Below are 55,824 nucleotides of genomic sequence, written 5' to 3' on the forward strand. Positions count from 1 at the left end.
TCCGGTTGCCATTGCAGCTCGCGCAGCAACTCCAGCGCCAGCGCGCTGCCGGCCCAGGTGCGATAGTCCTTGGCGGTGAAGTCGGCACCGGTCAATTGCTGCAGGTAGGCGTTCACGTCCGCCGAACCGACGGTGTGACATTGCCCCAGCGCGTCCTGCCACTGGAACAGGTCCTGGCCCGGCAGTTCCAGGCAGCGCTTGACGATGCGTGCCAGGCGCCGGTCCTTGAGGGTCACCTGGTGCTCGATGCCGCTCTTGCCGCGAAAGCGAAACCGTATTGCGCTGCCTTCGACCTGCACATGGCGAGTGCGCAGCGTGGTCAGCCCGTAGGAGCGGTTGTCGCGGGCATACTGACGGTTGCCCACGCGGATCAGCGTGTTGTCGAGCAGGCTGACCACCAGTGCCATGACCTTTTCGCGGTCCAGGCCGGGCCGCGCCAGGTGCTCGTCGAGTTGCTTGCGCAGCCTCGGCAGGCGTTTGGCGAAGGCCAGCATGCGGTCGTACTTGTGGCTGTCGCGCAGTTCGCGCCAGTCGGGGTGATAGCGGTACTGCTTGCGACCACGTGCGTCGCGTCCGGTGGCTTGCAGGTGGCCGCGCGGGTCGGCGCAGATCCATACATCGGTATAGGCCGGCGGTATGGCCAGCGCCTTGATGCGGGCCAGGGTATCCGGTGCGGTGATGCGCTGGCCGTGGGCGTCGAAATAGGCGAAGTGCTTGCGCAGCAGGCGCCGATGGAAACCGGGGCGGCTGTCATCCACGTAATGCAGGCCACTGGGCAAAGGGGGCAGGTCGACATTCATGCTGGGCGCTCGCGTAGGGGCTCTGACGATGGACAGCAGCCGTTCGCGCAAGTTAGCCCAGCAATGCCACCGATTTTATCTGCGCCCACAACTGCTGGCCTTCGTGCAGCCCCAACTGGTCGCTCGAGTAGCGCGTCACCCGCGCCAGCAGGGCTGTGCCATCGGCGTCCAGGCTCACCAGCATCTGCGCCGGGTTGTCACCGGCGCGCAGCGCGCACACGCGCACTGGCAGGCGGTTGAGAATGCTCGAACGGCTGTCGTCGGCCAGGCTCAGGCTCACGTCGCGTGCTTGGACCTTGACCCGCAGGCGCGCCCCCGGGGCCAGCGCCTCGTGGGTGAGGCGCAACCTGAGGTCGCTGCCCGGCAGTTTCAGGTCCAGCAACTGGTAGGCCGCGTCGTGGGCGTCCACCTCGCCCTCGATGACCACCCCGGCGTCCTCCTGCAGGGCCAGCGGCAGGTCCAGGCGGGCCAGGGTCTGGCTGATCGGCCCGCTGGCCTGCACCTTGCCCTGTTCGAGCAGCACCAGGTGATCGGCCAGGCGCGCCACTTCGTCCTGCGCATGGCTGACGTAGATCAGCGGGATCTGCAACTGGTCGTGCAGGCGCTCCAGGTACGGCAGGATTTCGCGTTTGCGCGGGCCGTCCAGGGCTGCCAGGGGTTCGTCCATCAGCAGCACCTTGGGGCTGGTGAGCAGCGCACGGGCGATCCCCACGCGCTGTCGTTCACCGCCCGACAGGGTGTCCGGCTTGCGCGCGAGCAGGTGGCTGATGCCCAGCAGCTCGCAGGCGTGCTCCAGGCCGACCTGGCGCTGGTGCTGGGCGATGCGTCGCCAGCCGAAGATCAGGTTGTTCTTCACGCTCAGGTGGGGGAACAGGCTGGCTTCCTGGAACACATAGCCGATGGGGCGCTGGTGGGGCGGCATGAAGTACTGGCGTGCGGAATCCTGCCAGACTTCGCCATTGACCTCGATGTAGGCCTGGTCGGCCCGCTCCAGGCCTGCCAGGCAGCGCAGGCAGGTGGTCTTGCCCGAGCCCGAATGGCCGAACAGGGCGCTGACACCGCGCCCGGGCAGTTGCAGGTCAACATCCAGCCGGAAATCGTCGAAGGCCACCTGCAACCGGGCCTGGATCAATGAACTCATCGGTCAGCTCCAGGCCGGCTTGCCGCGGCGGCTGGCGTACAGCGCCAGCAGCACCAGGAACGAGAACACCAGCATGGCGCCGGCCAGCCAGTGGGCCTGCATGTACTCCATGGCCTCGACATGGTCGAAGATCTGCACGGAAACCACGCGGGTCTTGTCGGGAATATTGCCGCCGATCATCAGCACCACGCCGAACTCGCCGACGGTGTGGGCAAAGCCCAGGATGCTCGCGGTAATGAAGCCAGGGCGGGCCAGGGGCAGCACCACGCTGAAAAAGCAGTCCCACGGGCTGGCGCGCAAGGTGGCAGCCACCTCCAGCGGGCGCTCGCCAATGGCGCTGAACGCGTTTTGCAGCGGTTGCACCACGAACGGCATCGAGTACACCACCGACCCGATCACCAGGCCTGTGAAACTGAACACCACGGTGCCCAGGCCCAGCGCCTGGGTGGCCTGGCCAAGCCAGCCGTGGGGGCCCAGGGCGATCAGCAGATAGAAGCCGATCACCGTGGGCGGCAACACCAGGGGCAGGGCCACGATCGCCCCGATCGGCCCGCGCAGCCAGGAGCGCGTGCGCGCCAGCCACCAGGCGATCGGGGTGCCGATCAGCAGCAGGATCAGGGTAGTCAGCGACGCCAGCTTGAACGTCAGCCAGATGGCGCCCAGGTCGCTGGCGTCCAGTGGCATCAGAGTTCGTAGCCGTACGACTTGATCACTTCAGCGGCCTTGGGGCCCTTGAGGTAATCGACCAGCGCCTTGGCGGCGGCGTTGTCCTTGCCCTTGTTGAGAATCACAGCGTCCTGTTTGATCGGGTCGTGCAGGTCGGCTGGCACGATCCAGGCCGAGCCGTTGCTGACCTTGCCGTCCTTGTAGATCTGCGACAGGGCCACGAAGCCCAGCTCGGCGTTGCCGGTGGAAACGAACTGGAACGCCTGGGTGATGTTCTGGCCTTCGACCAACTTGCCCTTGGTGGCCTCGGTCAGGTTCAGCTTGGCCAGTACCTGCGTGGCGGCCAGGCCGTAGGGCGCGGCCTTGGGGTTGGCGATGGACAGGTGCTTGTAGTCGTTTTTCTTCAGGACTTCGCCCTTGTCATCCACATAGCCCGCTTTGGGCGACCACAGCGCGAGGGTGCCGATGGCGTAGGTAAAGCGCGAGCCCTTGACGGTTTCGCCTTCGTTCTCGAGTTTTTCGGGGGTGGTGTCGTCGGCCGACAGGAACACCTCGAAGGGCGCGCCATTCTTGATCTGCGCGTAGAACTGCCCGGTAGCGCCGAAGGAGGCGACCAGCTTGTGGCCGGTGTCCTTTTCGAAATCCTTGGCAATAGCCTGGATGGGCGCGGTGAAGTTGGCCGCGACGGCCACCTGGACTTCATCGGCCCAGGCGCTGTTGAGGGTCAGCATGCCGAATACGGCGGTCAGGGCAAAACGAGGGGCGCGCATTCTCATCAAACAGCTCCATGTGCATGAGGTAATCGTTATGCATTGGAATATATAGCGATTGCCCGACAAACGGAAAGATCTGTTTTACCGTGACATCAATGCCAGCGCCTTTTCTGCCAGTTGGCGCGTCAGTTCGGCTGCCGGCAGGGCTTGGCCAAGGCGCAGCGCCTGGCCGGCCCACAGGTTGCTGAAATCGCTGTTGCCCTGCGGCTCGCTGATGGCGCGAAGGGGCATCAAGGCGCCGCCGGCCAGGGGGAAGGCAGGGGCCAGGGGGCTCATCGGGCCCAACTCACGCATGATGCGGGTATTGATGCCGCGTGCCGGGCGCCCGGTAAACAGGTTGGTGAGCGCGGTATCGCTGGCCTGTGCGCTGTGCAGTGCCTGGCGATGCGCGGCCGACACCTTGGCCTCGGGGCAGAACAGGTAGGCGGTGCCCACCTGAACGGCCGAGGCGCCCAGTGCGAAGGCCGCCACAACACCGCGGGCATCGCCGATGCCGCCAGCCGCGATCACCGGCACCTTGACCGCATCGGCCACCTGGGGCACCAGCGCCAGGGTGCCGATCTGGGTGGTGAGGTCATCGCTCAGGAACATGCCGCGGTGCCCACCTGCTTCATAGCCCATGGCGATGATCGCGTCGCAGCCATGGGCTTCGAGCCAGCGTGCTTCCTCGACCGTGGTGGCACTGGACAGTACCTTGGCCCCGCTGGCCTTGACCCGCGCCAGCAGCTCGGGCGCAGGCAGGCCGAAGTGAAAGCTCACCACTGCAGGCTTGCAGTCTTCCACCAAGACACAGCCCGCCTCGTCGAAGGGCGCGCGATTGGAGACCGGGGTAGTGGCGCCGAAGTCGGCACCCACTTCTTCGTAGTACGGCTTGAGTGCCTGCTTCCAGCGGATTGCACGTTCGCCATCGGTGGCGGGTGGCCGATGGCAGAAGAAATTGAGGTTGAGCGGGCCGCGACTGGCCTGGCTGAAGGTCGCGATCTCCTGGCGTATCTGCTCGGGAGTGAGCATCGCGCATGGCAGCGAGCCCAGCCCCCCGGCGTTACTGACCGCGATGGCCATGGCCGACCCCGTGGCGCCCGCCATCGGTGCCTGGATGATGGGCAACTCGATACCGAGCAGGTCGAGGATACGTGGGTCCGGCCATTGGCTCATCGCGGGGCTCCTTGTGTGGGCGTGGGTTACAGCGCCTTGCTTACCTTGATGTCGGTGATCTTGCTGAAGTCTTCGCCGTGCAGTTTGCGCAAGGCTTCCTCGACCTGCTGTGGCGCCGTGCTGCTGAGCACGGCGAAGTCGAAACGACGCTCGCCGTCGAGGTTGTACTTGATGACGTACTTGATGTTTTCGCTCATGGGGTTATCTCAGCTTCGACGACGAACGGCGGATGATCTTGATCGTGTGGGTGAAGGTCGGCTTGCTTACCGCCGACAGGGCACGCGGGCCGACGGTGTCGATGGTGATGTTCCAGAAGCCGTCGCTGGGCACGGTGATCTTCGCCGGGAAGTCGACGAAGGCGCCGCCGTGATAGGTATGCCGGCCGCCATTCTTGAAGCTGCGGAAGTTGGCATCGTTCATCAGGCGGATATTGCAGCGCTGGGAGCAGTGGATGACGACGATGTCGTCTTCATTGAGGTGCTCGCGCTGGTGTACGAATTTCATGTCGCTCTCCGCAAGGGATCTTTTGGCAAATCAAAACGATAGCACGATGTCGGGTTACACTGTGGGGCTGAGTGCCAAGGCCAGAGATAAAACTGCCAATCCAGGGAGCAAATCGGCCTGGCCATGGTCCAACGGTTTTTTATGGAGGGGTACCGATGAAATGGGTTGTACCAGCGCTGGCAGTTGCGCTGACCGGTTGTGCCAATGTAGCCGAAATCGAACAGAGCCCCGAGACCATGAGCGTGATCTCGGGCAAGTCGCCACGCGAGTTTGCCACCTGCGTTCAGCAAAAACTGGCTGATAGCCGTGGCCCGCTGACCATCGAGGAGCGGGGTAGCGGCCTGCGCGTGGTGGTTCCGCAGAAGCTCTCGGACAAGTCCCCGGCTGCAGTGCTGGAGATCAGCGAGCGCTCGAGTGGCAGCGCGGTCAAGTTGCATGAGCGGTTGAGCAATTTTCCCCTGCGCCCGGGGGATGTCAAAGCGGCTGTGAGCGTGTGCATCTCCAAGTGATTGCGTGAGCCGCGTTTAAACGATTCAGTGGTTGTCCCTGCATTTTTCTGTGCCTGCCCGCGTTGTAGCGCTGGCCGGATAGGCCTAGTATCGGTAGGCTTATATTTTATAAGTCTAAGCTTATAACAAGAAAAATGGAGTCCGTGATGATCCCACTGGATCGAATCCTGATAGGCAGCCTGCTGTTGCTTTCAATGCAAGCCGCCACTGCCGCCGATGGCCAGAAAATATTCACCCAGGGAGGGGAGAACCCCTCTGCCATGGCCTGCATGAGCTGCCATGGCCCCGATGGCCTGGGCATGGCCGCCGCCGGCTTCCCACGCCTGGCTGGCCTGCCGGCCGCCTATGTGAGCAAACAGCTCAAGGACTTTCGTGACGGCAGCCGCAAGCAGCCGATCATGGAGCCGCTGGCCAAGGCCCTGAGCGACGCCGAGATCAGCGCCATCAGCGCCACGCTGGCGGCAATGCCGGTACCGCCCACCCCTGATACCCGTCGCCAGCAGATGGCAACCGACCCGGTCGAGTCGCTGGCGCTTTACGGCGACTGGAGCCGAGGCATCCCCGGGTGCGTGCAATGTCACGGGCCGGGTGGTGTGGGGGTAGGCGAGCACTTTCCGCCATTGGCCCACCAGCCGGCCAGCTACCTGGCCGGGCAACTTGACGCATGGCGCGACGGCCGGCGCAGCAACGACCCTAACCAGTTGATGGTCGGTGTCGCCAAGGCCCTGACCGATACCGAGGTCAAGGCGCTGGCTGAATACTTTGCCACCCGCGCCAGCCAGGAGGCCGCCAAATGAATCGCTTGCTACTCACTACCCTGACCCTGTTCATGGGCGGCGTTCAGGCGGCCCCGATCGCCATGGAAGACCAGTCGCAACTGAAAGTGGCGCCGGCCAGCACGCCGGCCAGCTTCAAGCCCCCCGCCGAAAGCGAGTTGCCCGACAACGCCTTCGGCAAGATGGTGCGCGACGGCTATGCGCTGTTCGTCGACACCAAGCGCCTGGCCCCCGAGTATGTGGGCAACGGCCTGAACTGCAGCAACTGCCACCTGGATCAGGGACGGCTGGCGCATTCGGCGCCGCTGTGGGGGGCTTACCCGATGTACCCTGCCTATCGCAAGAAAAACGACAAGGTCAACACCTTTGCCGAGCGTATCCAGGGCTGCTTCCAGTTCAGCATGAACGGCAAGCCGCCGGAGGCCGACAGCCCCGAGATGACGGCGTTGTCGGTGTATGCCTACTGGCTGGCGAGCAAGGCACCGATCGGCGTCGAGACACCGGGGCGTGGCTACCCGGAGGTCGACAAGCCTGCGCAGGGCTATGACATCAAGCGCGGTGCCCAGGTGTATCAGCAGCAGTGCGCCATCTGCCACGGCGACAGCGGCCAGGGCCAGAAGGTGGCCAAGGACTATGTGATGCCACCGCTGTGGGGCAAGGACTCCTACAACTGGGGTGCCGGCATGCACCGCATCAACACGGCGGCCTCGTTCATCAAGCACAACATGCCGCTGGGCAAGCCAGGCACGCTGACCGACCAGCAGGCCTGGGACGTGGCGGCCTTCATCAACGCGCATGAGCGCCCTCAGGACCCGCGCCTGGTCGAAGGCTCGGTGGAAAAAACCCGGCTCAAGTTCCACGCCAATGACGGCGTCAACCTCTATGGCCAGAAGGTCGACGGGGTGCTGATCGGGCAGGGCACAGGCGGCTAGAACGCTCGCCCATCCGCGTATCCAGGCCTGCCTGCGGGCCTGGATACGCGGATTATTTGCAACCTGCGGGAACTATCTACACTGAGTTTTTCTCTATCATTCATTCGGCCGGGCCACGGGGGCATTGTAAGCGCATCGCCGCCTGATTAGACTGCGCCGAATTTCGTACTGCACAGCCCCTTGTTAAGGACGTTTATGATCAAGAAATGCTTGTTCCCGGCAGCCGGTTACGGCACCCGCTTCCTGCCAGCAACCAAAGCCATGCCAAAGGAAATGCTGCCAGTGGTGAACAAGCCACTGATCCAGTACGGCGTTGAAGAAGCGCTGGACGCTGGGTTGAACGAAATCTCCATTGTCACCGGCCGCGGCAAGCGCGCTCTGGAAGACCATTTCGACATCAGCTACGAGCTGGAAAACCAGATCAAGGGCACCGACAAGGAAAAGTACCTGGTCGGTATTCGTCGCCTGCTCGACGAGTGCTCGTTCTCCTACACCCGCCAGACCGAAATGAAAGGCCTGGGCCACGCGATCCTGACCGGTCGCCCGCTGATCGGTGACGAGCCGTTTGCCGTGGTGCTGGCCGACGACCTGTGCGTCAACCTCGACGGTGACGGCGTGCTCAAGCAGATGGTCAAGCTGTACAAGCAGTACCGCTGCACCATCGTTGCGATCATGGAAGTCGACCCGCAGGAAACCAGCAAGTACGGCGTGATCGCCGGCGACCTGATCGGCGACGACCTGTACCGTGTACGCAACATGGTCGAGAAGCCAAAGCCGGAAGACGCCCCGTCGAACCTGGCGATCATCGGCCGCTACATCATGACCCCGGACATCTTCAAGCTGATCGAAGAGACCGAGCCGGGCAAGGGCGGTGAAATCCAGATCACCGACGCCCTGATGAAGCAGGCCCAGGACGGCTGCGTGATTGCCTACAAGTTCAAGGGCAAGCGTTTCGACTGCGGTGGCGCCGAGGGTTACATCGACGCGACCAACTTCTGCTTCGAAAACTTCTACAAGACCGGCAAGGCCTACTGAGTTCACTCGGTCGGTTGCGTCACAAAGCCACCTTCGGGTGGCTTTTTTGTTTATGGGCCTGGCTGGCGGTATGCTGGCGGCCTGCCAAGGAGACTGATATGGCCTACGATTTTGATCTGTTCGTGATTGGCGCCGGTTCCGGCGGTGTGCGTGCAGCACGTTTTGCTGCCGGTTTCGGCGCAAAGGTGGCGGTGGTCGAAAGCCGCTACCTGGGCGGCACGTGTGTCAACGTCGGCTGCGTGCCGAAAAAACTGCTGGTGTACGGCGCGCACTTTGCCGATGACTTCGAGCAGGCGGCAGGCTACGGCTGGTCGCTGGAAGATGCACAGTTCGACTGGGCACAGCTGATCGCCAACAAGAACCGTGAAATCGAGCGGCTCAACGGCATCTACCGCAACCTGCTGGTCAACAGTGGCGTGACCCTGCTCGAAGGCCACGGCCGCCTCACCGGGCCCCATGAGGTCGAGGTGGACGGCACGCGCTACAGCGCGAAGAACATCCTGATCGCCACCGGCGGCTGGCCACAGATTCCGGACATCCCCGGGCGCGAGCTGGCCATCAGTTCCAACGAGGCGTTCTACCTCAAGACCCTGCCCAAGCGTGTGCTGGTGGTGGGGGGTGGTTACATCGCGGTGGAGTTCGCCGGAATCTTCCAGGGGCTGGGCGCCAAGACCAGCTTGCTCTACCGGGGCGACCTGTTCCTGCGCGGCTTCGATGGCGCAGTGCGCACGCACCTGAAGGAAGAGCTGGAAAAACGCGGTCTCGACCTGCAGTTCAACAGCGACATCCAGCGTATCGACCAGCAGCCCGATGGCAGCCTCAAGGCGACCCTCAAGGATGGTCGCGAGCTGATTGCCGACTGCGTGTTCTACGCCACCGGCCGGCGCCCCATGCTCGACAACCTGGGGCTTGAGAACACCGAAGTGCAACTGGACAAGCGCGGCTACGTGCAGGTCGATGACCAGTACCAGACCGACGAGCCGTCGATTCTGGCCATTGGCGATGTGATCGGCCGCGTGCAGCTCACTCCGGTGGCCCTGGCCGAAGGCATGGCCGTGGCGCGGCGCCTGTTCAAGCCGGAGCAGTATCGCCCGGTGGATTACCGGAACATCCCGACGGCAGTGTTCAGTCAGCCGCCGATCGGCACCGTGGGCCTGACCGAGGAGCAGGCGCTGGAGGCGGGGCACAAGGTGCAGATCTTCGAAAGCCGCTTCCGGCCAATGAAGCTGACCCTCACCGACGTGCAGGAGAAGACCCTGATGAAACTGGTGGTCGATGCCGACACCGACCGCGTGCTGGGCTGTCACATGGTCGGGCCGGATGCCGGCGAGATCATCCAGGGCCTGGGCATCGCGCTCAAGGCCGGGGCGACCAAGCAGCAGTTCGACGAAACCATCGGTGTGCACCCGACAGCCGCGGAGGAGTTCGTGACCCTGCGTACGCCTACGCGCTAAGCGGTGCTTCCAGCGCGGGTCCAGCCCCCTCCCACAGCGATTGCAACGGTCTTTGTGGGAGCGGGCTTGGCCCGCGATCGCATCAACATAAATCGTCTATCTGTACTGAGCTTTATAGCCAAAACCAATCACCAGCATCAGCTTTGCCAATGAGCGCTATTGGCGATGAATGGTTAGGATTCTCCCATCAAGTTTTTCAACCCTGAGGAGAGTCACCGATGCCTATCATCAACAGCCAGGTCAAACCGTTCAACGCTACTGCCTACCACAACGGCGAATTCGTCCCTGTTTCCGAAGCCGACCTGAAGGGCAAGTGGTCCGTGGTGTTCTTCTACCCGGCCGACTTCACCTTCGTCTGCCCGACCGAACTGGGCGACCTGGCCGACAACTACGCTGAATTCAAGAAGCTGGGCGTGGAAATCTACGGTGTGTCGACCGACACCCACTTCACCCACAAAGCCTGGCACGACACCTCGGAAACCATCGGCAAGATCCAGTATCCGCTGATCGGTGACCCGACCCACGTCATCTCGCGCAACTTCGACGTGCTGATCGAAGAAGCCGGCCTGGCCGACCGCGGTACCTTCGTGATCAACCCTGAAGGCCAGATCAAGATCGTCGAACTCAACGACGGCGGTGTAGGCCGTGATGCCAGCGAGCTGCTGCGCAAGGTCAAGGCTGCCCAGTACGTCGCTGCCCACCCAGGCGAAGTCTGCCCGGCCAAGTGGAAAGAAGGCGAAGCTACCCTGGCGCCATCGCTGGACCTGGTCGGCAAGATCTAAGACCGTGAACCAGCCGAGGGCGGGCCACCGCACCTGAAGTCTGTCCCGCCCCGCAAAACGCCCGGGCGACTCTGCCCGGGCGTTGTTTTTTTCTACCGTTTGAAAAGGAATCGCCCGTATGTTGGACGCCACGCTTAAAACTCAGTTGAAAGCCTACCTGGAGCGGGTCACCCAGCCGATCGAGATCGTTGCCTCCCTCGACGACGGCGCGAAGTCCCGTGAAATGCACGACCTGCTGCGGGAAATCGCCAGCCTGTCGGATCTGATTACCTTGCGCGAGGACGGTGCCGACGCCCGTCGCCCGTCGTTCTCGCTCAATCGCCCGGGGGGCGATATCAGCCTGCGCTTTGCCGGCATCCCCATGGGCCACGAATTCACCTCGCTGGTGCTGGCGCTGCTGCAAGTCGGTGGCCACCCCTCCAAGGCGAGCGCCGAGCTGATCGAACTGGTCGCCGGGCTCAAGGGTGAGTTCAACTTCGAAACCTACTTCTCGCTGTCGTGCCAGAACTGCCCGGACGTGGTGCAGGCGCTGAACCTGATGGCGGTACTCAACCCCAACGTGCGCCATGTGGCCATCGACGGCGCGCTGTTCCAGGCCGAAGTCGAGGCACGCCAGGTGATGGCAGTGCCCAGCGTCTACCTCAATGGCGAAGTGTTCGGCCAGGGCCGCATGGGCCTGGAGGAGATCGTCGCCAAGCTCGACACCGGCACCAGCGAGCGCCAGGCCGAGAAACTCAACGCCAAGGACGCCTTCGACGTGCTGGTGGTCGGTGGTGGGCCGGCAGGCGCGGCAGCAGCGATCTACGCGGCCCGCAAAGGCATTCGCACCGGCGTGGCTGCCGAGCGCTTCGGCGGGCAGGTGCTGGACACCATGGCCATCGAGAACTTCATCTCCGTGCAGGAGACCGAAGGGCCGAAGCTGGCCATGGCGCTGGAAGAGCACGTCAAGCAGTACGACGTCGACATCATGAACCTGCAGCGCGCCGATGCGCTGGTGCCGGGCCAGGACGGCGCGCTGCACCAGGTGCGCATGGCCAACGGTGCCACGCTCAAGGCCAAGACCGTGATCCTGGCCACCGGCGCACGCTGGCGCGAGATGAATGTGCCGGGCGAAAAGGAGTACCGCAGCCGTGGCGTGGCCTACTGCCCGCACTGCGACGGCCCGCTGTTCAAGGGCAAGCGTGTGGCGGTGATCGGTGGTGGCAACTCCGGCGTGGAGGCGGCCATCGACCTGGCCGGCATCGTCGCCCATGTCACGCTGATCGAGTTCGACAGCCAGTTGCGTGCCGACGCGGTGCTGCAGCGCAAGCTGCACAGCCTGGCCAACGTGACCGTGATCACCAGCGCCTTGACCACCGAAGTGCTGGGCGACGGCCAGAAGGTCAACGGGTTGCGCTACAAGGACCGCAACAGCGACGTGCAGCATGACATCGCGCTGGAAGGGATCTTCGTCCAGATCGGCCTGCTGCCCAACACCGATTGGCTCAAGGGCACCCTCGAGCTGTCGCCCCGTGGCGAGATCATTGTCGATGCGCGGGGCCAGACCAGCGTGCCGGGCGTGTTTGCCGCCGGTGACGTGACCACGGTGCCCTACAAACAGATCGTGATCGCGGTGGGTGAGGGGGCCAAGGCGTCGCTGGCAGCGTTCGACCACCTGATCCGTACCAGCGCTCCGGCCTGAGGCGCATCGCCGGCCTTGCCGGCCGTGACGGTGAACAACGCAAAAGCCCTGACAGGTCAGCCTGTCAGGGCTTTTGCGTGGCCTATTCGAACAGCGACCGGCCCTTGTCCAGTTGCTGGTCGACCAGCGACTTGCCCAGTGCAATCGACGCGCGCTGGGCGTTTTCCAGGTCGGCCAGAAACAGCGGCGCGTGGGCACACAATCGCCGGGTGCTGTGCTTGTCTGGGGAGGTGATGCGGCATCCGACTTCGAACGGCAGGGGAATGCCGGCATGCGGGACCACGTTTGCCGTGACCGTGTAGTTGCGGTGGACACATTCAAGGGTGTGCATGAGCGCTACCTCGCTGTGGTGGCTTCAACCGGTATCAGCTCCGGTATACCACAGCCAGGTGCGCCGGGGCGGCGCGCCGACGAGCGCGCCCCCGGGGCCGCTGTCAGAACTCGGTCGGCTGGATGATCTCTACCCAGTAATCGTCCGGGTCCTTGATGAAGGCCAGGTGCTTCATGCGCCCGTCGCTCAGGCGCTTCTGGAAGTTCACGCCCAGTTGCTCGAAACGCTCGCAGGCCGCACGGATGTCCGGTACGGCAATGCAGATATGGCCGAAACCGCGCGGGTCGGTGTTGCCGTTGTGGTAGGCGAACGCGGGATCGTTTTCGGTGCCGTGGTTGTGGGTCAGTTCGAGGATGCCCGGGATCGACTTCATCCACTCGGTACGCTTGGCCGGGTCGGCCGGAATCTGCGCCTTGTCCACCAGCGCCAGGAAGTACAGGCTGAATTCGGCTTCCGGGAAGTCGCGTTTTTCCACGAGGCTGAAGCCCAGAACGCGGGTGTAGAAGTCCAGGGACTTGGCGACGTCCTTGACCCGCAGCATGGTGTGGTTGAACACGAAGTTGTGGGTCGCGGCATCCGGTTGCGCGGTGACGCCGGGGAGGGTGTCGAGGTTTTGCAGGCTCATGGGCACTCCGCAGATAGGGCCGGCGCTTGGCGCGCCAGCAAAACAGTCAGGGAGCAATGATACGGAACTGAAGCGATTGCGCAAACGGTTTGCGCCCCGTCGGCAAGGCCTGACGGGGCGCAAGAATTAGAAGCCCGCCGAAGCGGGCGTATGGGGCGCTAATCCTTTAGCAGTCTTCATCCTGAGCCAGTACATGTGAAAAAAGTGTGAAGTACTGTTTCACTTGCGCAACCAGCTGTCGACTGTCTGTGCGCCGTACTCCTGCTTCCATGCCTTGAGGCCGTGATGATTGCCGCCCTTGGTTTCGATCAGCTCGCCGGTATGCGGGTTTTCATAGACTTTCACCACGCGCGCACGGCGTTGTTTGGGCGCGCTGGCAGTCCGGCGCGTAGTGGCCGCCGGGTCGAGAATATTGATGATGTCGCGCAAGCCCTTGTCATAGGTTTTCATCAGGCTGACAAGTTTCTGCTCGAATTCGATTTCCCGTTTGAGGCCGGCGTCTTTTTTCAGTGCCTCCAGTTGAGCAAGCTGTTCCTGAAGGGCTTTTTCGGCAGCACGAAACTCTGCAAGTCTGGACACTGTCATCTCTCCTGTTGGTCGGTAAGGGCCGTGCGCGGCGCAACCGCTTGAGGCCGCTATTGATGCCGCGTCACCGGGTAGAAAACAAACAACACAGTAAAAAGAGTGTAGTCAATCGCCCTGCGATAAACATCAAACTTTTACGACAACACACTACGGAACTTTCTTATTGCACAGTGCTCGCCACACTAAAGAATTAATTACCGCATCGGCATCTGTTCTAGACCATGGTCCAATGGCCCGTGCCAGAGCGCTTTGGAGATAATAAGCGGTCGCTGCCTAGTTGTGTGCAGCGGCCCTTGCCCAGCCCCGTCGGGGCTGATGGATACCTTGCCCTTCGTTCTGGATACTGCTTTTCATGCGTGCCCCAACTCCCTTCATTGCCCAACGCCCGGTGGTCGGCGCGTTGTTGTCCTTCGTTACTGTTTCGGCCCAGGCCAGTGGTTTCCTGCAAGACAGCAGTGTCAACATCGAGGCGCGCAATGTGTATTTCAATCGTGACTTTCGTGACGGTCACACCGCCTCCTCCCAGGGCGCGTCGAAACGTGAAGAGTGGGCGCAGGGTTTCATACTCAACGCGCAGTCCGGGTATACCCAGGGCACCGTGGGCTTTGGTATCGATGCGCTGGGCATGCTGGGTTTCAAACTCGATTCCAGCCCGGCCGACAGCAACAGCGGGCTGCTCCCGTCCAGCGGCCACAACCCGCGCCATTCGGCCGATCAGTACGCAAAACTGGGTGTGGCCGGCAAGGTGCGTTACTCGCAGACCGTATTGAAATACGGTGCCATGCTGCCGGACATGCCGCTGCTCAAGTACAACGACGGGCGCCTGTTGCCCACCATGTTCCATGGCGCGATGCTGACGTCCAGAGAGGTCGACAACCTCACCTTCAGCGCCGCGCGGCTCGACAAGTACACCGCCCGCGATTCGACCGACCAGCAAGACATCCGCGTGCACTGCAAGAACAAGCGCTATGCCTGCGACACCCGCGCCGACCACTTCGACACGGCCGGGCTGGAGTACCGCTTCAACGAGCGCCTGAGCGCGCAGTACCAGGTGGCCAAGCTCGAAAACATCTATCGCCAGCATTTCCTCGGGCTGGTGGCCAGCCAGCCCTTGAGCGTGGGCCGCCTCTCGGCCGACCTGCGCCTGATCAAGAGCGACGACATCGGTCGTGCCCGTGCCGGCGACATCGACCACCGTGCCTTCAGCGCCATGCTTGGCTACAGCCTGGGCGGGCACAAGCTCAGCGCCGGCTGGCAGCGCATGTACGGCGAGAACGCCATGCCGTACCTCGATGGCAGCAACCCCTACCTGGTCAACTACGCCCAGGTCAACGACTTCGCTGCGGCCCAGGAGCGGTCCTGGCAGGTGCGCTACGACTACGACTTCAAGGCAGTAGGGCTCGAAGGCCTGAGCTTCCTGACCCGCTACATCAGCGGCGATCACGTCAAGGTGCCGGGCAGCCCGGCACAGGGCAAGGAATGGGAGCGCGACAGCGAACTCAAGTACCAGGTGCAGAGCGGCACCTTCAAGGACGTCAGCGTGCGCCTGCGCAACTCCACCTACCGCAGCAACTACGAAAAATTCGCCCGCGACATGGATGAGACCCGGGTGATCGTCAGCTACAACTTCTCCGTACTGTAGGCGCAGGCTTTGCCAAGTGGCGCGGGCCGGCCGACAATGGCCGCGCGCCCCTGGGAGAGCTTGCGATGAAACACCTGCTGCTGATTGGAATAGGCCCGGGCAACCCCCGGCAGATCACCCTCGAAGCCATCGACAGCCTGAACCGCGCCGACGTGTTCTTCGTGCTGGACAAGGGCGCCGCCAAGGACGACCTGCTGCGCCTGCGCAAGGAGCTGCTGGAGCGCCACGTCACCCGGCCCTATCGCCTGGTGCAGGTCGAAGACCCGCAACGCGACGCGGCGGCTGTAGACTACGTCGGTGCCGTGGAGGACTGGCACCGCCAGCGCGCTGCGCTGTATGGGCGCCTGCTGCACGACGAGCTTGCCGAGGGGCAATGCGGCGCGTTCCTGCTGTGGGGCGAGCCGACGCTTTACGACAGCACCCTGCGCATTCTGGAGCGGGTGGCGCAGCCGGCGTTCAGCCTTGAAGTCATCCCCGGCATCAGCAGCGTCCAGGCCCTGGCGGCCGCTCACCGCATTGCACTGAACCGTATCGGCGAGCCGCTGCATATCCTGCCGGGCCGACGCCTGGCTGATGAGTCAGGCATCGACAACGTGGTGGTGATGCTGGACGGGCAATGCGCCTTTGCCGAACTGGACGATCCGCACCTGCACATCTATTGGGGCGCCTATCTGGGCACTGCCGACGAGCTGCTGATCGAGGGGCCGCTGATGCAGGTCAAGGCGCAGATCCTGGCTCAGCGCGAGCAGGCCCGCGCGCGCAAGGGCTGGATCATGGACACGTATCTGCTGCGCCGCCGCTAGGCCGGTTCTTGGCCTCGATCCACTGGGCCATGTACTGGGTGCTCTTGTGGTGATGGTGGCGCAGCATGGCCCCGGTGAAGTTGTACAGGCGCTGTTCATCCAGGTGCGCCAGCGTGTGTTCGATGCGCTGCACCAGGGCCTGGCCGTGCCAGCGCCTGTCGTAGCGGGCGCTCAGCAGCTGGCGCCCGTCGCGCTGGGCCTGCTCCCAGCGCGGTTGCTCGCTGTAGAGCCGCGCCGCGGCATCGGCCAACCCTTCGGCGGTGTCGGCCACCAGGCCTGGCCAGGGCAGGTCGCCGTGCATGGCCTCGGCGCCAATCGGGGTGGTCACGCTGGGCGTGCCGCACAGCATCGCATCGGTCAGCTTGCCCTTGATGCCGGCGCCAAAGCGCAGCGGAGCCAGGCACACCCGTGCGCCGCTCATCACCTGCAGGGCGTCCTCAGCCCAGTTCATCACGTGAAACCCTTCGGCAGCATTGTGCAGCGCGGTGGCCTTGGGCGGCGTGTAGGCACCATAGATGTGCAACTGAGCCTTGGGCAGGCGACGGCGGATCATCGGCCACAGGCTGTGCTTCATCCACAGCACCGCATCCCAGTTCGGCGCGTGGCGGAAGTTGCCGATGCTGAGAAAGTGCTCGCGTTCCGCGAACGGCCTGAAGGCTTCGGTGGGCGGCGCCAGCATCAGCGGGCACCAGTGCAGCAACGCCTCGGGCACGCCGAAGCCATTGACCAGCAGGTCTATCTCGACATCCGAGATCATCAGGCTCAGGTCGCTGCGGTAGATCGCCGCCAGTTCACGCTGGGCCAGGTCGGCACCGGCCATCTGGCGATACAGGTCGGGGCCCGAGGTGTTGAACAGCGCGCGAAAGTCGTTGCTGTCCAGGCCCTCGGCCAGGCGCCGGCGCAGCAACTGATGACGGGCATCGCGCAGGCTCTGCAGGTCGGAGGTCTCGAGCACGCGCAGGGCCGCCGGGCAATGCTTCTCGACGCGCCAGCCGAACTGCTCCTCCATCATGAAGCGATCGAACAGCACCACGTCGGGGGCAAGGTCGGCGATGAAACGGTCGAAACTGGCGTTGTTCAGCTCGATGGCCTGCTCGGCGATGCCCAGGCTCGCGAGGTCGGCCTTGTGTTCGCCGATGGCTGCGGGGCTGCTGAAGGTGATGCGCCAGCCGCGCTCCAGAAAACACTCCAGCAGCTGCATCATGTGCCCGCCGGCGGCCGAAGAGCGGGGTTCGGGCCAGACATAGCCGATGACCAGGACGTGGAGGGCGGTTGGGTGCATGGGGAGGGCGGGCCTTTGGGCAAAAAAGGCGTATTAAACCAGAATCCAGGCCACCCGTTTCGGCCTCTTCGGCGGCAGGCCGGCTCCCGCAGGTACAGCGGTGCGGGAGCTGGCGCGCCTAGAGGGCCAGAATCGAGGTCACCTTGTCGCGCAGCTGGTCGATGCTGAACGGCTTGCCGATCATGTGCATGCCCTCGGGCACATCGAAGCTGTCGGCATAGCCACTGGCGAACAGGATGGGCAACAGCGGCCGCAGTTCGCGGGCCTTGCCCGCCAGTTGCTTGCCGTCCATGTCGGGCAAGCCGACATCGGTCATCATCAGGGCAAGGGGTTTGTCCGGGTTGCCCAGCACTTGCAGCGCTTCTTCGGCATCTTTGGCCTCCACCACCTGGTAACCCAGTTCATCGAGCACATCCACCATCAGCATGCGCACGATGGTGTCGTCTTCGACGACCAGAAGAGGGTGATTATCGGGCATGGCAGGATCCTGTGAAAATGGGTGACACACTATCTGTAAACAGCACGCGGTGCTTAGTTCCCTGGATCGTCAAACGTACCAGCCAGTGAGCATAGCGGGCTCTGGCCAAACAGGGAACGTTTGGCGCAGCACTGGCTCAAATACGGGCTCGATGCCCGGCCAACACGGGCACGGCGCCACGCTGCGGGCATTGAACTGGCGGAAAACTGGAACAATTGCTCGAAAATCCGTCACACTCTTTCGTTCGTCTACTTGCTCGGGCCTTTCCAATGAGTCAACCAGCCTCGACCGATCAGCAGAGCTTTCGCAAGCTGCTGAGCCGCAACATCGGCCTGCCCCTGGGGGTCGGTCTGATCAGTGCGGTGGTTTTCGTCGCCGTGATTGCCTACCTGCTGTCGGTCATCCAGTGGGTCGCCCACACCGACCGGGTGATCAACAACGCCAACGAGGCGGTCAAGCTGTCCATCGACATGGAAACCGGCATGCGCGGGTTCCTGCTCACCGGCGACGAGCAGTTCCTCGACCCCTATGAAGTGGCCAAGCCACGCATACAGGCCGAACTCGAGACGCTCAAGGAACTGGTGGCCGACAACCCGCAGCAGGTCGACCGCCTGAGCCGCCTGCAAGCCCTGCAGGCCGCCTGGAACAACTTCGGCAAGGACATGATCGCCCTGCGCCGCGCCAATGACGACTACCGCACGCCCATCAAGCTCGGTCAGGGCAAGCGCCTGACCGACGAGATCCGCAAGGAGTTCGACGATTTCGTCGCGATGGAGCAACAGTTGCGTCTTGCCCGCAACGATCAGGTCAGCAACACCACGCAGTGGTCCATTTCCCTTTATCTGGCCTTCGTGGTGCTGCTCAGCGCATTGCTGGCCTATATCGGCCGCCGCGACCTGCTCAACCTGTCCAGCAACTACGCGGCCAACCTGGAGGCCCAGCAGCGCGCTGCCGAGCGCCTCGAACAGCAGGCCTGGCAGCGCGCCGGGCAATCGCGTCTGGCCGAGCAGGTGCTGGGGCAACTGACCCTGCCGATGCTGGGCAACAACATCCTGCAGTTCTTCGCCCATTACCTGGGCAGCGTGGTGGCGGCCGTGTACGTGCGCGACGAGCATGGCAGCCTGCGCCGCGTGGCCAGCTACGGCTTCTCCCGCGAGCAGCAGGGGCAGGAGCAGGTTGTCGGCGCCCAGGAGGGCATCCTTGCCCAGGCCGTGGCGCAGCGTCGCCTGATGCGCCTGGACGAGGTGCCGCAGGACTACTTCAAGGTCAGCTCCGGGCTGGGCGAGGGGTGCCCGCGCAACGTGCTGGTGATTCCGGCGATCAACGACGGCCAGGTCAATGGCGTGGTCGAGCTGGGCTTTCTGCGCGCAGTGGAGGACCGCGACATCGAGTTCCTCGAGCGGTTGGCCGACAACCTGGGCACGTCCATCGAGAGTGCGCGCTATCGCCAGCGCCTGCAGGAAGTGCTGGCCGAAACCCAGCAGCTCAACGAAGAGCTGCAGGTGCAGCAGGAAGAGCTCAAGACCGCCAACGAAGAGCTCGAGGAACAGTCCCGGGTGCTCAAGGAGTCCCAGGCCCATCTGGAGACGCAGCAGGCCGAGCTGGAGCAGACCAACGAGCAACTGGCCGAGCGTACCGACGCGCTGGCCGAACAGCGCGATGCGCTGGACCGCAAGAACGGCGAGCTGAACCGGGTGCAGGTCGAGTTGCAGGAGCGTGCAGAGGAACTGCAGCGTTCGAGCAAGTACAAGTCCGAATTCCTCGCCAACATGTCCCACGAGCTGCGCACCCCGCTCAACAGCTCGCTGATCCTGGCCAAGCTGCTGGCCGAGAACCCGCAGGACAACCTCAGCGCCGAGCAGGTCAAGTTCGCCGAGTCGATCTATTCGGCCGGCAACGACCTGCTCAACCTGATCAACGACATTCTCGACATCGCCAAGGTCGAGGCCGGCAAGCTCGATGTACGCGCCGAAACCACCCACATCAGCCGCATGGCCGAAGGCCTGCGCAGCCTGTTCGAGCCGCTGGCGCAGCAGAAGCAGCTGGCCTTCAGCGTCACCGTAGAGCCGCAGGTACCGGCCACCCTGTTCACCGATCGCCAGCGCCTGGAGCAGATCCTCAAGAACCTGCTGTCCAACGCACTGAAGTTCACCGAGCGCGGCCAGGTGGCGCTGACCATCGGCTACCAGGCCGGCACCGGCATCGTGTTCTCGGTGCGCGACAGTGGCATCGGCATTGCCGACGACCAGCAGCAGAGCATCTTCGAAGCCTTCCACCAGGCCGACGGCACCACCAACCGGCGCTACGGCGGCACGGGCCTGGGGCTGTCGATTTCCCGTGACCTGGCGCAGTTGCTGGGCGGCCAGATCCGTGTCGAAAGCCAACTGGGCCAGGGCAGCGTGTTCAGCCTGATACTGCCCGAGTCGTACGAGCCGAGCGTCGAGGCGCAGCCGCTGGCACTGGTGGCCCGCGCCGCCGCGCCGTTGCCCGTGGCGGCCCCCGTCGTGCTGCCGGCCGCCGAAGCCCCGCGGCCGGCGGCCAGCTTCGCCGACGACCGTCACCTGGCACCGTTCAGCAACCGCTGCATCCTGGTGATCGAGGACGAGCCCAACTTTGCCCGCATCCTCTTCGACCTGGCCCACGAACTGGGCTACAGCTGCCTGGTGGCCCAGGCCGCCGACGAAGGCTTCGAACTGGCGGCCAGCTACATTCCCGACGCCATCCTGCTGGACATGCGCCTGCCCGACCATTCCGGCCTAACCGTGCTGCAGCGGCTCAAGGAGCAGGCGTCCACCCGGCACATACCGGTGCACATCATCTCGGTCGAGGACCGTGTCGAGGCGGCCATGCACATGGGCGCGATCGGCTATGCGGTCAAGCCCACCAGCCGCGAGGAGCTCAAGGCCGTGTTCGGCCGCCTGGAAGCCAAGCTGACCCAGAAGCTCAAGCACATCCTGCTGGTGGAAGACGATGACCTGCAGCGCGAAAGCATCGCCCGCCTGATCGGCGACGAAGACATCAAGATCACCGCGGTGGGCATGGCTCAGGAAGCCCTGGAGCTGCTGCGCGAGAACATCTACGACTGCATGATCATCGACCTCAAGCTGCCCGACATGCTCGGCAACGAGCTGCTCAAGCGCATGACCGCCGACGATATCCGCTCGTTCCCGCCGGTGATCGTCTACACCGGGCGCAACCTGACCCGCGACGAAGAGGCCGACCTGCTCAAGTACTCGCGCTCGATCATCATCAAGGGCGCGCGTTCACCCGAGCGGTTGCTGGATGAAGTCACGCTGTTTCTGCACAAAGTCGAGTCGACGCTGTCCCATGAACGTCAGCGCATGCTCAAGACTGCGCGCAGCCGCGACAAGGTGTTCGAGGGGCGCAAGATCCTGCTGGTGGACGACGACGTGCGCAACATCTTCGCCCTCACCAGTGCGCTGGAGCACAAGGGCGCGATCGTGGAGATCGGTCGCAATGGCCGCGAGGCCATCGAAAAACTCGAGCAGGTCAGCGATATCGACCTGGTGCTGATGGACGTGATGATGCCGGAGATGGACGGCTATGAAGCCACCCGGCGCATTCGCAAGGACCCGCGCTGGCGCAAGCTGCCGATCATCGCCGTCACCGCCAAGGCCATGAAGGATGACCAGGAGCGCTGCCTGCAGGCCGGCGCCAACGACTACCTGGCCAAGCCGATAGAGCTGGACCGGCTGTTCTCCCTGATTCGGGTATGGCTGCCGCAACTGGAGCGAATTTGAGTATCGAACGTAACACCGACATTGAAATCCGGCTGCTGATCGAGGCGATCTACCTCAAGTACAGCTACGACTTTCGCGACTATTCCGGCGCTTCGATCAAGCGCCGGGTGCTGCATGCCGTGCGCCAGTTCGAATGCGCCACGGTGTCGGCCCTGCAGGAACGGGTGCTGCACGACCCGAGCGTGTTCATGCAGTTGCTGCAGTACCTCACCATCCCGGTGAGCGAAATGTTTCGCGACCCCGGTCACTTCCTCGCGCTGCGCGAGGAGGTGGTTCCGCACCTCAAGACCTGGCCCTCGATCAAGATCTGGATTGCCGGCTGCAGCACGGGCGAGGAGGTCTACTCCATGGCCATCCTGCTGCGCGAAGAAGGGTTGCTCGAACGCACCATCATCTACGCCACCGACATCAACCCCAGCTCGCTGGAAAAGGCCAAGCAGGGCATCTACTCGATGCAGAACATGCGCGAGTACACCGAGAACTACCAGAAGGCCGGCGGGCGCCGGGCCTTCAGCGACTACTACACTGCCGCCTATGGCAACGCGATCATCGACAGCAGCCTGCGCGAAAACGTGACCTTCGCCGACCACAGCCTGGCCACCGACAGCGTGTTCTCCGAAACCCAGCTGATCTCGTGCCGCAACGTGCTCATCTACTTCAACAAGACCCTGCAGGACCGGGCCTTCGGCCTGTTTCACGACTCGCTGTGCCACCGTGGCTTTCTGGTGCTGGGCAGCAAGGAAACCCTGGATTTTTCCGCTTACGCCAACCGCTTCGACGCGCTGGTCAAGCCAGAACGGATCTACCGAAAGTCATGAAAGGCACCGATGCGATCGTGGTGGGGGCTTCAGCCGGGGGCGTGTCGGCGCTGCTCACGGTGTTTGCCGCCTTGCCCGCCGACTACGCCATTGCGCTGCTGTGCGTGCTGCACCTGCCCGACGACCGCCACAGCCAGCTGGCCGAAGTCTTCAGCCGCCGCTTGCAGCGCCCCGTGCAGGAGGCCCGCGACAAGGAAAGCGTGGTGCCGGGCATGATCTACGTGGCCGGCCCCGGCTATCACCTGTCGGTGGAGCGTGACCGCAGCCTGTCCCTGAGCCAGGAGGACCGCGTGCACTTTTCCCGGCCCTCGATCGACATCCTCTTCGAGTCGGCCGCCGATGCCTATGGCGACGGCCTGGTCGGCGTGTTGCTGACCGGCGCCAACGAAGACGGTGCGCGCGGGCTGGCGCGCATCAAGGAGCACGGCGGTACTACCCTGATTCAAGACCCGCATGAGGCGCAAGTCGCGGTCATGCCCGAGGCGGCGCTGGCGCTGCACCGGCCCGACCACATACTCCCATTGAATGGCATCGGGCAATTGCTCGCCAAGCTGGAACCACGTGCATGCTAAGCCATATCCAAGCAAACCTGCTGATCGTCGACGACCTGCCGGAAAACCTGCTGGCGCTCGAGGCGCTGATCAAGGGGCCGGACCGCAACGTGTACCAGGCGCAATCGGCCGACCATGCGTTGTCGCTGTTGCTCGAGCACGAGTTCGCGCTGGCCATCCTCGACGTCCAGATGCCCGGAATGAACGGTTTCGAACTGGCCGAGATGATGCGCGGTACGGAAAAGACCAAGAACATTCCCATCGTGTTCGTGAGCGCTGCGGCGCGCGAGATGAACTACGCCTTCAAGGGCTACGAGAGCGGCGCGGTGGACTTCCTGCACAAGCCGCTGGACACCCAGGCGGTGAAGAGCAAGGTGGCGGTGTTCATCGACCTGTACCGCCAGCGCAAGGCCCTCGGCCAGCAGCTGGAGGCCCTGGAGCGCAGCCGCCAGGAGCAGGAGCTGCTGCTGGCGCAGCTGCAGGTCACGCGCAGCGAGCTGGAGCACGCGGTACGCATGCGCGACGACTTCATGTCGATCGTCTCCCACGAGGTGCGCACACCGCTCAACGGTCTGATACTGGAGACCCAGCTGCGCAAGCTGCACCTGGCGCGCAACAACGCCGATGCCTTCACCCTGGACAAGATGCACGCCATGGTCGAGCGTGACGAGCGCCAGATCAACAGCCTGATCCGGCTGATCGAAGACATGCTCGACGTGTCGCGCATCCGTACCGGCAAGCTGTCGATCCGGCCCGCATCGTTCGACCTGTGCCAGCTGGTCAGCGGCCTGGTCGAGAACTTCGCCGCCCAGGCGGCTGCGGTCGACTCGAGCATCAGCCTGCAGGCCGGCGCCGAACTGGTCGGCTACTGGGACGAGTTTCGTATCGAGCAGGTGATCGCCAACCTGCTCACCAACGCCCTGCGCTATGGCGCCAAGTCGCCGGTGCAGGTGCGCGTGTTCGAGGAACAGGGCATGGCCTGCGTGCAGGTGCGCGACCATGGCATCGGCATCAGTGCCGAGAACCAGCAGCGCATCTTCCAGCAGTTCGAGCGGGTATGCTCCAACCAGAGCAGTGCCGGCCTGGGGCTGGGCCTGTATATTTCCGAACAGATCGTGCTGGCCCATGGCGGCAGCATCACGGTCAGCAGTACCGAGGGCCAGGGCGCGACATTCAGCGTGCGCCTGCCACTGGTACGCAGCCCGCAAGAAAGTGGCGCGCAGCAGGCAACCTCTGCGTGAGGCCGGGGTCGTATAGCGATCCCCCATGAATCAAATACGAGTTGAAGGCATTGGCATGAGTGAAGATGCGCAAGATGTAGTACTGGTCGTCGAAGACGAACCGGTCATTCGCATGATCCTGAAGGACTATCTTCAAGGCGAGGGCTATCACGTGCTGGTGGCCGAAGATGGCGAGCAGGCATTCAAGATCCTGGCCAGCAAGCCGCACCTGGACCTTATCGTGACCGACTTCCGCCTGCCGGGCGGCATTTCAGGGGTACAGATCGCCGAACCTGCGGTCAAGCTGCGCCCGGACCTGAAGGTGATCTTCATCAGTGGCTACCCGGCGGAGATCCGCGAGTCGGGCAGCCCGATCGCGTTCAAGGCACCGATCCTGGCCAAGCCGTTCGACCTGGACAGCCTGCGCGACCAGATTCAGGAACTCCTGAAATAGGCCTGACGTTGGCGTGAGTTCAAGCGGCAGCGTCCAGCGCACCGGTCTGCAGGGTGCGCTCTATCGCCCCCAGCAGCATGTTTTCCATCAGCGCCAGGCGTTGTGGCTGCCCCAGCGGTGAGGCCTGCAACCAGCCGGGCAGGCTGTTGAGCAGCGTGGCGATGACATGGCCGGTCGCCTCCCGGGCCGGCGGCGGCAGGGCCGCGTGAGGGGCGATCAGCTGCAACAGGTGGGTTTCGTATTCACGGCGCAGCTGGGCGATACGTGCCTGTTGTTCCTCGCTCAGGCAGCACAGGTCACGTTCGGCCAGGCGAAACTGCAACGGGCGTTCGGCATGCAGCGCCCAGTGTGCCTTTATCACCCGGCTCAACGCCGTGGCCTCGGGCTTGCCGCGCCCACGGGGCTGCAGGGTGGCCAGCAACTCCTCGAACAGCTCTTCGATCAGGTCGAACAGCAGGTGCTGCTTGCTCGGGAAGTGGTGATACAGCGAGCCCGCCGTCAGCCCCAGGTGGCTGGCCAGTTCACGCATGCTGACCTGGCCGAACCCCTTGACCGCAAAGAGTTCGAGTGCCTTGTCCCGACGTTCTTCAAAGTTGGCGCAACGTTCGGCGCAGGTCTGCGGCATGCCCGTACCTCAGTAGGTGAAGAAGCCGCGGCCGCTCTTGCGCCCCAGGTAGCCGGCGGCGACCATTTCCTTGAGCAGGGCAGCGGGGCGGTACTTGCTGTCGTTGAAGCCGTCGTGGAACGACTCGATGATCGCCAGCAGCGTGTCCAGGCCGATCAGGTCGGCCAGGGCCAGCGGGCCGATGGGCTGGTTGCAGCCCAGGCGCATGCCGGTGTCGATGTCCTCGGCGCTGGCCAGGCCTTCCTGCAGCACCATGATCGCCTCGTTGATCATCGGCACCAGGATGCGGTTGACCACGAAGCCCGGGCGGTTGCCGGCACTGATGGCGGTCTTGCCCACGCGCTCGGTCAGGGCCATGGCGCTGGCGTAGGTGGCATCGCTGGTCTGCAGGCCGCGAATGATCTCGACCAGCGCCATCATCGGCACCGGGTTGAAGAAGTGCACGCCGATGAAACGTTCGGGCTGGCTCACCGATGCGCCCAGCTGGGTGATCGACAGCGACGAGGTGTTGGTGGCGATGACGCAGTCGTCGGCCACGCTGGCGGCCACCTGCTGCAGAATCTTCACCTTCAGGGCGAGGTTCTCGGTGGCTGCCTCGATCACCAGCTGCGCGCCCTTGAGCTGCGCGTAATCGGTGCTGGTGGCGATGCGCGTCAGGGCTGCCTCGGCCTGTTCGGCCTGCAGGGTCTGCTTGCTGACCTGGCGCTCCAGGTTCTTGCGCAGGGTGGCCAGGCCACGCTCCAGCGCGGCCTCGGACACGTCGATCAGGGTGACCTGGTAGCCGGCCACTGCACACACCTGGGCAATCCCGTTGCCCATGGTGCCGGCGCCGATCACGGCGATGTTTTCAATACTCACGGTTAACTCCGACTCAAACACGTTCGAACACGACGGCGATACCCTGACCGCCGCCGATGCACATGGTGGCCAGCGCGTAGCGGCCCTGGATACGTTGCAGCTCATGGATCGCCTTGGTGGCGATGATGGCCCCTGTGGCCCCCACCGGGTGGCCCAGGGAAATGCCCGAGCCGTTGGGGTTGACCTTTTCGGGGTCCAGGCCCAGTTCCCGCGACACGGCGCAGGCCTGGGCAGCGAAGGCTTCGTTGGACTCGATCACGTCCAGGTCGGCGACGCTCAGGCCGGCCTTTTCCAGCACCTTGCGCGTGGCCGGCACCGGGCCCAGGCCCATCAGCTCGGGCTCGACGCCTGCATGTGCATAGGCCACCAGGCGCGCCAGCGGGCGCAAGCCCAGGCGCTCGACCATTTCGCCGGTGGCCAGCACCAGGGCGCCGGCGCCGTCGTTGAGGCCGCTGGCGTTGCCGGCGGTGACGGTGCCGTCCTTCTTGAAGGCAGGCTTCATGCCGGCCAGTTGCTCGGCACTCACATCGCCACGCACATGCTCGTCCACCTCGAAACGTACCGGACCTTTGCGGCTCGGGATCTCGATGGGCACGATCTGGCTGGTGAAGCGGCCTTCGGCGATGGCGCGGGCGGCGCGCTGCTGGCTGGTCAGGGCCACCTCGTCCTGCATCTGGCGGGTGATGCCGTTTTTCGCCGCCACGTTCTCGGCGGTGATGCCCATGTGAAAGCCTTCGAACGGGTCCTGCAGAATGCCCAGCATGTAGTCGACACCCTTCAGGTCACCCATGCGCGCGCCCCAGCGCGCCTGCGGCAGCAGGTACGGGCCGCGACTCATGGATTCGGCGCCGGCGGCAATCACCGCCTCGGCCTCGCCCAGCAGCAGGCTCTGCGCGGCCGAGACGATGGCCTGCAGGCCCGAGCCGCACAGGCGGTTGACGTTGAATGCCGGGGTTTCCTTGGGTACGCCGGCGTTCATTGCAGCCACGCGGCCAAGGTACGCGTCACGCGGCTCGGTGGGGATCACGTTGCCCATGACCATGTGGCCGATCTGTTCGGGGGCAATGCCGGAGCGTTCGATGGCGGCGCGGGTCACCTGGGTGGCCAGGTCGGCCAGGGGCAGGTCCTTGAGCGAGCCGCCGAAGGTGCCGATGGCCGAGCGAACGGCGCTCACTACATAGATTTGCGGGGTGTTCATACGCGACTCCAGTGTGCGAAAGCGTGGCGGGGCGCTGCCTGGCTCTGCCAGAATGGCGCCCGGGGCCACGCTCGGGATGGGTTCGAGTCTAGGCAAAGGTCACGCCTGGGCCTATGCCATAACTGCCCAGCGAGGCTGGCACTTTTTGCCATATTCTTACGCTGCATAGCGGAAACAGTCATGCTGGAAAACGATTCGGTCGCGGTGTACTTCGTGCACATCATGCTGCACACACTGCGCCAACAGCCGGCGCGCGCCAGTGCGTTGCTGGTGCAGGCGGGCATCGACCCGGCGGTGGTGGACGCACCCGATGCACGGGTGCCGGCCAGGGCGTTCGCACGGCTGTGGCTGCTGCTCATTGAAGACCTGGGCGACGAATTCTTCAACCTCGACAGCCACGGCATGCCGCTGGGCAGTTTCGCCCTGATCTGTCGTGGGCTGATCCAGGAGCCGACGCTGGAAAAGGCCTTGCGCCAGTGCCTGAGCAACTTCGGCCTGTTCCTGCGTGACGTGCGCGGGCGCCTGGTGGTGCGTGGGCAGCGTGCGGTGATCAGCCTGGAGTCGCATTTCGACGATGCGCAGACTCGGGTATATGCCGAGGAGACCTTCCTGGTGCTGGTGGTCAGCCTGCTGTGCTGGCTGGGGGGGCGGCGCATCGCCATCGACCGTACCGAACTGCGCGACGGGCGTGCGGTGCTGGAGGACGACGCGTTGCTGTGGGGGCCGAACCTGCAGTTGGGCAGTGGCCGCACCCAGGTCGAGTTCTCGGCGCACTACCTGCGCTTGCCGGTGGTGCAGGACCTGAGTGCGCTCAAGACCTTCCTGCGCAGTGCGCCGCAGTGGCTGGTGGTGCGCTACCGCAACCAGAACGGATTGGCGGCGCGGGTTTACCGGCATCTGCGCGGGCGTCAGTACGGGCAGTGGCCAACCTTGCTGGGCATGGCGGCAGCCGAGGGCCTGAGCCCGAGCAGTTTTCGCCGGCAGTTGGAGCGTGAAGGGTGTTCGTACCAGCAGATCAAGGACGAGGTGCGCCGTGCACTGGCGTTCGAGTGTCTGCGCGATGGTGTGTTGAGCGTGGCGCAGATTGCCGAGCAGACCGGCTTCCAGGAGCCCAGCGCGTTTCATCGCGCGTTCAAGAAATGGACGGGGGAGAGCCCGGGGAGCTACCGGGCGCGGGTGGCGGGGGAGTAGGGGGCTGGCCCCCTCGACACCCTGCGCGCTGCTCGCACAGGGTCTGCAGCAGCTCGCGCAGCGCCAGGCCATCGGCGTCCAGCCCCTTGCGCCCGTACAACGCCAGCTCCAGACCCTGGACCGGGGTAAACCCCTGCGCTTCACCCAGCACCCGATGGGTCGGCAACACGCTGCGGGTCGGTATCAGGCTCACGCCCAACCCCGCACTCACCGCCGCCCCCAGGCTGGCCAGACTGGTGCTCGAATAGCTGATACGCCAGCTGCGCCCACGAGCTTCCAGCGCATTGATCATTTCCTGCCGGTACAGCGCCCCCACCGGAAACACCACCAGCGGCACCGGGTCGGCCAGCTGCGTCTGCCCGGCACTGCACACCCACGACAACGGCTCGTGCCAGCCGGCATGGCGGTCGCGGTCCGCACCCCATTGCTTGACCAGCAGCAGGTCCAGCTCGCCATCACGGTACAGGCGCAGCAGCGGGCTGCTCAGCCCGCTCTCAACCTCCAGGCGCACATGCGGGCGCTCGCCGATGAACCGGCTCAATGGCTCGGTCAGCACTTCCCCGGCCAGGTCTTCCGGCACCCCCAGGCGTAGCGCCCGTTGCGCCTGCACCGGGCTGAACGCCTGGCGCGCCTCTTCGTCCAGGCGCAGCAGGCGCCGGGCATACCCCAGCAGGCGCTCGCCATCTTCGGTCGGCCACACCTGGCGCTGGCTGCGATCCAGCAGGCGCACCCCCAGGTGCTGCTCCAGCCGAATGATCTGCTGGCTGATGGTCGACTGGGTCAGGTGCAGGCGCTCGGCGGCGCGGGTGAAATTGCCGGTTTCCACCACGGTCACGAAGCTGCGCAGCAGTACGGGGTCAAGCATTCGATTACCCACTGGTATGCATGAAATCAATTAATTTCATGCTACACCCCAAGCCTCGGATAATCCCGCTTCATTGCACCAAAGGAGGCGCCATGTCATTGCTCAGACACTGGATGTACGGGGTTGCCGGGCTGTGCGCCAGCCTCGGCATCGCCGGGGCCGCCGGGGCGGCTGACACCTTGCTCGAAGCCGCCGCCGACGGCAACCCAACCCGCGTCGGCGCCTTGCTGGCCCAGGGCGCCGACGTCGATCAGCGCGACTCGCGCAACAATACGCCGCTGTTGCTGGCCACCGCCGGTGGGCATGTGGCGGCGGCGCGCCAGTTGATCGACGCCGGCGCCGACGTCAACGCCAGCAACTGGATGCACGACAGCCCGTATCTGCTGGCGGGCGCCGAAGGCCAGTTGCAGATCCTGGAGATGACCCTGGCCCATGGCGCGGACCTCAAGAGCACCAACCGCTATGGCGGCACGGCGCTGATCCCCGCATGCGAGCGCGGCCATGTCGAGGTGGTCGCTCGCCTGCTGGCCGCCGGCGTTGCACCCGACCACGTGAACTCGCTGGGCTGGACCGGGCTGCTGGAAGCCATCCTGCTCAGCGATGGCGGCCCGCGCCACCAGGCCATCGTGCAACTGCTGATCGACGCCGGTGCCGACGTCAATCTTGCCGACCGCCAGGGCGTGACGCCCCTACAGCACGCCCGGGAACGCGGCCAGCAGCGGATCGTCGAGTTGCTGCTGGCCCACGATGCCCATTGAACCTGACAGGAGCCTGACCATGGCCAACGAACATTTCATGCAGCAAGCGCTGGGGCTGGCCCGGGCGAACATCCAGGCCGGCGGCCGCCCGTTCGCGGCGGTGCTGGTGCACCAGGGCCGGGTGATCGCCGAGGCGGTCAACCAGATCCACCTGACCCAGGACCCGACCGCCCACGCCGAACTGCAGGCCATCCGCCTGGCCAGCCAGGTGCTCGGCAGCCCGCGCCTGGAGGGCTGCGAAATCTACGCCACCGGCCACCCCTGCCCGATGTGCCTGGCCGCCATGCACCTGTGCGGTATCGAGCGCGCCTGGTTCGCCTACAGCAACGAAGACGGCGAGCCCTATGGCCTGTCGACGGCAGCGGTGTACGCGCAGATGGCACGCCCGCCGCAGCAGCAGTCGCTGCCCCTGGCACCCCTGAAGCCAGCCGGCGAGCAGGGCCTGTACGCCGCCTGGCGGCAGGTGCAGGGGTGATGCGCGAGCAGGCTCGCAGTACCTTGCTGCTGTTGCTGGTGGTGGTGATGGCGCTGAACCTGCGCCCCATCCTCACCAGCATCGGCCCATTGCTGGAGGCCATCCGCCAGAGCACCGGCATCGGCTACCAGCAGGCCGCGCTGCTGACCGCCTTGCCCGTGCTGTGCATGGGGCTGGTGCCCTTGCTGCAACCCTGGTTGCGCCGCTGGGTCAGCGAGCAGGGCGCGATGCTCGCCGGGCTGGCCGCCATCGCGCTGGCCTGCGCCTGGCGCCTGACCCTCGACTCCGCCGCTGCGCTGATCGCCAGCGCGGCATTGGCCGGGCTTGGGGTGGCCTGCATTCAGGCGCTGATGCCGGGGCTGGTCAACCGCTGGTTTCCTCACCGCCTGGCCATGGCCATGGGTGTGTATTCGGCAGCCCTGATGAGCGGCGGCGGGGCCGCCGCCGTGCTCGGGCCGCGGGTGGCCGAGCAGTTCTCGCACTGGCAGGCAGGCCTGGGCATCTGGCTGTTGCCGGCCTTGCTGGCGTTCGCGGTATGGGCCTGGGTGCGCCCGCAGCTCGAAGCGGCGGTCGGCGGCGCAGGTGCCAGCGGGCACCTGTTCGGCAGCCGTCGGGCATGGCTGCTGGCGGTCTATTTCGGGCTGATCAATGGCGGCTACACCAGCATGGTGGCGTGGCTGCCGGCCTACTACCAGCAGGTCGGCGGCAGTGCCCAGGGCGGTGGCGAGCTGGTGGGGCTGATGACCGTGTTCCAGGTGGCCGGCGCCCTCGGGCTGCCCTTGCTGCTGCGTCGCCTGGTGGATCGGCGCCCCGGCTTGTGGCTGGCGTTGACCGTGCAACTGGCAGGCTTTGTCGGCCTGCTGCTGGCCCCGGCAATCGCCGGGCTATGGGTGGCCCTGATCGGCTTCGGCCTGGGCGCGTGCTTCAGCCTCAGCCTCACGCTGACCCTCGAGCACCTCAAGGCCCCGGCCAGTGCGGGGGCGCTGGCGGCGTTCGTGCAGGGCGTGGGCTTTATCATCACCGGCATCGTGCCTTACGTCACCGGCTGGTTGCGCGACGTCAGCGGCGACTTCCAGGCCTCCTGGCTGCTGCTGAGCGTGACGGTGCTGCTGATGCTGCTGGTGACCTGGCGCTTCGCCCCCAGCGGCTATGCGCAGGCGATGGGCATGCCGTTGATCCGCGAAAGCGACGCCAGGGCAGGCATGGCACCACACTGAAAGGGTCGGTGCGCGCCGGTGCCGGGCGTGCCTTCCATTTCACGGGAGAACTGTCATGACGCTGCGAACGCTGCTGCCCCTGGCGCTGTTGCTGGCCGGTGCCGCCCAGGCCCAGACGACCACGGTCTATCAGTACGGCATGCCACTGGACGTGGCGCGCGTGGTGCAACTGGACGAGCCGGCCACCGAGGTCTGCGACGTGGTGAAGGCGTACATGACCTACGTGGACTCTGCCGGCCGGCAGCACACCGTGCAGTACCTGAAACTGGCCAAGGTGTGCACCGACCGCGGTTGATCAGTCCCAGGCGGGTGCAAGCGACTCGGGGTCGACCAGGCGCTCGCCCTTGTCCAGGCCGGCAATCTGCGCCATGTCCTGTTCGCTCAGGCGCAGCTGCGCTGCCTTCAGGTTGCTGGCCAGGTTTTCACGCCGGGTCGAGGAGGGGATCACCGCATAGCCCAGCTGCATCGCCCAGGCCAGGGCCACCTGCGCCGGGGTGGCGCCATGGCGTTCGGCGATCTGCTGGATCAGCGGATCGTGCAGCACCTTGCCATAGCCCAGGGTCATGTAGGAGGTCACCGCGATGCCCTGTTCGTGCATGAAATCCACCAGCGTGCGGTTCTGCAGGTAGGGGTGCAGCTCGATCTGGTTGGTGGCGATCTGTTCGGCGCCCACCACCTCGATGGCCTGACGCAGCAAGGCGATGGTGAAGTTGGACACGCCGATCTGGCGGGTCAGGCCCTGGCGCTTCGCTTCGAGCAGGGCGCCCATGAACTCGGCCACCGGCACGGCGCCCTTGGGCGACGGCCAATGGATCAGGGTCAGGTCCAGATAGTCGGTGCCCAGCTTGTGCAGGCTCTCTTTCAGGCTGGGGATCAGCTTGTCGGCGCCCAGGTTCTCGGTCCAGATCTTGCTGGTCAGGAACAGCTCGTTGCGTGCAACGCCGCTGGCGGCGATGGCGTGCCCGACGTCGGCCTCGTTGCCGTAGATCTGCGCGGTGTCGATGGCCCGGTAGCCCAGTTCGAGGGCCTGGCTGACCGAGTCGATGACCACCTGGTCCTTGAGCCGGAAGGTGCCCAGGCCGAGCAGGGGAATAGTCATGGAGTGCGTCCTCTTGTGTGGGATGTAATGCGGTGAGGCGCAGTATCGGACAGCGCACGGCGCTGAAAAACACCGCCCGCGGCACAACTTTTTTGAGCGTGCGGCACGAATCGCCCTGGCGGTGGTAGCCTTGCAGGGTCATCCGCAACGGACCCGCCCATGGCCGCGCACAAGCACAGCATTCGCCAACGCAATGTCGACAGCATCCTGCTGGCAGCAGAAAAGGTCTTTGCCGAGAAGGGCTTCGCCGGCACGGCCATGGCCGACATCGCCGAGGCCGCCGCGCTGCCGCGCAGCAACGTGCACTATTACTTCAGCACCAAGGCCGAGCTGTACCAGGCGGTGCTGTTCGGCTTGCTGGAAGTGTGGAAGCAGGACGCCCTGTGCTTCGAGCTCTACGATGACCCGCGCATCGTGCTCAGCACCTATATCCGCGCCAAGATGAACCATTCCTGGACCCGCCCGCACGGTTCCAAGGTGTGGGCGAACGAGATCATCCATGGTGCGCCGCACCTGGGGGCGGCGCTGGATGACAGCCTGTACGGATGGGCCAAGCTCAAGGAGGGCAAGATTCGCCAGTGGGTCGAGGACGGGCGGATTCTGCCGGTGGAGCCCTCGGGGCTGCTGTACATGATCTGGGCCTCGACCCAGCACTACGCCGACTTCAGCCACCAGGTGAACCTGCTCAACGCGCACCAGCCGCTGAGCGAACCGCAGTTCGAGCGGGCGTTGCAAACGGTGACCAGTGTGATACTGCGCGGGATCGGGCTGGAGCCCTGAGGCTGTACCGGCCTTTTCGCCGGCAAGGCCGGCTCCCACAGGGCCACACATGACCTGTAGGAGCCGGCGTTGCCGGCGAAGGCGCCAACACGGTCGCCTCAGCGTGCGGTGAGGTGCATCGCCAGCTGAACCAGCCCTATCAGCACCAGGATGAACACCAGCGTGAAGGCCGTGCCCAGCGCAATGAAGTGCGCGGGCTTGCCGTGGGTGAAGTCGCGGGCGCGGTTCTTGCCGGTCTGCACGCCAAAGGCTGCAGCCAGCACGCTGTGCAGCATTTGCCAGAAGGTCGGCGGTTTGTGTTCGGCCGGGTCTTCCATGATCTGCTCCTGTAAAAGGCTTCAGCTCAGTGTAGACCCTTACCTCACCAGCGCTTAGTTGTCGTACCCCAGGTTGGGCGCCAGCCAGCGCTCGGTTACCGCCAGGTCCTGCCCCTTGCGCGCGGTGTAGCTCTGGACCTGGTCCTTGTCGACCTTGCCCACGGCAAAGTACTGCGCCTGCGGGTGGGCAAAGTACCAGCCGCTGACCGCCGCCGCCGGGAACATCGCGAAGTGCTCGGTGAGGAACACGCCGCTCGGGCCGGTCTCGCCGATCGCCGTGCCGTCGAGCAGGCGGAACAGGGTTTCCTTCTCGGTGTGGTCCGGGCACGCCGGGTAGCCCGGGGCAGGGCGGATACCCGCGTACTGCTCCTTGATCAGCGCCTCGTTGTCCAGGTGCTCGTCCTTGGCATAGCCCCAGTACTCCTTGCGCACCTGCTCGTGCAGCCACTCGGCGCAGGCCTCGGCCAGGCGGTCGGCCAGGGCCTTGACCATGATCGAGCTGTAGTCGTCGCCCTTGTCCTGGTAGGCCTTGGCCACTTCCTCGGCGCCGATGCCGGCGGTGGTGATGAAGCCGCCCACGTAGTCGGTGATGCCGCTGTCCTTGGGCGCCACGAAGTCGGCCAGGCAGAAATTGGGCTTGCTGTCGGGCTTGATCGTCTGCTGGCGCAGATGGTGCAGCAGGGCCAGGGGCTGGCCGTCATCGCCGTACACCTCGATGTCGTCGTGCGCCACCTGGTTGGCCGGCCAGAAGCCGAATACCGCGCGGGCACTGATCAGCTTCTCGTCGATCAGCTTGGCCAGCATTTCCTGTGCATCGGCGAACAGGGCGGTGGCCGCTTCGCCCACCACCTCGTCGTTGAGGATGCGCGGGTACTTGCCAGCCAGGTCCCAGGAGATGAAGAACGGCGTCCAGTCGATGTACTCGGCCAGCACCTTGAGGTCGATGTTCTCCAGCACGCGGGTACCGGTAAAGGTCGGTGCCACCGGCTGGTAGGCAGACCAGTCGTATTTCGGCTTGGCCTCGATCGACTGCGCATAGCTCAGGCGCTCGGTGCGCGCGCTGCGGTTGGCGGTGCGTTCGCGCACCTCCACGTAGTCCTCGCGGGTCTTGTGCACGAAGGCCGGCTTGAGCTCTTTGGACAGCAACTGCGTGGCCACGCCCACCGCACGCGAGGCGTCGGTCACGTAGACCACCGCGTCGTTGCTGTACTTGGGCTCGATCTTCACCGCGGTATGCGCCTTGGAGGTGGTTGCCCCCCCGATCATCAGCGGCAGGTGGAAGTCCTGGCGCTGCATCTCGCGGGCCACGTGCACCATTTCGTCCAGCGACGGTGTGATCAGCCCCGACAGGCCGATGATGTCGCACTTCTGCTCGCGCGCCACCTGCAGGATCTTCTCGGCCGGCACCATCACGCCCAGGTCGACGATGTCGTAGCCGTTGCAGCCGAGCACCACGCCGACGATGTTCTTGCCGATGTCGTGCACGTCGCCCTTGACCGTGGCCATCAGGATCTTGCCCTTGGCCTCGGGCTTGTCGCCTTTTTCCAGTTCGATGAACGGGATCAGGTGAGCCACCGCCTGCTTCATCACCCGCGCCGACTTGACCACCTGGGGCAGGAACATCTTGCCTGCACCGAACAGGTCGCCCACCACGTTCATGCCGCTCATCAGCGGCCCCTCGATCACCTCGATGGGGCGCGCGCACTGCTGGCGGCACTCCTCGGTGTCCTCGACGATGAACGCGGTGATGCCCTTGACCAGGGCGTGCTCGAGGCGCTTGTCCACCGGCAGCGAACGCCACTCCTCGTTCTCGACCTCCTTGACCGCGCCGCCGCCCTTGTAGTCGTCGGCAATCGCCAGCAGCGCATCGGTGCCGTCGGGGGTGCGGTTGAGCACCACGTCCTCGACCTTCTCGCGCAGCAGCGCCGGGATCTCGTCGTAGATCTCCAGCTGGCCGGCGTTGACGATGCCCATGGTCAGGCCGTTCTGGATCGCGTGGTAGAGGAACACCGAGTGGATCGCCTCGCGCACCGGGTTGTTGCCTCGGAACGAGAACGACACGTTGGATACCCCGCCGGAGGTCAGTGCATACGGCAGGTGGTCGCGGATGTAGGCACAGGCCTCGATGAAGTCCACCGCGTAGTTGTTGTGTTCCTCGATGCCGGTGGCCACGGCGAAGATGTTCGGGTCGAAGATGATGTCTTCGGGCGGGAAGCCCACCTCATCGACCAGGATGTCGTAGCTGCGCTTGCAGATCTCGCGCTTGCGGGCGGCGGTATCGGCCTGGCCGACCTCGTCGAAGGCCATCACCACCACGGCGGCGCCGTAGCGCTTGCACAGGCGGGCATGGTGCTTGAACGCCTCGACGCCTTCCTTCATCGAGATCGAGTTGACGATGCCCTTGCCCTGGATGCACTTGAGGCCGGCCTCGATCACTTCCCACTTGGAGGAGTCGATCATGATCGGCACCCGGGAGATGTCGGGTTCGCCGGCGATCAGGTTGAGGAACTTGACCATGGCCGCCTGGGAATCGAGCATCCCTTCGTCCATGTTGATGTCGATCACCTGGGCGCCGGCCTCGACCTGCTGCAGCGCCACTTCCAGCGCCTCGGTGTAGTTCTCTTCACGGATCAGCCGCGCGAAGCGGGCGGAACCTGTGATGTTGGTGCGTTCGCCGACGTTGACGAACAGCGAGCTGCGGTCGATGGTGAACGGCTCCAGGCCCGACAGGCGGCAGGCCCTGGGAATCTCGGGGATCGCCCGTGGCGGGTACTTGGCCACTGCCTCGGCGATGGCCTGGATATGCCCCGGGGTGGTGCCGCAGCAACCGCCGATGATGTTCAGAAAACCACTGGCGGCGAACTCTTCGATCACCGCGGCGGTTTCGGCCGGGGTCTCGTCGTACTCGCCGAAGGCGTTCGGCAGGCCGGCGTTGGGGTGCGCCGAAACGTGGGTGCCGGCCTTGTTCGACAGCTCTTCGAGGTAGGGGCGCAGGTCCTTGGCGCCCAGTGCGCAGTTCAGGCCCACCGAGATCGGGTTGGCGTGGCGTACCGAGTTCCAGAACGCCTCGGTGGTCTGGCCCGAGAGGGTACGGCCCGAGGCGTCGGTGATGGTGCCCGAGATCATGATCGGCAGCTCGATGCCGTCGTCCTCGAACACCTGCTGCACGGCGAAGATCGCCGCCTTGGCATTGAGGGTGTCGAAGATGGTCTCGATCAGGATCAGGTCGGCGCCGCCCTCGATCAGGCCGCGGGTGGCCTCGATGTAGTTTTCCACCAGCAGGTCGAAGGTGACGTTGCGGTAGCCGGGGTCGTTGACATCCGGGGAGATCGAGCAGGTCCGGCTGGTGGGGCCCAGCACCCCGGCGACGAAGCGCGGCTTGTCGGGGGTCTCGAGGGTCTTGGCATCGGCCACCTGGCGGGCGATGCGCGCACCTTCCACGTTGAGTTCGTACACCAGCGATTCCATGCCGTAGTCGGCCTGGGATACCTGGGTGGCGTTGAAGGTGTTGGTTTCGAGGATGTCGGCGCCGGCATCCAGGTAGGCTTTCTCGATGGCCGCGATCACGTCGGGGCGCGAAAGCAGCAGCAGGTCGTTGTTACCCTTGACGTCGCTAGGCCAGTCGGCAAAGCGCGTGCCACGATAGTCGTGTTCCTCCAGGCGGTAGCTTTGGATCATAGTACCCATGCCGCCATCGAGGATCAGTATGCGCTCTTTGAGGGCTTGCTGAAGTGCTTGGTAACGGGCGCTGCGGTCAGACATAGGACTACCTGGTCGGGCAAATACAAAAGTTGCGGAATAATAACAAACCTGCGCGGTTTTTAGGCGTGTTGCCGGTTTGCATGAATTTGATTCATGTTGGCACGCTGCCGCCACCGGTAGAATCGTGAAGCTATCAATACCCAGGACATTCGGCACATGGTGCATCGTTTACTTGCCGGCGCCTTCGCACTGCTCATCAGCGGCGCGGCGCTCGGACAAGCCCCCGTCACAAGCCCGGCTATTTCCTATACCCGGGACATCCAACCGATCTTCACCGAGAAGTGCGTTGCCTGCCATGCCTGCAACGACGCGGCCTGCCAGCTGAACCTGGGCAGTGCCGAGGGCGCCGCGCGCGGTGCCTCCAAGGTGCCTGTGTATCAGGGCGACCGCAGTACGGCGGTCGCGCCGACCCGGCTGTTCTACGACGCGCACAGCGTCGAGGCCTGGCAGCGCAAGGGCTTCAGTTCGGTGCTCGACAGCCAGGGCAGCCAGGCCGCGCTGATGGCGCGCATGCTCGAGCTGGGCCACAACACGCCGCTCACCCCCAACGCCAAGCTGCCCGAGGAGATCGTGCTGGGGCTCAACCGCAACAACATGTGCCCGCTGCCCGGCGAGTTCGACGCCTACGCCGGCGCCCACCCCAGGGAGGGCATGCCGCTGGCCGTCACCGGCCTTACCGATGCCGAGTACCAGACCCTGCAGCGCTGGTTCGCCGCCGGTGCGCCGGTGGAGTACAACCCGATCCAGCCAAGTGCCAGCGAGGCCGCGCAGATCACCGAATGGGAGGCGCTGCTCAACCGCCCCGGGTCCACCGAGGCGCTGGTGGGGCGCTGGCTGTACGAGCACCTGTTCCTGGCGCACATCTACTTTGTCGGCGGCGAGCAGGGCCACTTCTTCCAGTGGGTGCGCTCGCGCACGCCCAGCGGCCAGCCGATCGACCTGATCGCCACACGCCGCCCCAACGATCCGCCCGGCACCGACTTCTACTACCGCCTGATGCCCGTGCAGGGCGTGATCGTGCACAAGACCCACATCACCTACCCGATGGGGCCGAACAAGCTCAAGCGCGTCAAGCAGCTGTTCTACAGCGGCGACTGGCATGCCACGGCCTTGCCCGGCTACGGCCCGCGCCACCGCGCCAACCCGTTCGAGACCTTCGAGGCGATCCCGGCGATAGCGCGCTACCAGTTCATGCTCGATAACGCCGAGTACTTCGTGCGCACCTTCATTCGCGGCCCGGTATGCCGTGGGCAGATCGCCACCGACGTGATCCGCGACAACTTCTGGACCCTGTTCCAGGAGCCGGCACACGACCGCTACATCACCGATGCCGAGTACCGCGGCAAGGCCACGCCACTGCTGGCGATGCCCGGTCAGATCGACGACGTGGGCAGCATCCTGACCCTGTGGCACGCCTACCGCGACAAGCGCAACGAGTACGAAAAACTGCGCCGCGACGCCTATGCCGACCTGCCGCCACCGAGCTGGTCGAGCCTGTGGGCCGGCAACGACAACGCCTTGCTGACCATCTTCCGCCACTTCGACAGCGCCTCGGTGAGCAAGGGCCTGATCGGCGATGTGCCCAAGACCCTGTGGCTGTTCGACTACCCGCTGTTCGAGCGCACCTATTACCAGCTGGCGGTGAATTTCGACGTGTACGGCAACGTCTCGCACCAGGCGCAGACGCGCCTGTACTTCGACCTGATCCGCAACGGGGCCGAGGTCAACTTCCTGCGCCTGATGCCGGCCAAGCAGCGCAGCGACATCCTCGGCGACTGGTACCAGAACAGCGGCAAGGTCAAGATGTGGCTGGACTACGAGGCGATCGACAGCAAGACCCCGACCGCCCTCAAGCTCGACCCGCGCGACCCCAAGCGCGACTTCGGCCTCAAGCTGGTGGAGCGCACCGGCAGCCTGAACGCCGCGCCCGACCCGATCAACCGCTGCCAGGGCGCGTACTGCTCGCTGCCCGGCAGCGAGGAGTTCCGTGACGTGGAGCAGGCCCTGAGCCGGCTGGCCTCGCGCCCGGCGGCCGGGCTCAAGGTGATCGGCCAGCTGCCCGAGGCGACCATGCTGCGCATCGAAGGGCAGGGCGGCCAGCGCAAGGTCTACAGCCTGCTGCGCAACCGCGCCCACAGCAACGTGGCCTTCATGCTCGGCGAGGCCTACCGCTACCAGCCGGGGCTGGACACCCTGACCCTCTACCCGGGGGTGATGAGCAGCTACCCCAACTTCATGTTCAACATTCCGGCCAGCGACGTGCCCGAGTGGGTCGAGGACATGGAGGCGGCGCGGGACGATCCGGCCCGCTTCGAGCGCATCGTCATGCGCTGGGGCGTGCGCCGCAGCCACCCGCAGTTCTGGCAGTACTTTCATGACCTGAGCCGCTACATCCAGCAGACCGATCCGGTGGAGGCCGGCGTGCTCGACATGAACCGCTACGAGAACCTCTGAAGCAACCGCCGGGCAGATCGGGCTGATCTTTCCCGGCCTTTCGTAGTCCCACCCGCAAGCGGTCCCGATTTGTGCGGGGCCAGGGTGGGGTAACGAGAGACGGGAATCGACATGCTGTTTTCGCTTCAGGCATTGAGGGCGCTCGCCGCCTGGGTGGTGGTCTGTCACCACTTCATGCAGATCTTCTTCGACTTCAAGGCCAGCGGCCCGGTAGGGCAGTTTCTGGCCGATCGCGGTGCGGTCGGGGTGGACATCTTCTTCGTCATCAGCGGGCTGGTGATCTACCTCTCGACCCGCGACAAACCCATGGCGCCCCGGCGCTTTCTGCTCAACCGGGTGCTGCGCATCGTGCCGGCCTACTGGTTCTATACCGGCCTGATGGCGCTGCTGCTGGTGGTGGCCAGCCAGTGGATGCCGCACCAGACCCTGGAGCTGTCGCACCTGCTGCTGTCGCTGCTGTTCATTCCGGCGGAAAACCCCGGCGGCTACGGCCTGTACCCCACGCTCAACGTGGGCTGGACGCTGAACTACGAGATGTTCTTCTACCTGCTGTTCTCGCTGGTGTTCCTGGTGCGCCAGCGCCATCACCTGTGGCTGGTGGCGCTGGCGCTGTTCGCGGTCAGCGAGGTGCTCACCGGCCTGGGCGTGCTGGGGCGGTTCTACAGCAACAACATCATCTACGAGTTCCTGCTGGGCGTAGCCATCGGCGTGCTCTACCGGCGCGGCTGGATTGCCCAGGGGCTGTGGCTGCCGTTGCTGACCCTGGCGGCCGCATCGGTGGCGATCTACCGCCTGGATGCCTCGTCACGCCTGCTGCACTGGGGCCTGCCGAGTGCGCTGATCGTGCTGGCGTGCATCTCGCTGGAGCCGTATTTCAAGGGCAACCGGGTGCTCAAGGCACTGGGCGACTGCTCCTATTCGGTGTACCTGATCCATGTGCTGGTGCTGTACGGCGGCTGGTTTGCCAGCGAGCGTCTGGGGCTCAACCCCTACCTGGTGTTCGCGCTGTGCGTGCCGCTGATCGGCGGGGCGTCGTGGGCCAGTTACCGCTGGTTGGAAAAGGGCCTGTACCGGCGCATGAGCGGCTGGTTCGAGGCGCGTCTGGGCCCGGCGGTGCCGGTGGTACTTTCCCGACAGAATTACTAGGACTTTGTTCGCCGGCCGTGTTGGCGTAAACTGCGCACAAGTCTGTGAGGAACTTACATGAGCGCCATAACGATTACCGACGCCGCGCACGATTACCTGGCCGATCTGCTGGAAAAGCAGAATACCCCAGGCATTGGCATCCGCATTTTCATTACCCAGCCGGGTACGAACTACGCCGAAACCTGCATTGCCTACTGCAAGCCAGGTGAAGAAAAGCCGGAAGACGAAGCGGTGGGGCTCAAGTCCTTCACCGCCTACCTGGATGCGGTCAGCATCCCGTTTCTGGAAGATGCGGTGGTGGACTATGCCACCGACCGCATGGGCGGCCAGCTGACCATCAAGGCGCCGAACGCCAAGGTGCCGATGGTCAATGCCGACAGCCCGATCAACGAGCGCATCAACTACTACCTGCAAACCGAGATCAACCCGGGGCTGGCCAGCCACGGCGGTCAGGTCAACCTGATCGAAGTGGTCGAGGACGGCATTGCGGTGCTGCAGTTCGGCGGTGGTTGCCAGGGTTGCGGCCAGGCCGACGTGACCTTGCGCGAAGGCATCGAGCGCACCTTGCTCGAACGCATTCCGGAGCTCAAGGGCGTGCGGGACGTGACCGACCATTCGCAGAAAGAAAACGCCTACTACTGACAGTTATGCCCAATCGCGGGTCAAGCCCGCTCCCACAAGGATCACCGTAGCCGTTGTGGGAGCGGGCTTGACCCGCGAAAGGGCCTTCCGGGCTTCAGATCACTGCGCGATGGTCTTGATCGACACCCCGCGCTCCACTGGCGTGGAGCGCCCGTAGATGTCTTCGAAACGCTCGATGTCGTCCTCGCCCAGGTAGCTGCCCGACTGCACCTCGATGATCTCCAGCGGGATCTTGCCCGGGTTGCGCAGGCGGTGCACCGAGGCGATCGGGATGTACGTGGACTGGTTCTCGCACAGCAGGAACACGTTCTCGTCGCACGTCACCTCGGCCGTGCCCGACACCACGATCCAGTGCTCGGCACGGTGGTGGTGCATCTGCAGCGACAGGCTGGCGCCGGGTTTTACCGTGATGTGCTTGACCTGGAAGCGCCCGCCCATGTCCACCGAGTCATACGAGCCCCACGGGCGGTACACCTCGCAGTGGTTCTGGGTTTCGTTGCGGCCCTGGGCGTCCAGGGTGTTGACCATCTGCTTGACCCCCTGAACCTTGTCCTTGTGCGCGATCATCATGGCGTCCTTGGTCTCGACCACCACGATGTTCTCCAGGCCGATCACCGATACCAGCTTGCCGTTGCCGTGGATCATGCAGTTGTGGCTGTCCTGCACCACCACGTCGCCCTTGGTCACGTTGCCGTTGGTGTCCTTCTCGTGCACGTCCCACAGCGACGACCAGCAGCCCACATCGCTCCAGCCCGCACTCAGCGGCACCACGCAGGCGCGCTGGGTCTTTTCCATCACCGCGTAGTCGATGGAGTTGTCCGGGCAGCAGGCGAAGGTGGCCTCGTCGATGCTGATGCTGTCGCCGTCTTCCAGGCTGCGCTCCAGGGTCAGCAGGCAGGTGTCGTAGATGTCGGGGTCGTGCTTTTTCAGCTCTTCGAGGAAGCGGCTGGCGCGGAACAGGAACATGCCGCTGTTCCAGTAGTAGCCGCCACTTTTGACGAACTCGGTGGCGCGTTTTTCGTCCGGTTTTTCAACGAACTGTGCCACGCGGCTGATGCCTTCGGGAAGCAGGGCGTCCTGGCTCGACTTGATGTAGCCGTAGCCGGTTTCCGGCTTGGTCGCCGGCACCCCGAACAGCACCATTTCGCCGCGTTCGGCGGCCACCGTGGCCAGGGCCAGGGCGCGTTGCAGGGCCTTCTGGTCGTCCAGCACGTGGTCGGCCGGCAGCACCAGCATCAGCTCGTCGCGGCCTTCGTTGACCAGTTTCATGGCCGTGAGCGCCACGGCCGGCGCGGTGTTGCGCCCGAACGGTTCCATCAGGATCGCCTGGGTGTCCAGGTTCAGGTTGGCCAACTGCTCGTTGACGATGAAACGGTGGTCCTTGTTGCACACCACGATGGGCGCGTCCATGCCGTCGAACACCAGGCGCGACAGGGTTTGCTGGAACAGCGTGTGTTCACCGGTCAGGGCCAGGAACTGCTTGGGGAATTGCTTGCGCGACAGGGGCCACAGACGCGAGCCGCTACCACCGGACAGGATGACTGGAATCATGGGTAATCTCCGAACGTTGAAAGGGGCAGTTGATTAACGGGTGGACACAGGGCGCTTGACCCAGACCGGCGACAGGTTGCTGCCACTGCCGGTCACATACAGCACGGCCGCTTCGCCACGTTCGAGCGCAACGGGCTTGAGGTCGCTGACTTTCTTGTCGCCTTCATACAGCGCCAGGCTGACCTTGACCGGGTTGATCTCGCGCTCGCCGCGCGCCTTGGCCGCCACCGGCTTGACCACTTCGGTCTTGCCATCGGCGGTCTTCAGGGTCAGGGCCTGGTCGCTCAGGTTCTGCACGCGTACCAGGGATTTCTGCTTGTTCTTGAACGGCGGTTCCTCGACCAGTTGCGGCTGGCCGCTGCCGTGGTTGACCAGGGTGTAGTAGTGATCGCCCGCCAGCTTGACCGGTACGGTCTGGCTGCCGACCTTGGCGCTGTAGTCGCCCTGGGGCATGAAGCTGAAATCGCTGCTGCCCTGGGCGGCCACTTCGCTGATCTGGGTGTTGCCGACACTGGCGGCCACCGGCTGGTTGCCGGCGTTGTACAGGCGCACGAAGGTCGAGCCCTTGGGCGCGCTGGGGCCATACAGTGCGGCGTCGGCGCCGGCCCAGGCCTGCAGCGAGAGCAGGCTCATGCCGGCGGTCAGGGCGAATGCTTTGGCAATGCGGTGCTTGGTGGTCATGTGCAGTTCCTCTCAGTGTTGCGTCCGATTGGACGACAGGGCCATGTCTTGATTGGCGGTTCGGGTTTGCTTCAGCTGGGCGATCCACTGCGGATCGAAGGCGCTGAGGTCGTTTTTCATTGGCAGATAACGTTCCGGGAACTCCCATACCAGCACCTGTGGGGCGCTGGTCTTGAAGGCGTCGGTCTGCAGGTACTTGAGCATCGGCAGCAGCGGGCCATGGCCGTCCTCGGCGTAATTGACCACGTCACTGCGCAGCGCCTGCTGCAACGCACCGAGGAAGTTCCAGTGCGGGTTGGCGCTGTAGCTGGTGCCGATCAGCGCCACGGGGATCTCGTTGTCGGCAAACAGCGCGTCGTCGCTGTCGGCCTGGTCCTGGGCCCGGGCAGGGCGGGTGGTGCGTTGCTGCAGGCTGTCCGGGGCCGGCAGCAGGTGGCTGAACAACGGGTCCAGCGGCAGGAAGTTGGTGAGGTCGCCCTTGTACGGTGTGGCGGCTTTGGCTTCGGTGACGAACTGCTGCGGCGTGCCGCTGAGCAGGGTCTGGCGGGCCACGGCTTCGGCCAGGTGGCGTGCCACCACCTCGGCGCCCAGTGGTGTCCAGTGGGTGTCGGTGCGCAGGAACACCTGGCCCTGGGCCTTGGCCGCCTGCAGCGGGCCGAGCAGGTCCGGGGCGAACACGCCGGCCTGGCGCGCCTTGGCATGGAACTGGTTGTACAGGTCGGCATGCAGGCTGGCGGGCGTCTGCTCACCGATGTACTCCGGGTACAGGCGGGCCTTGGCCGGAATGATCGCCAGCACCAGTTGCACACCGTGCTGCTTGAGGGTGTCGCGCACGCCGCGGATCAGTGCGAGGTTCTCGGCCTCGAACTGTTCGCTGCCGGCCACCGGCTTGAACTCTTCATCGCTGAACAGCCATTGCTCGCGGCCCAGCACCACACCCGGGCGGCCTTCGTTGAACAGTTTGAAGTCCAGCGCCGCCCAGAGGTTGGTGCCCAGGCGCTTGATCGGGAACTGCGCGTCGTAGTGGGTTTCGGCGGCCTTGGCCAGCTTGCCGTCGAGCAGGGACATCTGCGCGGTACGCTGGAAACTGCCCAGGCCCCCCAGCGACCAGATGCCCAGGCCCAGCAGCAGGGCCATGAACAGCACGGCGTAGAGTTTGCGTAATGATCGGGTCATGGTCGGCTCGCTCAGAACTGGAAGTAGAGGAACGGCGAGTAGCTTTGCGCCGAGAGTTTGAGGATCGAGGCCACGAACAGCAGCAGCACCAGCGCGCGGGTCATGTACAGGCCCCAGTCCAGGCTCACGCTGCCGTCGCCATGCACGGCCACCGGGCTGGCCTTGGCCGTGGGCTTGGCATTGCGGTAGAAGTCGCGCAGGCCGAAGAACGCCAGGCTCAGGTAGGCGATCACCAGGGTGGCCACTTGCAGGCCGGTGAGGCTGGCGCGGTTGAGTTCCGACAGCTGCCATTCACCGAAGCTGAACATGGCGCCGTACATGCGTGCGGCCACGTGCAGGTTTTCGGCGCGGAAGATCACCCAGCCCATCACCACCAGCAGGAAGGTGAAGGCCCACTTGACCGGGTTGAAGCGCTGCGGGTTGGTGTCCAGGCCCAGTGCGCGCTCGATCGCCAGCCACATGCCGTGCCAGGCGCCCCAGATGATGTAGGTGAAGTTGGCGCCGTGCCACAGGCCGCCCAGCAGCATGGTCAGGAACAGGTTGCGGTAGGTGGCGAAGGTGCCGCCGCGGTTGCCGCCCAGGGTGATGTACAGGTAGTCGCGCAGCCAGGTGGACAGGCTGATGTGCCAGCGCCGCCAGAACTCGGTGATCGACTGGCTGATGTAGGGCTGCTTGAAGTTCTCCATGAAGCGAAAGCCCATCATCAGGCCCAGGCCGATGGCCATGTCGCTGTAGCCGGAGAAGTCGAAGTACAGCTGCGCGGTGTAGGCCAGTGCGCCCAGCCAGGCGTCGCCGGTGGTCGGGTTCTGCAGGGCGAAGCAGTGGTCGGCGACCACCGCCAGGGTGTCGGCGATGAATACCTTCTTGATGAAGCCCTGCATGAACCGCGTGCAGCCTTCGGAGAACTTGTCCAGGGTGTGGGTGCGGTGGTTGAACTGGTCGGCCAGGTCGCGAAAGCGCAGCACGGGGCCGGCGATCAGGTGCGGGAAGATCGCCACGAACGCGGCGAAGTCGATCAGGTTGCGGGTGGCCGGGGTGTCGCCGCGGTACACGTCGATGATGTAGCTGATCGACTCGAAGATGTAGAACGAGATGCCGATGGGCAACAGGATGTGGGTGAGGATGAACGGCTCCAGGCCGTACGAGGTCATGATCGCGTTGATGCTGTCGACGCCGAAGTTGGCGTACTTGAAGTAGCCCAGGATACCCAGGTCGACCACCACCCCCAGCAGCAGCCAGCGCTGGGCCGGCTTGGTGCGCACGCCGGCGGCGCCCACCTTGAGGCCGATCCAGTAGTTCCACAGGGTGACCGCGGCGAACAGCGCCAGGAAGTCCACCCGCCACCAGGCGTAGAACACGTAGCTGGCCAGCAGCAGCAGGGCGTTGCGGTAGCGTTGCCCGCTCAGGTAGTACAGGCCGAGAAAGATCGGCAGGAACAGGAACAGGAACACATTGGACGAGAACACCATCCCGATCTCTCCTTGTCGTTATCCACAATCGGGGCAGCAGCCCCCCAAACCCCCCGCTGAAATTGCGGGGGAACCAGATCAAACGCATCGCGGGTCAAGCCCGCTCCCACAGGGATTGCGGTCGTTGCTACTTCTTCTGTTCTGCCTGCGGGTCGTAGACGCGCGTCAGGTCGCCGCCCAGGCGGAAACTCTTGAACGGCTGCATCGCGTGCTTGCGCTTGAGCGCATCGGCGTCGCACTGGTACAGGCTGCACCACGGCTCAAGCCAGGCGTATTTGCTGTCGATCTTCAGATCGTCCATGTCCTGCTTCTGGCCATTGCGCGCCTTGAACGCACTCGGGTCTCTGGCCCCGGACAACACCCGCTCGCCCAGGCGCTTGAGCGCGCCGTTGTTTTCCGGGCGCAGGTCCACGCCGTTGGCCTGGGCGAAGCTGGCGATCATCGACAGCGGCGGCAGTGCGTAGTTGTGGTACGCCAGGGCGCGCTGCTTGCGCTTCATCTCGTTGGGCAGAAAGCCCTGCGCATCGACCTGGTTGGCACCCACGCGGTACTCCTTCACGGCCCAGTCGAACAGGTCGCGGCGATCGGTCGCCACCGCCGTGGCCATCACCGACCAGGCGGCCCAGTACGAGTGGTTGTTGATCTTTTCCAGCGGCAGGTCGCTCCAGTCCTTGACCGTCTGCTCGGCCAGGCGCGCGAACCATTTCTCGATCTGTTCGGCCTGGGCCTGGTGCGCCGCCAGTGGCTGTGCGTTGGAGAACTTCAGGCGCAGGTATGCCGAGCTCAGGCTGCCCAGCGCCCATTTGCGCATCGACTTGCCGGTGTGGTTGTAGTCGGTGGACATCAGCGCATCGGCCTGCGCCCAGGTGCCCAGCCACTGCAGGGTGCAGTCCAGCTGCTGCGGGCGGCCGTCGCGCATGTACTGCATCACCTGCTTGCTGACCCCGCGCTCCAGCGTGGTGATGCTGGCGGTGGAATCGCGAAAGGCCTGTTCGGATGCCTTGTTCAGCGTCGCGCGGGCCTTGTCCGAGCCTTCGTACTTGCTGCGAAACTGCAGCGCGCCGGTGTAGGGCTTGGGCACGGCCTCACAGGTGAAGTCGTTGGGGCTGGTCTTGGGTTTCTCGATGCCGGCGTAGTAGCCCTGCGGCGGGACCAGCCCGCCGGCCTGCACCGCCGGGCCGAACAGGGCCAGGGCGAGCAGGGCGGGGGTGGCAAGGGTGCGGATGGATGTCATGTGCGCCTCACAGGCCGGCCTGGGCAGCATGCTGCCCGGCGCCGGCGATCGGGTTGCGTGTACACAGCCTGGCCTGGACCTTCTGGCTGCCGCTTTCGGGACCCTGCACTTCCACCGCGAGCAAGGTCTGGTTGGCCCAGTCCTCGTCCTCGCGCAGTTGGAAGGCGAAGCGTCCGTCGGTGTCGGAGGTTTCGGGTTTTTCGATCTTCAGGTCCTCGTGACGACCATTGAGGTACCACAGGGTGGCCTGCAAGGTCTTGACCGACTTGTCTTCGAACTGGATGTCCAGTTGATGACGGCCGTTGACCAGGTTCTTGATCACGCCGTTCTTGCCATTGACCAGCAGCTCGTTGGTGCCCGGCTTGAGCGAGGTGCTGACGCTCATCTGCGCAGGCTTGCCTTCGCAGCCGTTGTCGAGCAGGGCGAGCATCTGGCGCCAGATGGTTTCCTGGTCCAGGCGGTACAGCGGCGAGAACTCCCACACCAGGATCTTGGGCGGGTTGTTCTGGAACTCCTCGCTGCCCAGGTACTGGATCATCGAACCTTCCAGGCCGCCACCGGGGAACGCGACGTTGAGCACGTCGGCGCCGATGTACTGCTGCAGAAAACCCGAGAAGTTGTAGTTCTTGCCGCTGTGGCTGGTGCCCACCAGGGTGATCTGCGGGTTGCCCGAGTCGCCGAACAGGTCGTCGCCGCCACTCTCGCCCTTGGGCTCGGTGACGAACTGGTCCATGTACTGCACCGCGTAGCTGGTGCCGCACAGTTGGCCGGCGACGTTGTGCAGGGTGCCGGTCTTGCCCATGCGGCCGGACGGGTGGCTTTCGAATTCACGCCGCGGGATGTCGGCGAAGGCCGGCATGCTGTGCACGGTGTCGGCCACGATTTTTGCCGCACGCTCGGCGCCATAGGGCGTCCAGTGCTGGTCGCCGCGGAAGTAGAAGTCCTTGCCCTGCTGCGCGGCCGGCAACTGTTCGTTGGTCAGCGGCGACAGGTCGGGCACGTTGTAGCCCATTTGGGCGAAGCGCTTGAGCATGGCCTGGTAGTTGCGCAGGGCCTTCTCGTAGTTGAACGCGGCCTTGTCGGCCGGGTTGAGCATGTTGCGGTTCACCAGGCCACGGGTGGGCTGGTACACCACCACCAGTTCCACGCCGCGCGCCTTGAACGCATCGTGCACCTGCTGCAGGCGTTTGTAGCCGGCCGGGGTGGTGCTGAATTCGGTGCGCAGGTCTTCGCGGGTACGGAAAAGCCAGTCGCCCTGGGCTTGCACCAGGGTGGTGAAGTTCTGCTGGTAGCGGGTGGTGTAGCGGCTGGCATCGTGGGCTTCGGGGCACAGTTGGCAGCACGGCTGGGCGGTGAAGCTGGGCGCCTGCACCTCGTCGGCACGCACGCCGTTGCTGATCGCCAGCAGCGCCGCACTCAGGCCAAGCAGTTTCATCAGGTGTGGGGTCATGTCAGGTTTCCTCAATCCGCCATGTCGGTCTGGCGTTCGACCGGGTCGATCAGTACGGCTTTGCCCTGGCGAACCATCAGGTCGAGAATCTCGTCCTGGCGATCGCCCAGCACCCCGGAGAAACTGATGCCGCTGGACTTGCTCGGGGCCAGCATCGACACCCGGTACAGCTCCACGCTCAGGGGCGAGTCGATCGACAGCGGGCCGCTGCCGTTGGCCGCCAGTTCACCGCCCACCACGATCAGCGACACCTTGGTGTCGAACGGGTCCAGGTCGATGTCGCGGTCGGTATCGGACAGGTCCTTGATGTGCCCGTACACGCCCACCAGGCCGTTGGCCATGGCGAGGTTTTCGTACAGGCGGATGTTCACGCTGTTGCGCACGCGGATGCCGTGGCGACGGTTGCTGATGACCTTGTTGCCCCAGATCAGGTTGTCGCCGCTTTCGTACAGGGTGATGCCGTCGGTGTGGTTGCGGTAGATCTCGTTGTAGGCGATCAGGTTGTTGACGCTGTTGCGGTCGATCACCACGCCCGAGAGCTTGTTGTCGTAGCTCTTGTTGTTGATGATCCAGCTGTCGTTGACCTCGCGCGAGACGATGATGCCGTGCTTCTTCTTGGTGCCATGCACGGTGTTGCCGGCGATGATCAGGCGGTGCGAACGGTCGTGGGGGTCGATGCCGTACACGATGTTGTCGCGGTAGGTGTTGTCCTTGACCACGAAGTCGCTGGTCTCGTAGCAGTAGAAGCCGTACCACATGTCGCTGAACTCGGAGCCGATGATCCAGCCGGTGGGTTCGGGGCGGCCCATCTGCTTGGCCATGTTGGGCGTGTACTGCGAAATGCTCACGCCGTAGGACTTGCTCTGGGCATAGCCGAAGCTGGCCATGCGGGTGTTGACGATGTAGGTCTCGGTGCCGCCCCACGAGAGCAGGAACGGGCGAAATTCCTTGGGTGTGCGGAAGGTCGCCGGGCCGTTGTCCTTTTCGCGCCAGCCGGTGACGCGGGTGTGGCTGACGAACAGCTTGCCGTCGTTGACGATGAACGCACCGCCTTCCTGGGACAGGCGCAGTTCCTTGACCTTGGCATCGATCTCGAGCACGCCCTTTTGCCCCACCACGATCGGCAGGCGCGACAGGTATACCCCCGGCGCGGTTTCACGCAGGTACTGGGCCGGCACGTGCTTGCTCAGCTCGGTGAAGTCGACATGCCCGTCATCGACGAAGATCGCCTGCGGGATGCCGTGCTGGCGGGCTACCCATTCGGCCATCTTGTTGTCGCCGCCGATGAACTCCTTGAGGGCGTCTTCCTGCAGCATGCGGCGTACCGTGACCTTGCCCTTGCGTGCACGCTGGATCTTGGCCTGCACCGCTTCGGCGGTGTAGCCGCTGAGGTCGGGCAGGGTCGGCGCCGGGATCTGCAACGGCTCGATCGGCGCGCTGCTGACGGTGTAGGTCTTGGCGTGCTGCAGCTCTTTGGCCGGGCTGGCCACGGGCAGGCCGTTGGCCAGGGCGATGCTGCTGGCCAGCAGCAGGCTGCCGGCGATCAGCGTGTTGAGCGGGTAAAGGTTCATGTCAATGCACTCCAGGCATCAGAAACGCCAGATCACGTCGATGAAGGCGCGGTGCATGTACGAGTCCGCTTCCTTGCCATAGGCGTCGCCTGGCTTGAACACCCCACCGCGAAAGCGCACCAGTGCCGACGGTTCGTCGATCGACTGGCTCAGCGCGGCCGGCAGCAGGCCCTGCTTGAAGTACTTGGTGACCACCAGGTCCATCTCCTGGCCGAGGTCTTTTTCGCCCTGGATCAGCGGGCGGTTGATGCCGTCATCATCGACCACGGCGTTGATGCCGCTGCTGCCGATGTTCTGCTTGCCGTCGACGCGCCAGAACTTGTGGTACACCAGGCTTGCGTCGTAGTCGTCGCGCAGTTGCCAGGAGGTGAACAGGGTGGCGGCCTGCAGGTTGCCCAGCTCGCCACGGAAGGCCTCGCCGAAGCGGTGCACACGCGAGCGGGTGCCGGTGAAGTTGGAGCGGTTGCTCTCAAGGCCGGTCTGTTCGAAGTTGCCCGAGCCGTCGCTGCCACCGCCGCCGCTGCCGCGGGCATAGGCCGCGCCGACCTGCCAGTTGGGGTCCAGGCGCAGGCGGATGCCCAGGTCGGTGGCCCAGGCGTTGACATCGCCGCTCTGCTTTTGCGTGGCCAGCTGGTCGCCGTTGGCCAGGGTGGTGGCGCTCAGGCGATCACGGTCGCCGGTGAGCCAGGTGACGCTGCCCCAGTAGTTGACGGTGTTCTGGTTGCGCCAGTTGTAGGCGTCGCTGTTGGCCTCAAGGCCCAGCCAGGTGAGGTCGCCGTTGCGGGTCTTGTCCAGCGGGTCGAGGGTCTCGCCCGGGTTCTTCAGCTTGCCGTCGTCGTGGGTGTGGTGCGCGCGCAGGCCGACCCAGTGGCCTGGGGTCCATTGCGCGGCCACGTCGCCGTAGACGTGCAGGCGGTCCTTGTCTTCGGGGGCCAGGTCGGTGAGGTCGGTGCGGTACTCGCTGAAACGCTGGGCCACGCCGGCGTTGGCGCGCAGCAGGGTGGTGTCGAAGGTCCAGTTCAGCGCCTCGATGTTGGTGTCGCGCCACATGCCGTCGTCGCTGCGCAGGCGCTGGCGGCCCAGGCGCAGTTGCTCGCCGGGGTAGGCGGTCAGGCCGCTGTAGCCGACCCAGAACTCGCGCATGGCCAGGTAGCTCTTGTCCTGCTCGCGGCCGCTGGCGCGGCGGGTTTCGACCTGGCTGTCGTCGTCGGCCTGGCGCAGGGTGTCGGTGTCGATGGTGTCGGTGGCGGTGACCGCCTGGCCCATGGCGTAGGCGCTCCAGTTGCCGCGCTCGCCATACACCCAGGGGCGCAGGTCCAGGCCCAGGCCGTTGACGTCGCCGCCGGAGCGGGTGCCCAGGTCGCGGTCATCCTCGGACTGGCCGGTGACTTTCACTTCCAGGCCGAAGTTCTTCTCGGCGGTCATCGCGGCCAGGGTCGGGCACGACCAGAGCAGGGCACAGCCCAGGCCCAGGCCGGCCTTCATCCACGGGTTGAGTGTCATAGGGATTCCTCGCCGTCTTGTTCGGTGGTGTCCTGCAGGGCCTGCATGGCCTGGGCGCCGGGGCCCTGACCCATGGCGCCACGGGCCTGGCGCTCCTGTTGCAACAGGCGCTGGGCCTGGGCCTTCTGCGGGGCGGATAGCTGCTGGTCGAGCTCGCCGGCCATCGCCGTCGATTGCTCGCTGGGGTTGGCCTGCGCCAGTTGCGCGAACACCCAGGCGTTGACCAGGTCCTGGCGAATGCCGCGACCTTCGCTGAACAGTTGGGCCAGCGCGTAGTCGGCGCTGAGCTGGCCACCACGGGCGGCGCGCAGCAGGTGATCGACGGCTTTCTGCGGTTCGACCTGGCCCAGATAGCCACGGCGGTAGAGCTGGCCGAGGTAGTAGTGGGCGCTGATTTCGCCGGCATCGGCGGCGGACTGCAGGTGCGTCTCGGCTTTTTTCGCGTCGGCCGGAACGGCCTTGCCTTCGTAGTAGAGGCGGCCCAGCAGCAGCTCGGCGCGCGGTTGTGCGGCCTCGCGGCCCTTGTCGATGTAGGCCAGCAACTGGTCGCTGTCGCCCAGCTCGGGGAAGCTGTAGAGCAGTTGCGCCAGGCTGACCCAGGACGCGGGGTTGCTCGGTGCGACCTGTTCGAGCAGGGCCTGGGCGGTTTTCTCGTCGGTCTGGCCCAGGCTGGGGTCGGCCAGTACGCGGGCCACGCTGTCGACCCGGCTGGCCGGTACCGCACCGCGGGCATAGGCGGCCTTGAGCTGGTCGATCAGCGCGGCCTGTTGTTCGGGCTGGGCACGCTTCTGGTACACGCTGGCCAGTTCCACATAGCAGATGTCGGTGCTGGCCAGTGCGGCCTTGCAGATACGTTCCACCTCGTCCAGGTGCTGGTCGTAGGTGTTCTGGGTACGGTACAGCAGCACCTGGGCCAGGCCCGCCTCGGGGTAGCCGGCGGCGCGCCATTGGTCGATCTGCTGCTGGGCATCGAGGTCGGGGAAACTCTGCGGGTATTGCAGGTAGAGCATGGCCAGCGGGATCAGGGTGTTGCTTTCGCCGGCGGCGAAGGCCTGCTTGAGCAGGCCCTGGGCCTCGTGGCGCTCGGCCTCGCTGCTGTCGGGCTTGGCCACCAGCAGACGGCCGAGGCGGGCCTGGGCGCGGGGCGAGGTGCGGGCGGCGGCGCGGTAGGTGGCCTCGGCCTGCCTGAGCTTGGCCGGGTCACCGGTTTCGACCTGGATATCGGCCAGGCCTACCTGGGCCTCGCTGTAGCCCAGGTCGGCGAGTTGCTGGTAGTTGCGCTCGGCCAGGGCGGTGTCGCCGCGCTTGAGGGCTTCGTTGGCCAGGCGCTGGTCGGGCAGGCCGGCGCAACCGGCCAGGCTGACGGCCAGGGCCAGTGCACCCATCGGTAGGAGCCGGCCTTGCCGGCGAAGGGGGCTGCACGATTCGCCGGCAAGGCCGGCTCCTACAGGGATCGCGGTGTGTTGGGTAGTCACCGGCATGTCCTCTTCAAAGCCCACGGGCCACGGCCTTGTCGATCAGCCAGTCCATCGACGGGCCCCGGTCGCTGTTGACCGACACCGGGCGCCCGGCCAGCTCGCTGGGCATCGGCGCATCCGGCTTGATCTGCACGCGAATGTCCGAAGACAGGTCGTCGCTGTTCTGGCTGGTGCTGCTGACGATGCGACCCTGGCGCACGTCGTCTTCGCCGGCCACCTGGAAGTTGACGCGGGTGCCGGGCTGCACTTCGTCGAACTGGCGGTAGCTGAAACGGGCTTCGATGATCGGGTTGGTGGTGCGCGGGATCAGCTGGAAGATCACTGCGCCCTTGCTCGCGTATTGCCCGTCATCCACCAGCTGCCTGGCCACCACGCAGTCGCACGGGCTGGTGAGGGTGCCGCTGAGCTGCTTGCCGAACAGTTCCTCGACCCGCGCCGGCTCCAGTTGCTGGTCGTCCAGGTGGCCCTTGAGCAGGTCGAGCATGCTGGTGTTGAACGAGGCCAGCGGCGCGCCCTTGACCACCGGGCCGTCCGCCTTCACCAGGCTCTGCACGGTGCCGTCGCGCGGCATGGTGACGTTGGTGGTGGGGACGCTGACCACCCCGGCCTCGGCATGGCTGACGAAGTACAGGCCGTACACCGACTTGGCGATGAAGCCGAACGCGGCCACGCCAACCACGAACACGCCGAGGCTGAAGGTGACCGCACGCAGGCGGCCGAAGGCGCTCAGGCCGCCGCCGGTGTCCTTCTGCTTGCGCGCCTTGGTGAAGTTGTCGCGTTGCAGGGTGCTGAGCACGTCGCCGATGCTGATCAGCTCGCCCGACAGGTGCGAGGTGATGATGTGGCGCAGGGTGGCGATGTCGCGCTGTTCCAGGTTCTGGAACTGCACGCCGGTACGACCGTCGGCGACGTTGTGCGAGCGCACCTGGAACTCGATGTCGATGGCCAGGCCCAGGTTGTCGACCACGAACTGCAGGCGGCCGCGCACCACTTCGCCGACCTTCAGCGGGTGGCGGGTGTAGAAGCTCAGGCCACCGGCCGAGAGGTCCTCGACCTTGACTTCGAGGGTCTCGCGGTTGGCCCCCAGGTAGCGCAGCTTGGCGGGGATCTTTACCCGGGCGTGCTGACGCTGGGCTTCGGACTCATGCACGACATTGGCATTCACGGCGGTATTCATGGCGATATGTTCCTGTTTATTCCGTAGGGCGGCGGCTCACACGACCATGAACAGCACAGCGACGAAGATGCTGGCTGCCGAGAAGGTCATGGTCCGCGAAGACCAGGTGTTGAACCATTGTTGAAAGCTCGCGAGGTCGCGTTTGAGCGCAGTGGGCTGGCGGGTCCAGGACTGCTTGTCGAGGCGGAAGAACACGTAGATCTTCATGATTGCGCCGACGATCTGGTTGTAATAGAGAATCAGTGGGTAGGCCGGGCCGATGGCATGCCCCGAGCACATCAGCATCAGGGTCAGGATCAGGCGGGTGATGCCGATCCACAGCAGGTACACCAGCAGGAAGGCAGGGCCGAACTTGAGGCTGGCGATCAGCGCCACGGTGAGCCCGAGCA

General features: G+C 64.9%; 53 protein-coding genes (2 of these 53 running past the window's edge). 23 read left to right on the plus strand and 30 right to left on the minus strand.

What is annotated here, in order from left to right; translation table 11 throughout:
• From B4I46_RS17870 to B4I46_RS17900, 7 genes are all read right to left on the minus strand, one after another.
• Nucleotides 1-800 carry the 5' portion of a DNA topoisomerase IB gene (locus B4I46_RS17870; RefSeq protein WP_286901219.1) on the minus strand. The gene continues 238 nt to the left of window position 1, outside the view, so 800 of the gene's 1,038 nt are visible here — the first part of the coding sequence; its start codon is at nt 798-800; its stop codon lies off the left edge, out of view.
• Between the two features lie 52 nt (nt 801-852).
• The gene (gene modC, locus B4I46_RS17875; RefSeq protein WP_286901220.1) at nt 853-1,941 is read right to left on the minus strand and encodes a molybdenum ABC transporter ATP-binding protein; all 1,089 of its coding nucleotides are present in this window, start codon (nt 1,939-1,941) and stop codon (nt 853-855) included.
• Between the two features lie 3 nt (nt 1,942-1,944).
• The gene (gene modB / locus B4I46_RS17880; protein ID WP_054914304.1) at nt 1,945-2,625 is read right to left on the minus strand and encodes a molybdate ABC transporter permease subunit; all 681 of its coding nucleotides are present in this window, start codon (nt 2,623-2,625) and stop codon (nt 1,945-1,947) included.
• Nucleotides 2,625-3,383 carry a molybdate ABC transporter substrate-binding protein gene (gene modA, locus B4I46_RS17885; protein ID WP_196932827.1) on the minus strand — a complete coding sequence of 253 codons (759 nt, stop codon included), beginning with the start codon at nt 3,381-3,383 and terminating at the stop codon, nt 2,625-2,627. The genes modB and modA overlap by 1 nt, the downstream gene beginning before the upstream one ends.
• A 78-nt stretch (nt 3,384-3,461) precedes the next feature.
• Nucleotides 3,462-4,535, minus strand: coding sequence for an NAD(P)H-dependent flavin oxidoreductase (locus B4I46_RS17890; RefSeq protein ID WP_286901223.1), 1,074 nt, complete (start codon nt 4,533-4,535; stop codon nt 3,462-3,464).
• A gap of 26 nt (nt 4,536-4,561) precedes the next feature.
• Nucleotides 4,562-4,732, minus strand: coding sequence for a hypothetical protein (locus B4I46_RS17895; protein ID WP_088514404.1), 171 nt, complete (start codon nt 4,730-4,732; stop codon nt 4,562-4,564).
• 4 nt (nt 4,733-4,736) lie between these two features.
• Nucleotides 4,737-5,039 (minus strand): DUF1883 domain-containing protein, encoded by a 303-nt coding sequence (locus B4I46_RS17900; RefSeq protein WP_043861737.1) that lies wholly within the window; start codon nt 5,037-5,039, stop codon nt 4,737-4,739.
• Nucleotides 5,040-5,194: 155 nt separating this feature from the next.
• On the opposite strand from B4I46_RS17900, the gene B4I46_RS17905 reads away from it, so the two are divergent.
• The 7 genes from B4I46_RS17905 to ahpF all read left to right on the plus strand — a co-directional run bounded on the left by B4I46_RS17905 (nt 5,195) and on the right by ahpF (nt 12,208).
• Nucleotides 5,195-5,548 (plus strand): hypothetical protein, encoded by a 354-nt coding sequence (locus B4I46_RS17905; RefSeq protein ID WP_043861738.1) that lies wholly within the window; start codon nt 5,195-5,197, stop codon nt 5,546-5,548.
• 146 nt (nt 5,549-5,694) lie between these two features.
• Nucleotides 5,695-6,345 carry a c-type cytochrome gene (locus tag B4I46_RS17910; RefSeq protein ID WP_043861739.1) on the plus strand — a complete coding sequence of 217 codons (651 nt, stop codon included), beginning with the start codon at nt 5,695-5,697 and terminating at the stop codon, nt 6,343-6,345.
• Nucleotides 6,342-7,256 carry a c-type cytochrome gene (locus B4I46_RS17915; protein WP_286901226.1) on the plus strand — a complete coding sequence of 305 codons (915 nt, stop codon included), beginning with the start codon at nt 6,342-6,344 and terminating at the stop codon, nt 7,254-7,256. Before B4I46_RS17910 ends, B4I46_RS17915 begins: the two co-directional genes overlap by 4 nt.
• A 195-nt stretch (nt 7,257-7,451) precedes the next feature.
• Nucleotides 7,452-8,291: a UTP--glucose-1-phosphate uridylyltransferase GalU gene (gene galU, locus B4I46_RS17920; RefSeq protein ID WP_043861741.1), complete on the plus strand. Its 840-nt coding sequence runs from the start codon at nt 7,452-7,454 to the stop codon at nt 8,289-8,291.
• 98 nt (nt 8,292-8,389) lie between these two features.
• Nucleotides 8,390-9,745: a glutathione-disulfide reductase gene (gene gorA, locus B4I46_RS17925; protein ID WP_054914308.1), complete on the plus strand. Its 1,356-nt coding sequence runs from the start codon at nt 8,390-8,392 to the stop codon at nt 9,743-9,745.
• A 218-nt stretch (nt 9,746-9,963) separates the two neighbouring features.
• Nucleotides 9,964-10,527, plus strand: coding sequence for an alkyl hydroperoxide reductase subunit C (gene ahpC / locus B4I46_RS17930; protein ID WP_043861743.1), 564 nt, complete (start codon nt 9,964-9,966; stop codon nt 10,525-10,527).
• Nucleotides 10,528-10,645: 118 nt separating this feature from the next.
• Nucleotides 10,646-12,208, plus strand: coding sequence for an alkyl hydroperoxide reductase subunit F (gene ahpF, locus B4I46_RS17935; protein ID WP_286901229.1), 1,563 nt, complete (start codon nt 10,646-10,648; stop codon nt 12,206-12,208).
• An 82-nt stretch (nt 12,209-12,290) separates the two neighbouring features.
• On the opposite strand, the gene B4I46_RS17940 is transcribed toward ahpF, so the two are convergent.
• The 3 genes from B4I46_RS17940 to B4I46_RS17950 form a co-directional block, all read right to left on the minus strand.
• On the minus strand, nt 12,291-12,539 hold the full coding sequence (locus tag B4I46_RS17940) for a hypothetical protein (RefSeq protein ID WP_054914310.1): 249 nt from the start codon (nt 12,537-12,539) through the stop codon (nt 12,291-12,293).
• 103 nt (nt 12,540-12,642) lie between these two features.
• The gene (gloA, locus tag B4I46_RS17945) at nt 12,643-13,164 is read right to left on the minus strand and encodes a lactoylglutathione lyase (protein ID WP_043861746.1); all 522 of its coding nucleotides are present in this window, start codon (nt 13,162-13,164) and stop codon (nt 12,643-12,645) included.
• A gap of 219 nt (nt 13,165-13,383) precedes the next feature.
• Complete coding sequence (locus tag B4I46_RS17950) at nt 13,384-13,743, minus strand: histone-like nucleoid-structuring protein, MvaT/MvaU family (RefSeq protein ID WP_286901232.1); 360 nt, start codon at nt 13,741-13,743, stop codon at nt 13,384-13,386.
• A gap of 358 nt (nt 13,744-14,101) precedes the next feature.
• On the opposite strand from B4I46_RS17950, the gene B4I46_RS17955 reads away from it, so the two are divergent.
• Complete coding sequence (locus tag B4I46_RS17955) at nt 14,102-15,391, plus strand: OprD family porin (protein ID WP_054914311.1); 1,290 nt, start codon at nt 14,102-14,104, stop codon at nt 15,389-15,391.
• Between the two features lie 65 nt (nt 15,392-15,456).
• Nucleotides 15,457-16,194 (plus strand): precorrin-6A synthase (deacetylating), encoded by a 738-nt coding sequence (gene cobF, locus B4I46_RS17960; RefSeq protein WP_286901234.1) that lies wholly within the window; start codon nt 15,457-15,459, stop codon nt 16,192-16,194.
• On the opposite strand, the gene B4I46_RS17965 is transcribed toward cobF, so the two are convergent.
• Together B4I46_RS17965 and B4I46_RS17970 are read right to left on the minus strand one after the other, a co-directional pair.
• Complete coding sequence (locus B4I46_RS17965; protein WP_054914312.1) at nt 16,163-17,476, minus strand: glycosyltransferase; 1,314 nt, start codon at nt 17,474-17,476, stop codon at nt 16,163-16,165. The two genes, cobF and B4I46_RS17965, sit on opposite strands and share 32 nt — an antisense overlap.
• A 118-nt stretch (nt 17,477-17,594) precedes the next feature.
• Nucleotides 17,595-17,954 carry a response regulator gene (locus B4I46_RS17970; protein WP_088514409.1) on the minus strand — a complete coding sequence of 120 codons (360 nt, stop codon included), beginning with the start codon at nt 17,952-17,954 and terminating at the stop codon, nt 17,595-17,597.
• Nucleotides 17,955-18,223: 269 nt separating this feature from the next.
• On the opposite strand from B4I46_RS17970, the gene B4I46_RS17975 reads away from it, so the two are divergent.
• Genes B4I46_RS17975 through B4I46_RS17995 form a run of 5 tightly spaced genes read left to right on the plus strand, consistent with a single transcriptional unit; the run spans nt 18,224 to nt 24,758 of the window.
• Complete coding sequence (locus tag B4I46_RS17975; protein ID WP_043861752.1) at nt 18,224-21,715, plus strand: response regulator; 3,492 nt, start codon at nt 18,224-18,226, stop codon at nt 21,713-21,715.
• Nucleotides 21,712-22,533, plus strand: a complete 822-nt coding sequence (locus B4I46_RS17980; protein WP_043861753.1) for a CheR family methyltransferase — start codon at nt 21,712-21,714, stop codon at nt 22,531-22,533. The genes B4I46_RS17975 and B4I46_RS17980 overlap by 4 nt, the downstream gene beginning before the upstream one ends.
• Entirely contained in the window at nt 22,530-23,105 is a 576-nt protein-coding gene (locus B4I46_RS17985) for a chemotaxis protein CheB (protein ID WP_043861754.1), read from the plus strand. The genes B4I46_RS17980 and B4I46_RS17985 overlap by 4 nt, the downstream gene beginning before the upstream one ends.
• Nucleotides 23,099-24,325 (plus strand): hybrid sensor histidine kinase/response regulator, encoded by a 1,227-nt coding sequence (locus B4I46_RS17990; protein WP_043861755.1) that lies wholly within the window; start codon nt 23,099-23,101, stop codon nt 24,323-24,325. The genes B4I46_RS17985 and B4I46_RS17990 overlap by 7 nt, the downstream gene beginning before the upstream one ends.
• A gap of 55 nt (nt 24,326-24,380) precedes the next feature.
• Nucleotides 24,381-24,758 carry a response regulator gene (locus tag B4I46_RS17995; RefSeq protein ID WP_043861756.1) on the plus strand — a complete coding sequence of 126 codons (378 nt, stop codon included), beginning with the start codon at nt 24,381-24,383 and terminating at the stop codon, nt 24,756-24,758.
• Nucleotides 24,759-24,777: 19 nt separating this feature from the next.
• Here the strand turns inward: B4I46_RS17995 and B4I46_RS18000 are convergent, their stop codons facing one another.
• The 3 genes from B4I46_RS18000 to B4I46_RS18010 are packed head-to-tail and all read right to left on the minus strand — an operon-like array spanning nt 24,778 to nt 27,439.
• Nucleotides 24,778-25,383 carry a TetR/AcrR family transcriptional regulator gene (locus B4I46_RS18000; RefSeq protein WP_253087067.1) on the minus strand — a complete coding sequence of 202 codons (606 nt, stop codon included), beginning with the start codon at nt 25,381-25,383 and terminating at the stop codon, nt 24,778-24,780.
• 9 nt (nt 25,384-25,392) lie between these two features.
• On the minus strand, nt 25,393-26,241 hold the full coding sequence (locus tag B4I46_RS18005) for a 3-hydroxybutyryl-CoA dehydrogenase (protein WP_043861758.1): 849 nt from the start codon (nt 26,239-26,241) through the stop codon (nt 25,393-25,395).
• Between the two features lie 13 nt (nt 26,242-26,254).
• Nucleotides 26,255-27,439: an acetyl-CoA C-acyltransferase family protein gene (locus B4I46_RS18010; RefSeq protein WP_043861759.1), complete on the minus strand. Its 1,185-nt coding sequence runs from the start codon at nt 27,437-27,439 to the stop codon at nt 26,255-26,257.
• A gap of 180 nt (nt 27,440-27,619) precedes the next feature.
• On the opposite strand from B4I46_RS18010, the gene B4I46_RS18015 reads away from it, so the two are divergent.
• A complete protein-coding gene (locus B4I46_RS18015) occupies nt 27,620-28,630 on the plus strand; it encodes an AraC family transcriptional regulator (RefSeq protein ID WP_286901237.1) in 1,011 nt (336 codons plus the stop codon).
• Here B4I46_RS18015 and B4I46_RS18020 read toward each other — a convergent pair.
• Nucleotides 28,572-29,495 (minus strand): LysR substrate-binding domain-containing protein, encoded by a 924-nt coding sequence (locus B4I46_RS18020; RefSeq protein WP_078481171.1) that lies wholly within the window; start codon nt 29,493-29,495, stop codon nt 28,572-28,574. The two genes, B4I46_RS18015 and B4I46_RS18020, sit on opposite strands and share 59 nt — an antisense overlap.
• A 92-nt stretch (nt 29,496-29,587) precedes the next feature.
• On the opposite strand from B4I46_RS18020, the gene B4I46_RS18025 reads away from it, so the two are divergent.
• The 4 genes from B4I46_RS18025 to B4I46_RS18040 are packed head-to-tail and all read left to right on the plus strand — an operon-like array spanning nt 29,588 to nt 32,240.
• Nucleotides 29,588-30,253: an ankyrin repeat domain-containing protein gene (locus tag B4I46_RS18025; RefSeq protein WP_376787184.1), complete on the plus strand. Its 666-nt coding sequence runs from the start codon at nt 29,588-29,590 to the stop codon at nt 30,251-30,253.
• A 19-nt stretch (nt 30,254-30,272) separates the two neighbouring features.
• Nucleotides 30,273-30,728 (plus strand): nucleoside deaminase, encoded by a 456-nt coding sequence (locus B4I46_RS18030; protein ID WP_054914318.1) that lies wholly within the window; start codon nt 30,273-30,275, stop codon nt 30,726-30,728.
• Entirely contained in the window at nt 30,728-31,945 is a 1,218-nt protein-coding gene (locus B4I46_RS18035; protein ID WP_054914319.1) for a cyanate transporter, read from the plus strand. The genes B4I46_RS18030 and B4I46_RS18035 overlap by 1 nt, the downstream gene beginning before the upstream one ends.
• Before the next feature lie 55 nt (nt 31,946-32,000).
• The gene (locus B4I46_RS18040; RefSeq protein WP_078481167.1) at nt 32,001-32,240 is read left to right on the plus strand and encodes a DUF2790 domain-containing protein; all 240 of its coding nucleotides are present in this window, start codon (nt 32,001-32,003) and stop codon (nt 32,238-32,240) included.
• On the opposite strand, the gene dkgB is transcribed toward B4I46_RS18040, so the two are convergent.
• Nucleotides 32,241-33,044 carry a 2,5-didehydrogluconate reductase DkgB gene (dkgB, locus tag B4I46_RS18045; protein WP_043864082.1) on the minus strand — a complete coding sequence of 268 codons (804 nt, stop codon included), beginning with the start codon at nt 33,042-33,044 and terminating at the stop codon, nt 32,241-32,243.
• A 159-nt stretch (nt 33,045-33,203) separates the two neighbouring features.
• Between dkgB and B4I46_RS18050 the strand changes: the two genes are divergently transcribed.
• Nucleotides 33,204-33,824 (plus strand): TetR/AcrR family transcriptional regulator, encoded by a 621-nt coding sequence (locus tag B4I46_RS18050; protein ID WP_043864081.1) that lies wholly within the window; start codon nt 33,204-33,206, stop codon nt 33,822-33,824.
• 98 nt (nt 33,825-33,922) lie between these two features.
• Here B4I46_RS18050 and B4I46_RS18055 read toward each other — a convergent pair whose 3' ends face one another.
• A complete protein-coding gene (locus B4I46_RS18055) occupies nt 33,923-34,141 on the minus strand; it encodes a DUF2970 domain-containing protein (RefSeq protein ID WP_043864080.1) in 219 nt (72 codons plus the stop codon).
• A gap of 54 nt (nt 34,142-34,195) precedes the next feature.
• Nucleotides 34,196-37,903: a methionine synthase gene (gene metH, locus B4I46_RS18060; protein ID WP_058540347.1), complete on the minus strand. Its 3,708-nt coding sequence runs from the start codon at nt 37,901-37,903 to the stop codon at nt 34,196-34,198.
• Nucleotides 37,904-38,059: 156 nt separating this feature from the next.
• Here metH and B4I46_RS18065 point away from each other — a divergent pair, with 156 nt between their 5' ends.
• From B4I46_RS18065 to nfuA, 3 genes are all read left to right on the plus strand, one after another.
• The gene (locus B4I46_RS18065; RefSeq protein WP_054914322.1) at nt 38,060-40,357 is read left to right on the plus strand and encodes a fatty acid cis/trans isomerase; all 2,298 of its coding nucleotides are present in this window, start codon (nt 38,060-38,062) and stop codon (nt 40,355-40,357) included.
• Between the two features lie 111 nt (nt 40,358-40,468).
• The gene (locus B4I46_RS18070; protein ID WP_286901241.1) at nt 40,469-41,503 is read left to right on the plus strand and encodes an acyltransferase family protein; all 1,035 of its coding nucleotides are present in this window, start codon (nt 40,469-40,471) and stop codon (nt 41,501-41,503) included.
• A gap of 57 nt (nt 41,504-41,560) precedes the next feature.
• A complete protein-coding gene (gene nfuA / locus B4I46_RS18075; protein WP_058540345.1) occupies nt 41,561-42,145 on the plus strand; it encodes a Fe-S biogenesis protein NfuA in 585 nt (194 codons plus the stop codon).
• A gap of 99 nt (nt 42,146-42,244) precedes the next feature.
• On the opposite strand, the gene B4I46_RS18080 is transcribed toward nfuA, so the two are convergent.
• The 11 genes from B4I46_RS18080 to alg8 form a co-directional block, all read right to left on the minus strand.
• Complete coding sequence (locus B4I46_RS18080; protein ID WP_043860997.1) at nt 42,245-43,696, minus strand: mannose-1-phosphate guanylyltransferase/mannose-6-phosphate isomerase; 1,452 nt, start codon at nt 43,694-43,696, stop codon at nt 42,245-42,247.
• Between the two features lie 33 nt (nt 43,697-43,729).
• Entirely contained in the window at nt 43,730-44,377 is a 648-nt protein-coding gene (locus B4I46_RS18085) for an alginate O-acetyltransferase AlgF (RefSeq protein ID WP_043860998.1), read from the minus strand.
• A 12-nt stretch (nt 44,378-44,389) separates the two neighbouring features.
• A complete protein-coding gene (locus tag B4I46_RS18090) occupies nt 44,390-45,553 on the minus strand; it encodes an alginate O-acetyltransferase (protein WP_054914853.1) in 1,164 nt (387 codons plus the stop codon).
• Between the two features lie 11 nt (nt 45,554-45,564).
• On the minus strand, nt 45,565-47,022 hold the full coding sequence (locus tag B4I46_RS18095; protein ID WP_058540860.1) for an MBOAT family O-acyltransferase: 1,458 nt from the start codon (nt 47,020-47,022) through the stop codon (nt 45,565-45,567).
• Between the two features lie 127 nt (nt 47,023-47,149).
• Nucleotides 47,150-48,256 carry a mannuronate-specific alginate lyase gene (locus B4I46_RS18100; RefSeq protein ID WP_058541092.1) on the minus strand — a complete coding sequence of 369 codons (1,107 nt, stop codon included), beginning with the start codon at nt 48,254-48,256 and terminating at the stop codon, nt 47,150-47,152.
• Nucleotides 48,257-48,263: 7 nt separating this feature from the next.
• Nucleotides 48,264-49,706 carry an alginate O-acetyltransferase gene (locus B4I46_RS18105; RefSeq protein WP_058540861.1) on the minus strand — a complete coding sequence of 481 codons (1,443 nt, stop codon included), beginning with the start codon at nt 49,704-49,706 and terminating at the stop codon, nt 48,264-48,266.
• A gap of 11 nt (nt 49,707-49,717) precedes the next feature.
• Nucleotides 49,718-51,277, minus strand: a complete 1,560-nt coding sequence (gene algG / locus B4I46_RS18110; RefSeq protein WP_058540862.1) for a mannuronan 5-epimerase AlgG — start codon at nt 51,275-51,277, stop codon at nt 49,718-49,720.
• An 18-nt stretch (nt 51,278-51,295) separates the two neighbouring features.
• On the minus strand, nt 51,296-52,780 hold the full coding sequence (locus tag B4I46_RS18115) for an alginate export family protein (RefSeq protein ID WP_058540863.1): 1,485 nt from the start codon (nt 52,778-52,780) through the stop codon (nt 51,296-51,298).
• Nucleotides 52,777-54,165: an alginate biosynthesis TPR repeat lipoprotein AlgK gene (gene algK, locus B4I46_RS18120; RefSeq protein ID WP_054914850.1), complete on the minus strand. Its 1,389-nt coding sequence runs from the start codon at nt 54,163-54,165 to the stop codon at nt 52,777-52,779. Before algK ends, B4I46_RS18115 begins: the two co-directional genes overlap by 4 nt.
• 103 nt (nt 54,166-54,268) lie before the next feature.
• Nucleotides 54,269-55,435 (minus strand): alginate biosynthesis protein Alg44, encoded by a 1,167-nt coding sequence (locus tag B4I46_RS18125; protein ID WP_043861005.1) that lies wholly within the window; start codon nt 55,433-55,435, stop codon nt 54,269-54,271.
• 36 nt (nt 55,436-55,471) lie between these two features.
• Nucleotides 55,472-55,824, minus strand: partial view of a mannuronan synthase gene (alg8, locus tag B4I46_RS18130; RefSeq protein ID WP_370409113.1) — the end only. 1,138 nt of this gene lie beyond the right edge of the window; the window shows 353 of its 1,491 coding nt (coding positions 1,139-1,491); the start codon falls outside the window, past its right edge — the gene reads right to left on this strand; the stop codon is at nt 55,472-55,474.

The sequence above is a fragment of the Pseudomonas sp. UBA7500 genome (assembly GCF_002478435.1).
Taxonomy (GTDB): Bacteria; Pseudomonadota; Gammaproteobacteria; order Pseudomonadales; family Pseudomonadaceae; genus Aquipseudomonas; species Aquipseudomonas palmensis.

Bases quoted from the DNA above. Each gene is read 5' to 3' on its own strand.
- modC (WP_286901220.1), bottom strand. From the start codon at position 1,941: ATGAGTTCATTGATCCAGGCCCGGTTGCAGGTGGCCTTCGACGATTTC.
- modB (WP_054914304.1), bottom strand. From the start codon at position 2,625: ATGCCACTGGACGCCAGCGACCTGGGCGCCATCTGGCTGACGTTCAAG.
- modA (WP_196932827.1), bottom strand. From the start codon at position 3,383: ATGAGAATGCGCGCCCCTCGTTTTGCCCTGACCGCCGTATTCGGCATG.
- B4I46_RS17890 (WP_286901223.1), bottom strand. From the start codon at position 4,535: ATGAGCCAATGGCCGGACCCACGTATCCTCGACCTGCTCGGTATCGAG.
- B4I46_RS17895 (WP_088514404.1), bottom strand. From the start codon at position 4,732: ATGAGCGAAAACATCAAGTACGTCATCAAGTACAACCTCGACGGCGAG.
- B4I46_RS17900 (WP_043861737.1), bottom strand. From the start codon at position 5,039: ATGAAATTCGTACACCAGCGCGAGCACCTCAATGAAGACGACATCGTC.
- B4I46_RS17905 (WP_043861738.1), top strand. From the start codon at position 5,195: ATGAAATGGGTTGTACCAGCGCTGGCAGTTGCGCTGACCGGTTGTGCC.
- B4I46_RS17910 (WP_043861739.1), top strand. From the start codon at position 5,695: ATGATCCCACTGGATCGAATCCTGATAGGCAGCCTGCTGTTGCTTTCA.
- B4I46_RS17915 (WP_286901226.1), top strand. From the start codon at position 6,342: ATGAATCGCTTGCTACTCACTACCCTGACCCTGTTCATGGGCGGCGTT.
- galU (WP_043861741.1), top strand. From the start codon at position 7,452: ATGATCAAGAAATGCTTGTTCCCGGCAGCCGGTTACGGCACCCGCTTC.
- gorA (WP_054914308.1), top strand. From the start codon at position 8,390: ATGGCCTACGATTTTGATCTGTTCGTGATTGGCGCCGGTTCCGGCGGT.
- ahpC (WP_043861743.1), top strand. From the start codon at position 9,964: ATGCCTATCATCAACAGCCAGGTCAAACCGTTCAACGCTACTGCCTAC.
- ahpF (WP_286901229.1), top strand. From the start codon at position 10,646: ATGTTGGACGCCACGCTTAAAACTCAGTTGAAAGCCTACCTGGAGCGG.
- B4I46_RS17940 (WP_054914310.1), bottom strand. From the start codon at position 12,539: ATGCACACCCTTGAATGTGTCCACCGCAACTACACGGTCACGGCAAAC.
- gloA (WP_043861746.1), bottom strand. From the start codon at position 13,164: ATGAGCCTGCAAAACCTCGACACCCTCCCCGGCGTCACCGCGCAACCG.
- B4I46_RS17955 (WP_054914311.1), top strand. From the start codon at position 14,102: ATGCGTGCCCCAACTCCCTTCATTGCCCAACGCCCGGTGGTCGGCGCG.
- cobF (WP_286901234.1), top strand. From the start codon at position 15,457: ATGAAACACCTGCTGCTGATTGGAATAGGCCCGGGCAACCCCCGGCAG.
- B4I46_RS17965 (WP_054914312.1), bottom strand. From the start codon at position 17,476: ATGCACCCAACCGCCCTCCACGTCCTGGTCATCGGCTATGTCTGGCCC.
- B4I46_RS17970 (WP_088514409.1), bottom strand. From the start codon at position 17,954: ATGCCCGATAATCACCCTCTTCTGGTCGTCGAAGACGACACCATCGTG.
- B4I46_RS17975 (WP_043861752.1), top strand. From the start codon at position 18,224: ATGAGTCAACCAGCCTCGACCGATCAGCAGAGCTTTCGCAAGCTGCTG.
- B4I46_RS17985 (WP_043861754.1), top strand. From the start codon at position 22,530: ATGAAAGGCACCGATGCGATCGTGGTGGGGGCTTCAGCCGGGGGCGTG.
- B4I46_RS17990 (WP_043861755.1), top strand. From the start codon at position 23,099: ATGCTAAGCCATATCCAAGCAAACCTGCTGATCGTCGACGACCTGCCG.
- B4I46_RS17995 (WP_043861756.1), top strand. From the start codon at position 24,381: ATGAGTGAAGATGCGCAAGATGTAGTACTGGTCGTCGAAGACGAACCG.
- B4I46_RS18000 (WP_253087067.1), bottom strand. From the start codon at position 25,383: ATGCCGCAGACCTGCGCCGAACGTTGCGCCAACTTTGAAGAACGTCGG.
- B4I46_RS18010 (WP_043861759.1), bottom strand. From the start codon at position 27,439: ATGAACACCCCGCAAATCTATGTAGTGAGCGCCGTTCGCTCGGCCATC.
- B4I46_RS18015 (WP_286901237.1), top strand. From the start codon at position 27,620: ATGCTGGAAAACGATTCGGTCGCGGTGTACTTCGTGCACATCATGCTG.
- B4I46_RS18020 (WP_078481171.1), bottom strand. From the start codon at position 29,495: ATGCTTGACCCCGTACTGCTGCGCAGCTTCGTGACCGTGGTGGAAACC.
- B4I46_RS18025 (WP_376787184.1), top strand. From the start codon at position 29,588: ATGTCATTGCTCAGACACTGGATGTACGGGGTTGCCGGGCTGTGCGCC.
- B4I46_RS18030 (WP_054914318.1), top strand. From the start codon at position 30,273: ATGGCCAACGAACATTTCATGCAGCAAGCGCTGGGGCTGGCCCGGGCG.
- B4I46_RS18035 (WP_054914319.1), top strand. From the start codon at position 30,728: ATGCGCGAGCAGGCTCGCAGTACCTTGCTGCTGTTGCTGGTGGTGGTG.
- B4I46_RS18040 (WP_078481167.1), top strand. From the start codon at position 32,001: ATGACGCTGCGAACGCTGCTGCCCCTGGCGCTGTTGCTGGCCGGTGCC.
- dkgB (WP_043864082.1), bottom strand. From the start codon at position 33,044: ATGACTATTCCCCTGCTCGGCCTGGGCACCTTCCGGCTCAAGGACCAG.
- B4I46_RS18050 (WP_043864081.1), top strand. From the start codon at position 33,204: ATGGCCGCGCACAAGCACAGCATTCGCCAACGCAATGTCGACAGCATC.
- B4I46_RS18055 (WP_043864080.1), bottom strand. From the start codon at position 34,141: ATGGAAGACCCGGCCGAACACAAACCGCCGACCTTCTGGCAAATGCTG.
- metH (WP_058540347.1), bottom strand. From the start codon at position 37,903: ATGTCTGACCGCAGCGCCCGTTACCAAGCACTTCAGCAAGCCCTCAAA.
- B4I46_RS18065 (WP_054914322.1), top strand. From the start codon at position 38,060: ATGGTGCATCGTTTACTTGCCGGCGCCTTCGCACTGCTCATCAGCGGC.
- B4I46_RS18070 (WP_286901241.1), top strand. From the start codon at position 40,469: ATGCTGTTTTCGCTTCAGGCATTGAGGGCGCTCGCCGCCTGGGTGGTG.
- nfuA (WP_058540345.1), top strand. From the start codon at position 41,561: ATGAGCGCCATAACGATTACCGACGCCGCGCACGATTACCTGGCCGAT.
- B4I46_RS18080 (WP_043860997.1), bottom strand. From the start codon at position 43,696: ATGATTCCAGTCATCCTGTCCGGTGGTAGCGGCTCGCGTCTGTGGCCC.
- B4I46_RS18085 (WP_043860998.1), bottom strand. From the start codon at position 44,377: ATGACCACCAAGCACCGCATTGCCAAAGCATTCGCCCTGACCGCCGGC.
- B4I46_RS18090 (WP_054914853.1), bottom strand. From the start codon at position 45,553: ATGACCCGATCATTACGCAAACTCTACGCCGTGCTGTTCATGGCCCTG.
- B4I46_RS18095 (WP_058540860.1), bottom strand. From the start codon at position 47,022: ATGGTGTTCTCGTCCAATGTGTTCCTGTTCCTGTTCCTGCCGATCTTT.
- B4I46_RS18100 (WP_058541092.1), bottom strand. From the start codon at position 48,256: ATGACATCCATCCGCACCCTTGCCACCCCCGCCCTGCTCGCCCTGGCC.
- B4I46_RS18105 (WP_058540861.1), bottom strand. From the start codon at position 49,706: ATGACCCCACACCTGATGAAACTGCTTGGCCTGAGTGCGGCGCTGCTG.
- algG (WP_058540862.1), bottom strand. From the start codon at position 51,277: ATGAACCTTTACCCGCTCAACACGCTGATCGCCGGCAGCCTGCTGCTG.
- B4I46_RS18115 (WP_058540863.1), bottom strand. From the start codon at position 52,780: ATGACACTCAACCCGTGGATGAAGGCCGGCCTGGGCCTGGGCTGTGCC.
- algK (WP_054914850.1), bottom strand. From the start codon at position 54,165: ATGGGTGCACTGGCCCTGGCCGTCAGCCTGGCCGGTTGCGCCGGCCTG.
- B4I46_RS18125 (WP_043861005.1), bottom strand. From the start codon at position 55,435: ATGAATACCGCCGTGAATGCCAATGTCGTGCATGAGTCCGAAGCCCAG.